Here is a 56,292-nt window from a genome sequence, read left to right as displayed (position 1 = left end):
TTGTCCAGGGTTGCGTCGGGCGGCGAACTGAGCCGGATTATGCTGGCGCTCAAAAACGTCTTGACGGCGGGCGAGGATGTTGGTATGCTGATTTTTGACGAGATCGATACCGGCGTTTCGGGCCATGCGGCGCAGCAGATCGCGTACAAGCTGTCCGATATCGGGCGGCAGAAGCAGACGCTCTGCGTTACCCACCTGCCGCAGATCGCGGCGATGGGGGACCATCATCTGCTGATTTCCAAATCCGTGCGTGGGGAAAGAAGCTATACCGATGTGCAGCCTATGGATGAACCGTCGCGCGCCCGTGAGATCGCGCGCATGCTGTCGGGCGAAACCATCACAGAGCTGTCGCTGCAGAACGCGAGGGAGCTTTTGCAGAAAGCGGCGGAATACCAGAGAGGATAGAACTTGCAGTGGTCATTATTCATGAGAACCTGAAGGAGCGCGCGCCCTGACAAACGGCAGATGTTGCGCGGTGATATTATCTCAGAAAGGACGAAAGACATCCATGACTTTATATGAAGAACTCAAGGCGCGCGGCCTCATCGCCCAGGTGACCAATGAGGAAGAGATCAGTAAAATGATTAACGAGGGCAAGGCGACGTTTTACATCGGCTTCGACCCCACGGCGGACAGCCTGCACGTCGGGCATTTTATGGCGTTGTGCCTGATGAAGCGCCTGCAGATGGCGGGCAACAAGCCGATCGCGCTGGTTGGCGGCGGCACAGGTTATATCGGCGACCCCTCCGGCCGCTCGGACATGCGCTCGATGATGACGCCTGAAACCATCCAGCACAACTGCGACTGCTTCAAAAAGCAGATGGAGCGCTTTATCGAATTCGGCGAGGGCAAGGCGCAGATGGTCAACAACGCGGACTGGCTGCGCGACCTGAACTATATCGATCTGCTGCGCGAGGTCGGCGCATGCTTTTCGGTCAACAATATGCTGCGCGCGGAGTGCTACAAGCAGCGCATGGAAAAAGGGCTCAGCTTCCTTGAGTTCAATTATATGATTATGCAGTCCTACGACTTTTACTACCTGTTCCAGCACTACGGCTGCAACATGCAGTTCGGCGGGAACGATCAGTGGTCGAACATGCTGGGCGGCACCGAGCTGATCCGCCGCAAGCTGGGCAAGGATGCGCATGCCATGACGATCACGCTGCTCCTCAATTCCGAGGGCAAGAAAATGGGCAAGACCGCGTCCGGCGCGGTATGGCTCGACCCCAATAAGACCTCTCCTTACGACTTTTTCCAGTACTGGCGCAACGTGGACGATGCGGACGTGCTCAAGTGCATCCGAATGCTGACGTTCCTGCCTATGGAGCAGATCGAGGAGATGGACCGCTGGGAGGGCGCGCAGCTCAATCGGGCGAAAGAGATCCTTGCGTATGAGCTGACCGAGCTGGTGCATGGCAAGGAAGAGGCCGACAAGGCGATGGAAGCGGCGAAAAACATTTTTGCCGGCGGCGGCACGAGTGAAAACATGCCGACCACCGTGCTGACGGATACGGACTTTGCGGACGGCCGGATCGGCGTGCTGACGCTGCTCGTCAAGTGCGGCCTTGCAGGCTCGAATGGAGAAGCGCGCAAGCTCGTGCAGGGCGGCGGCGTGTCGGTGAACGGTGAAAAGGTCGAGGATTTCAGGCAGATGCTCGAAAAAAGCGCCTTTGAACCGGAGTGCATTATCAAAAAGGGTAAAAAAACGTTCCATAAAGTCACGCTTTAAGAGAAAAGTTTGCGTGCAAAATGTGGAAAGCCCTTGACAACAGGATGGAAATTTGATATTCTATTTTGGCAAGGTTTAGCGCCTTGCCAAAATATCCGGGTGTAGCGCAGCTGGTAGCGTGCTTGACTGGGGGTCAAGAGGCCGCAGGTTCAAGTCCTGTCACTCGGACCATATTTTGATTATCCGAACGGCAGTATTCGAGTGAATACTGCCGTTCGGATTTTTAATTGCTCTTGTCCCTGGCCATACTTGCGTTTGTTGTTTAATTATTCTCTGCACTTTCCACTCGGCAATTACTGACATCTGTTCTTTTGCTTGAAAAACATCTGTACTTGCCGAAACAGGACAAGGGTTCAAATTATGATTTTGGCACTTCGGCGCAGGGCATTGCCCCTGCGCTGAAATGGGGATATAATAAAGAAAATATTTCGTGACCGAGGGAAACCATAATGTATGTTGCAGACCTTCATATCCATTCCCGTTTTTCGCGCGCAACCAGTCGGGATTGCGATGCGCCGCACCTGGATTGGTGGGCAAGGCGCAAGGGCATTCGGCTGATCGGCACGGGTGACTTTACCCATCCGGCATGGCGGTCCGAGCTGAAAGAGCAGCTTGTGCCTGCGGGCGACGGCGTGTATACCCTGCGGGAAGAGCTGCGCCTGCCGGACAGCATGCAGGGAGAGACGCCGTATTTTGTCGTGACTGGCGAGATCAGTTCGATCTACAAGCGGGGCGGCCGGACGAGGAAGGTACATAATGTGATTCTGCTGCCAAGCCTGGAAGCGGCGGACGAGCTTTCCGCCCGCCTGGAGGCGATCGGCAACATCCGCTCGGACGGACGCCCGATCCTGGGGCTGGACAGCCGCGACCTGCTGGAGCTGACGCTGGAAGCCTGCCCTGACGCGGAGTTTATTCCGGCGCATATCTGGACGCCGCATTTTTCCATGTTCGGCGCTTTCTCCGGCTTTGACACGATGGAGGAATGCTTTGCGGACCTGACGCCGCATATCCATGCGGTCGAAACCGGCCTTTCCTCTGACCCGCCGATGAATTGGCGCGTTTCCCAGTTGGACGGGCTGACGCTTGTTTCCCATTCGGACGCGCATTCCCCCTCCAAGCTGGGGCGCGAAGCCAATCTGCTGGAGACCGCGCTTTCGTACCCCGCGCTGACGCATGCAATCCGGACAGGCGAGGGGTTCCTGGGGACCGTGGAATTTTTTCCGGAGGAAGGGAAATACCATCTGGACGGACACCGGAACTGCGGCGTGTGCCTGACGCCCGCGGAAACCGCGGCGCGGGAGGGACTTTGTCCGGTATGCGGGAAAAAGCTGACGATCGGCGTAGAGCATCGGGTGGAGGAGCTGGCCGACCGGCCGGAGGGCTTCCGGCCGGAAAACGCCAAGCCGTTTGAGAGCCTGGCGCCGCTGCCCGAAGTCATTGCCGCCTCGACGGGCGCTTCCGCTGCCGGTAAAAAGGTCATGGAGCAGTATGAACGCCTGCTGCACGGGCTGGGGCCGGAATTCCATATTCTGCGGCAGGCGCCGATCGAAGAGATCGAGCGGCTGGCGGGACCTTGCGTGGCCGAGGGGGTCCGGCGCCTGCGCAGGGGGCAGGTTGAACGGCGCCCCGGCTTTGACGGGGAATACGGTACGATTTCCCTGCTCACTCCGGCGGAGATCGAGCAGTACAGCGGGCAGATGTCCCTGTTCGGCGTCGAACCGGTAAAGCGCAAACGCAGCGCACACAAAATACCGCTCAAACAGGCGGAAACGCCTCCGGACGCGCTGCCGGAGTCCAATCCCGAGACGCTCAATCCGGAGCAGCGGGAAGCGGTGGAGACAGACCGGTCCGTTGTGGCGGTCGTCGCCGGCCCGGGAACGGGGAAGACCAAGACGCTGGTCGCGCGCATCGCATGGCTGGTGGAGGAGCGCGGCGTCAAGCCGGATGAGATCACGGCGGTGACCTTTACGAATCAGGCCGCCGCTGAAATGCGCCAGCGCCTGGAAAAGCGGCTGGGCGGCAAGCGTGCGGTCCAGCGCATGACGATCGGCACGTTTCACTCGATCTGCCTGCGCCTGCTGGGGGAGGTCCGCCTGCTGGGACAGAGCGAGGCGCTGACCGTTGCCGCAGAAACGCTGCGAGCCTGCGGGCGGAAAGGCGGCGCGCGGGAGCTGCTGCAGGGTGTTTCCTGTCTCAAAAACGGCATAGCGGCGGACACTGCCGGCATTGATCGGGAGCTGGCAGAGGCTTATAACGAACGCCTGCGCGCGCTGGGCGTGCTGGATTTTGACGATCTGCTGGCCGAGGCGCTGCGGCTGGATACGGCTGGCCGCAAATGCTTCCGTTATTTGCTGGTGGACGAGTTTCAGGATATCAATGACGTGCAGTACGAGCTGGTGCGTGCATGGAGCAGAGGCGGCGCGGGGCTGTTCGTCATCGGGGACCCCGACCAGTCGATCTATGGGTTCCGCGGCGCGGGCGGGCGCTGCTTCGCACGCTTACAGGAGGAACAGCCGGATACCCGAGTGATCCGGCTCAAGCGCAATTACCGCTCCACGCCGGAGATCCTGCAGGCCGCGCTGCCGGTGATCGACCGGAATTCGGGCGGCCCGCGCGTGCTGGAGCCGAGCCGCACGGCAGGGGTGCCGGTGCGGCTGGTTACGGCGGCGGACGACTTTGCGGAGGCCGTGTTCGTCGCCAAGGAAGTAGGGCGCATTGCCGGCGGCGTGGATATGCTGGAAGCGCAAAAGCATGGGCAGGAGCGCGCCGTCCGTGCGTTTTCCGATATTGCGGTGCTCTGCCGCACCCACCGTCAGCTTGAGCTGGTGGAAAAGTGCCTGCGGCACGACGATATCCCCTGCGTCATCAGCGGGCGCGAGGACTTTTTAGACGCGGACGAGGTGCGCGGGGCGCTGTCCTTTTTCCGTTTCCTGCGTGCGCCGGAAGATCAAACCGCGTTGGAAACAGCGCTCCGGCTGGTATGGGACTGTCCGGCGGATCTGGTGCAGAAGGCGTGTCAGGCCTGTGCGGAACAGAAAAGCTTCCAACCTGAGGCGTGGGAACCGGTCGTGCGGGGATACGGCTTTCTGGAGGCGTGGCTGGAGCGGGCAGCCGAGTGGCAGCCGCTTGTGGACAGGGAAAAGCCGCGTGCGCTGGTCGAACGATGGGAGCAGGCCTATGGCAGCTCGCCCTCGCTGGAACGCCTGCGCAACACGGCTGTTTTTTACGAGGATTTCGACAGCCTCTGGTATGCGCTGACGCTGGGACAGGAGGCGGATCTGAACCGCGCCGCGGGAAAAGGCTGGGAGTCCGGCGCGGTGCGCCTGATGACGCTGCACGGCTCCAAGGGGCTGGAATTTCCGGCGGTCATTCTGGCGGGCGTAACGTCCGGTATGCTGCCGCTGGCGTCGCAAAAGCATCCGACCGATACTGAGGAGGAACGGCGGCTGTTCTATGTGGGTATGACGCGGGCGCGGGAGGAGCTGATCCTCACAACGACAAAGGAGGCGTCCCCGTTCCTGTGCGATCTGCCGGAGGCAGTACAGCGGGAAAGCGCGGGACGGCGCCGGCAGGCGGAGGAACAGATCAGCTTCTTTTAAGGGCCTGCGCTTGACAGCACGGGGACTCCGGATGCGGAACAGCCCCTCTTGCTTACTCTGGCGCGGCATGGGTGCGGTTATCCCCGCTGTGTGCCGGAGATGAAAATAAATCCGGCCGTCAGCGGCGGGCGCGTACCGGCTTTGGGTATGCGCCCGCCGTTTTGGACAAAACGGGACGCAGAAAAGAGACAAAATGATTAGACATTTAACCGGCGATATGATATACTACCTTTGTAAACATATGCGGGAAAAGGGCAGTTAACAGGAAAGAATAAATCTGTAAAATTGATATTAAATATCAATTAAAAAATTATATTTATTTTTATAAAAACCTGTTGACTTTTTTGCTGAACAATACTATACTAAAGGTGTTCCAAATAGAGAAAGGGAGGAACGATTTGAGAATCACACATGAAGCGGACTATGCGATTCGTGTGACCTACTGCCTGGCGCTGGCAGGGGGGAAGCAATGCGCAAAGGACATTTCTGAAACCACAGGGGTAACGCTTCGGTTTGCGCTGAAGATTCTGCGCAAGCTGACGCAGTCCGGCATTACAAAATCCTATAAAGGCGTCGCCGGCGGGTATGAGCTCAATCGAAGCCCTTCCGAGATCAGTCTGGGCGAAATCATTGAATGCATCGACGGGCCGATTGCAATCAATCACTGCCTTGCCAATGAATTCCAGTGTACGCGCGTGGGCTGCCGGAAAGAATGCGATTTTCATCATGTGTTTGGCGAAATCAACAAATCCCTGCGGGAGCAGTTGTTTTCCATTACCATGGAGCGGTTCCTTCCACCCGTGAAAAAGTAAAAAACATTTTTTAGGAGGAAAAAATCATGAAAAAGTTTGTTTGTTCCGTATGTGGTTATGTTCATGAGGGCGAGGCGGCTCCGGCCGAGTGTCCGATCTGCCATGCTCCGGCTGAGAAGTTCAAGGAGCAGTCCGGTGAGAAGACCTGGGCGGCCGAGCATGTGGTAGGCGTAGCGCAGGGCGCGCCGGAAGACATCATGAAGGATCTGCGCGCGAACTTTGAGGGTGAGTGCTCCGAGGTCGGCATGTACCTGGCGATGGCTCGTGTTGCGCACCGTGAAGGCTATCCGGAAATCGGCCTGTACTGGGAGAAGGCGGCTTACGAGGAAGCTGAGCACGCCGCCAAGTTTGCCGAGCTGCTGGGCGAGGTCGTGACCGACTCCACCAAGAAGAACCTGGAGATGCGCGTTGACGCGGAGAACGGCGCAACCGCCGGCAAGTTTGATCTGGCCAAGCGTGCGAAGGCGCTCAACCTTGACGCCATCCACGATACCGTACATGAAATGGCCCGCGACGAGGCTCGCCACGGCAAGGCCTTCGAGGGTCTGCTGGCTCGTTACTTCGGCTAAGCCTGTTTGTTGAGAAATAGAAAGAGGACGGATTGATTCCGTCCTCTTTTTCTTACGCTGTTCCCCTTTGCTTGGCTCCCATTCGCTGCGCCGAACGCCGGCAAAGGTGCGTTTTTCAGATCGATAAGAGCAGGGAACCGACCGATACGATCAAAGCGGTCAGCAGTCCGGCAATACCGATCGCAAGCCCGCTCATTGCGCCCTCGGTTTCCCCCAGCTCAATGGCGCGCGAGGTGCCGACCGCATGCGCAGCGGTGCCGATGGAAAGCCCCATCTGCACCTCGTTGCGCACGCCGATGCACTTGAGGAACACCGGCAGCAGCATCGCGCCAATAATGCCGGTGAACACCACCGCGATTGTGGTGACCGGCGCAAGCCCGCCCAGCATTTCAGAAAGGGAAACCGCGATCGGCGTGGTCACGGATTTGGGGATGAGCGAGCGCATGGTCGTGTCCGAAAGACCGAACAGGCGGGAAAAAAGAATCACGCTTGCAATGGAAACCACGGAACCGACGAGCGCGCCGGCGAGGATGGGGAACAGGTTTTGCCGGAGTACGTCCAGCTTGCGGTAGATCGGTACGGCAAGGGCGACAGTGGCGGGGGTCAGGAAAAAAGAGATAAGCCGGCCGGACTGGTTATAAGTCTCGTAGCTGGTGCCGGTACACACCAGCAGTACGCCAACCAGAACGGAAGCAATCAGCAACGGATTGCAGAGCGCGGAGCCGGTCCGGCGCTGTATCTTTTGTCCAAACGCATAGCATGCGATCGAAACGCATGTCCAAAACGGTGCGCTGGAGAGCAGAGCGATCATGGGCGGATGCCTCCCCGGTCTTTTTTACGCTGCAGCCGCAGCGCGATATGCACGGTGAATGCGGTGGCGGCCGCGGTGCAGAAGGTGGTCAAAACGCATACCGCCAGAATGGCAAGCACCTCGCTTTTGATCTCGGCAAAGATCTCAAGCACGCCCAGACAGGCGGGCAGAAAGAAAAACGCCATGTTGTGCAGCAGAAAGTCGGCCGTATCCTCGATGTGGCCGAGTCTGACCGGACCGTATGCGAGCAGAAGCAGCAGCAGCGTCAAGCCGAGCACATTGCCGGGCAGCCGGCCGCGCAGGAGAATGGAAAAGGCGTCGCCCGCGACAGCGCACGCAAGCAGGACGCCCAATTGCTTCATATATTTCAAGTGGCCTCTTCTTCTTTCCTGGTTTCATAATTGGCGGTCATGGCGGAGAGCAGGGTCTGGTAGATCGCTTCGGCGTTGGATTTGAACGTGCGCTCGAGCAGCGCGGCCTGCGCGCGGTTGACAACATCCATCTCGATTGCAAACACCTGATCCATCTCCATGCGGACCGTCAGGTCGTGCGCCGAGCGTTCGCTCACGCGGGTGCGGATCGCCGCGTCCCGCCGGATCTGCCGCACGACACGGAGCGCGGAGCGCTGCGCCGCCTCGCGGACCGGATACGGGAGCTGCTTTTCAAAAATGCGGGTCGTCTCGCGCCCTTTTTCCGTGATGCGGTACAACGTTTCGCCGCTGTCTGCGACCTCCTCGATATGTCCGGTCGGGAGCATTTCGTAAAAGGCCTCGCTGAGCTCGAAATAGCCGAACCCCTCGTCGCACCAGGTCGTCAGATCGACAATGGCGCTGAAGGAAACCGGAAAGGGGAGCAGATCCATCGCAAAAAGAACGAGGAATTTGATATCCTCTTTGGAGTGGATAAAGCCATAGCGAACCATACAGCGCAGACCTCCTCTTTCAAAAAAATTACTCCTTTAGTATACCCTAAAACGCCCGAAAAAGCAACCGGTCCGGCCGGGCAATTATTTGCCGCCCGGCGGGGAGGCGGTGGCGGCACGTCCGCTTTTGCCGAAAAAACGCACAAATGAAAGACGAACGGATGTACGATTTTTGGAAGCGGAAACGGGAAAAAGCTGTTGAAGAACAGAGAGCAGCGCGGTATAATAAAGTGTCAGATTTTTATGAAATCGAGGGGGAACCGCATGTCGGAAGTTGTTCTGCGCGTTGCGGGCGAGGCGGATGCGCCGGCCATGCTCGCGCTGTATGCGCCCTATGTCATCCAGACCACGGTGTCGAGCGAATATACGCCGCCGTCGCTGGAGGAATTCGTGGGCAGGATGCGCACCTATATGGCAAGGCTGCCGTGGCTGGTCTGCCTGGTGGATGGCGAGGTGGCCGGCTACGGCTATGCTTCGCCGCACCGCACGCGCGCGGCCTATCAGTGGTCGGTGGAGACGTCGATTTATGTTGCGGAGGAATGGCACCGCCATGGAATCGCCGGAGCAATCTACGCCGCCCTGTTTGAACTGCTCGCCATGCAGGGATACTATAACATCTATGTCGGCATCACCTCGCCGAACGAACGCTCCATGAAATTCCACAAGTCCATGGGCTTTATCATTTCGGGCGCCTATCAGGAGAGCATGTACAAATTCGGCCAGTGGCGCGACGTGCTGTGGATGGGAAAAAGCCTGCGCCCGCATGAGGGGGAACCGCAGCCCACCGTACCGTTTCCGGAGATACAGGACAGTCCGCTGGTGGACCGCGTGCTGCGGCAGGCTGAGCAGCGGATCCACCTGTGAAGCCGCGGGACGGGAAAGAGGAGGCCGCCATGGAACCCAATCTGCATGAAAACCACCGCCAGCGCGTATGGGAAAAATTCCGCCGGTTCGGTCTGCAGGTGTTTGCCGACCATGAGGTGCTGGAATTGCTGTTGTTTTTCGCGATCCGGCGCGGCGATACCAACCCGACCGCGCACGCGCTGCTCAAGCGTTTCGGTTCGCTGCACGCGGTGCTGGAGGCGCCGCCGGAAGAGCTTCAGAAGGTAAAGGGCGTCGGGCCGCATACCGCGTCGCTGATCAAGGTGGCTTTCGCGCTGGTCGGCCGGTATCAGGCCGATGTGGCGAAAATGGAGGCGAATGGGGACAAGCTCAACAGCAGCGAACGGATCGGCGCGTTTTTCGTGCCGCAGTTTATGGGGGAGAGCGAGGAGGTCCTGATCGCCGCCTATGTCGACGGCGCCGGCAGGGTAATTAAATGCGAGGAAGCCGGCCGCGGCGGGCGCGCACAGGTCCGCGTGGACTGCGGCAAGATATGCCGCAACGCGCTTCTGAGCGAGGCGGCCGGCGTGGCGATCGCCCATAACCATCCGAATGGGAGAGCGGTCCCGTCGCACGAGGATATCGAGGTGACACGCATGTTGGAACGCTACCTGAACGATATGGACATCGAACTGCTCGACCACTGTATTGTCGCGCGGGGAAAGTATTATTCCATGCGGAAGCAGATGCTGATCGGGCAGGAAAGGAGATAGGGAATGCCGGATTTTCAAATCGTAAGCCCTTACAAAATGGCGGGCGACCAGCCGGAGGCGGTCGCCAAGCTGGTCGAGGGCATCCAGAACGGCCTGACCGAGCAGACCCTGATGGGCGTGACCGGCTCGGGCAAGACCTTCACCATGGCCAATATTATCGAGCAGACCCAGCGGCCGACGCTGGTGCTCGCGCACAATAAAACGCTGGCCGCGCAGCTCTGCACCGAGCTGCGGGAGTTTTTCCCGCACAACGCGGTCGAGTATTTCGTGTCCTATTACGACTATTACCAGCCCGAGGCCTATATCGCCTCGACCGACACCTATATCGAAAAGGACTCGGCCATCAACGACGAGATCGACCGCCTGCGCCACTCGGCTACCTCGGCGCTTTCCGAGCGGCGGGATGTGATTATCGTCTCCTCCGTGTCCTGCATCTATTCGCTGGGCGACCCGATCGACTACAAGAAGATGGTCGTTTCCCTGCGTCCAGGTACGGAGATCAGCCGCGAGCAGCTTATCCACCGCCTGATCGACATCCAGTACGAGCGCAACGACATCGCGTTCGAGCGCAACCGCTTCCGTGTGCGCGGGGACACGGTCGAGGTCTGGCCGGTTTATTCGGATGAGGACGTGGTGCGCATCGAGTTCTTTGGGGACGAGATCGACCGCATCAGCCGCATCAACCCGCTGACCGGCGTGGTGCTGGGCGAGCTGGGACACACCGCGATCTTCCCCGCGAGCCATTACGTCACGCCCAAGGACAAGCTGCAGGCCGCGATCCGCGACCTGGAGGACGAGCTGGAGGCCCGCGTCAAATTCTTTGAGCAAAACGGCAAGCTGATCGAGGCGCAGCGCATCGCGCAGCGCACGCGGTACGATATCGAAATGCTGCAGGAGATCGGCTTTTGCAGCGGTATCGAGAACTACTCGCGCGTGCTCTCGCGCCGCGCGCCGGGCTCGGCGCCGTTCACGCTGATCGACTATTTCCCCAGGGACTTCCTGCTGATTGTGGACGAGAGCCACGTCACCCTGCCGCAGGTGCGCGCCATGTACCACGGCGACCGCGCGCGCAAGGAGAGCCTGGTCGAGAACGGCTTCCGCCTGCCCTCGGCCTACGATAACCGCCCGCTGAACTTCGATGAGTTCAACGAGCGGCTTAACCAGATCGTATATGTGTCCGCGACGCCGGCGGAGTACGAGCTGTCCCGCTCCGGACAGGTGGTTGAGCAGGTCATCCGCCCGACCGGCCTGCTCGATCCCGAGGTGGTCGTGCGTCCGGTCGAGGGGCAGATCGACGACCTGATCGGCGAGATCAACGCGCGCACCGCAAAGGGCGAGCGCATCCTGGTGACGACGCTGACCAAAAAGATGGCCGAGGACCTGACCGCCTATCTGGAAACTGCGGGCATCAAGGTACGCTACATGCACCACGATATCAAGACCATCGAACGGCAGGAGCTGGTACGCGACCTGCGCCTGGGCGTGTTCGACGTGCTGGTGGGCATCAACCTGCTGCGCGAGGGGCTGGATATCCCCGAGGTGTCGCTGGTGGCGATACTGGACGCGGATAAGGAGGGCTTCCTCCGCTCGGAAACCTCGCTCATCCAGACCATCGGCCGCGCCGCGCGCAACGAGCACGGCATGGTCGTGCTGTACGCGGACAGCATCACGCCCTCCATGCGCCGCGCGATGGACGAAACCGAACGCCGCCGCACCCTGCAGGATGCGTTCAACAAGGCGCATGGCATCACGCCCCAGTCGGTGAAAAAGAAGGTGCAGGACGTGATCGAAATTACCTCCAACGTGCCGACGAGCAGCAAGAAAAAGCTGCGCACCAAGGGAGAGCGCCAGCAGGAGATCGCCCGCCTGACCCGCCAGATGAAGGAGGCGGCCAAGATGCTCGAGTTCGAGATCGCCGCCCAGCTGCGCGACCAGATCAAGGCATTGGAGGAAGGCAGATGAGGATTGTCAGTCTGATGGAGGACACCGCGTGCGCGCCGGCGTTTGCCTGCGAGCACGGCCTGAGCTTTTATATCGAGACGAACGGCGCAAAGCTGCTGTTCGACATGGGTCAGACCGGCCTGTTCGTGTGCAACGCGGCGCGGCTGGGCGCCGACCTGGGCGCGGTGGATACCGCCTTTCTCTCGCACGGGCATTACGACCACGGCGGGGGATTGGCGGCGTTCCTGAAAATCAACAGCCGCGCGCCGGTCTATGTGCATGAACGGGCGTTCGAGCCGCATTTTTCGCACAAGCCGGAGGGCGTTAAGGAGATCGGGCTGGACAGCGCGCTCGCGCACAGTCCGCGCCTGCGGCGGGTGAACGGCGTGACACGGATAGACGACGCCCTGACCCTGTTCTCCGATGTTACGGGCGTGGACTGCGTGCCGCAGGGCAACCGCACGCTGTACGAGCGGGTGGACGGGCAATATGTCCCCGACCGCTTCCTGCATGAGCAGAGCCTGCTCGTGCGCGAGGGGGACAAGGCGGTGCTGTTTACCGGCTGCGCCCATCGGGGCGTGGTGAATATCTGCGCCCGCGCCGGAGAGCTTCTCGGCCGCGCGCCGGACGCTGTCGTCGGCGGGATGCACCTGCTCAGTCCGTCCGCCGGCAAAAGCGAGCCGGATGAGGCGATCCGCGCGGTCGCGGCGCGGCTCGCGCAGACGGGCAGCCGGTACTACACCGGCCACTGCACCGGCGCGCATGCGTTCGGGGTGCTGCGCGAAACGCTTGGGGAGCGGCTGGAGTGCTTCGCGGCGGGCAGCGTGGTAGAGATCGGATAGACAGGGGGGGGAGACGGAGTGGTATGCCCATTTTGCGGCGGAAAAACGGTACGCGGCGCGATTTTTGCGCCATATGACAACGCCCATTGGCAGGGCGATGCTGTAACGGGCTGGAAACGCATCATTACAGCGGCAGATGCGGACCGGGTGGAAGTCGCCGCTTCGGAAACATTCGGAACGGGCCGGCCGGCGGCATACTATTGTCGCACCTGTCAGAAGATCATCATAGACCTGACGGAAAAATGGAAAACAAAAGACTAAAATCGGAAGAGTGACTGGAGAAACACACAACGATGCAGGAATTTATCCATGTAAAGGGTGCGCGCGAGCACAACCTGAAAAATATCGATATCAAGATCCCGCGCGACAAGCTGGTCGTGCTGACCGGACTGTCCGGCTCGGGCAAGTCGTCGCTGGCGTTCGACACGATTTATGCCGAGGGCCAGCGCCGCTATGTCGAGTCGCTGTCCAGCTACGCGCGGCAGTTTTTGGGGCAGATGGACAAGCCGGACGTGGACTATATCGACGGCCTTTCGCCCGCGATTTCGATTGACCAGAAGACCACCTCGCAGAATCCGCGCTCGACGGTCGGCACGGTCACCGAAATCTACGACTACCTGCGCCTTTTGTGGGCGAACATCGGCACGCCGCACTGCCCCAAGTGCGGCAAGGAAATCCACCAGCAGACCATCGACCAGATCATCGACCGGCTGATGGCGTTGGAGGAAAAAACGCGCGTCCAGCTCCTTGCGCCGGTCATCCGCGGCAAAAAGGGCGAGCACGTCAAGGTGCTCGAGGACGCGCGCAAGGCGGGCTATGTCCGCGTGCGCGTGGACGGCGAGGTGCGCGACCTGTCCGAGGATATCAAGCTGGCCAAGACCCACAAGCACAACATTGAGATTGTGGTCGACCGTGTGGTCATCCGGCCGGACGCGCGCGGCCGCATCACGGACTCGGTCGAGACCGCGTCCGCGCTCTCGGGCGGGCTGGTCATTGCGGATGTGATCGGCGGCGAGCCGATTGCGTTCTCGCAAAACTATGCGTGCGACGACTGCGGCATCTCGATTGAGGAGCTGACGCCGCGCATGTTCTCGTTCAACAACCCGTACGGCGCGTGTCCGGTGTGTACCGGCCTGGGCATGCAGATGCGCGTCGATCCGGACCGCATCCTCCCCAACAAAAAGCTGTCCATCAGGCAGGGCGCGATCCGCGCGTCCGGCTGGGGCAGCGCCGAGCCGGGGACGATCGCGGGCATGTACTTCACCGCGCTCGGCAAAAAGCACGGCTTCACGCTGGACACCCCGATCGAGGAATTTTCGGACAAGGCGCTGCACGAGCTGCTGTACGGCACCGGAGACGAGCCGCTCGAACTGTCGGTCAGCCGCGTGTCGGGCGGCGTGATGCGCCAGCCGTTCGAGGGCATTGTCGTGAACCTCGAGCGCCGCTATAAGGAAACGTCCAGCGACTATGCGCGCGCCGAGATCGAGGAGTGCATGAGCGAGATTCCCTGCCCCGCGTGCCACGGCCGCCGCCTGCGGCCCGAGGTGCTCGCGGTCACGATCGGCGGGCTGAACATCGCGGAATTCTCGGAAAAGTCGGTCGTCAAGGCGATGGAGTTTTTGCAGACCCTGCAGCTGACCGAGATGCAGCACAAGATCGGCGACCGTGTCATCAAGGAGATCAAGGACCGGTTGGGCTTTTTGCAGTCGGTCGGACTGGAATACCTGACCCTGTCGCGCGCCTCCGGCACGTTGTCCGGCGGCGAGAGCCAGCGCATCCGGCTGGCGACGCAGATCGGCTCGTCGCTCATGGGCGTGCTGTATATCCTGGATGAGCCGTCCATCGGCCTGCACCAGCGCGACAACGACAAGCTGCTGGCGACGCTTAAACGCCTGCGCGACCTGGGCAACACGCTGATCGTGGTCGAGCACGACGAGGACACCATGTTCGCCGCCGACCATATCGTGGATATCGGCCCGGGCGCGGGCCGGAACGGCGGCGCGGTCGTGTTCGAAGGCACGGTGGACGAGCTGCTGCAAAGCGAGCAGTCCATCACCGGACAGTACCTGTCCGGCCGCAAGTGCATCCCCGTGCCTGCGGTGCGCCGCAAGGGCAACGGCAAAAAGCTGACCGTCAAGGGCTGCGCGGTGAACAACCTCAAGCACACGGATTTCACCATCCCGCTGGGTACGCTCACCTGCGTGACCGGCGTGTCCGGCTCAGGCAAGTCCTCGTTCGTCAACGAGATCCTGTACAAAAAGCTCGCCGCCGAGCTGAACGGCGCCAAGACGCGCGCGGGCGCGCACGATAAGTTCGTCGGCCTGTCCTATCTGGACAAGGTGATCGATATCGACCAGTCGCCCATCGGGCGCACGCCGCGCTCCAACCCCGCGACCTATACCGGCGTGTTCAACGATATCCGCGACCTGTTCGCCAAGACCGCGGACGCCAAGGCGCGCGGCTACGGGCCGAGCCGGTTCTCTTTCAACGTCAAGGGCGGCCGCTGCGAGGCCTGCGCGGGCGACGGCCTTTTGAAGATCGAGATGCACTTCCTGCCGGACGTATATGTACCCTGCGACGTGTGCAAGGGCAAGCGCTACAACAAGGAAACGCTTGAGGTGCGCTACAAGGGCAAGAACATCTACGAGGTGCTCGACATGACCGTGGACGAGGCGTGCGAGTTTTTCGCCAACGTGCCGAAGATCGCCCGGCGGCTGGAGACCATGCGCGAGGTCGGGCTGGGGTACGTCAAGCTCGGGCAGTCGTCCACCACGCTGTCCGGCGGCGAGGCGCAGCGCGCCAAGCTCGCCACCGAGCTGTCCAAGCGTTCGACCGGCAAGACCATCTATATCCTGGACGAACCGACCACCGGCCTGCACGTTGCGGACGTACACCGCCTGGTGGACGTGCTGCAGAAGCTGGTGGACGCGGGCAACACCGTGGTCGTTATCGAGCACAACCTGGACGTGATTAAAACCGCGGACTATATTCTCGACCTCGGTCCCGAGGGCGGGGACGGCGGCGGCCGCCTGGTGGCCGCCGGTACGCCGGAGGAGGTCGCCGCGTGCGAAGGCTCCTATACCGGCCAATATCTGAAGCCGGTGCTTGAACGCGGCAGACAGCGCGCGGAGAAGCAGTAAAAAACACCCCCGACACTCTGTCGGGGGTGTTTTGCATGGCAAAGGGATATCAGGCGGGGGCGGCAACCCAAATGCGCGCCGCCAGGCAAGTTCTTTGCGAAGCGGTTTGGCAGTTTGCCGGATGGATGATAAAATTTTGTGCGGGTTTTGTGACATTTTTGTATACTCCCTTGTCCCATATCAATAATTTTGGTATAATAATGTTAATCGAAAATAAATGAGGGAGTTTTATGAAAACCAAACGCTGGGTGATTGCCGCGCTGGACGAGCCGCGCGTGCGCATGCTCGCCCACGATTGCGGCTGCGCGCCGTTGACCGCCGCGGTCCTTTCCGCGCGCGGAATCGATACGGCGCAGGCCGCGGAGCGTTATCTGAGCTGCGACCCCAAAGGGCTGCACGACCCGTTCCTGATGGCCGATATGGACAGGGCAGTCCAGACCGTCCGCCGCGCGCTTGAGAATAACGAGCATATCGTCGTTTACGGCGATTATGATGTGGACGGCATTACGGCGACCTGCATCATGGTGGATTACCTGCGCAGCAAAGGCGCGGTCTGCGAATATTATATCCCGAACCGCCTGAACGAAGGCTACGGCCTTTCGCGCGCGGCCATGGAGCGGCTGTATGACCAGGGGACGCGCCTGCTGATCACGGTCGATTCCGGCATTACAGCGGACGAGGAAATCGCCGCGGCCCGCGCGCTCGGTATGAAGGTCGTGATTACCGACCACCACGAATGCCACGATAGCCTGCCCGAAGCGGACGCCGTCGTGGACTGCAAGCGCGCGGACTGCGGTTACCCGTTCGGCAGCCTGGCGGGCGTGGGCGTGGCGTTCAAGCTGATCTGCGCGCTCGAGGGCGACGCCGGAACCGCGCTTGCCCGTTACGCCGATCTGCTGGCGCTCGGCACGGTAGCGGATGTGATGCCGATTGTCGGGGAGAACCGCATTATCGTCGCGGCGGGGCTGAAAAAGATGGCCGAAACCAGCAACATCGGGCTGGAAATGCTGCTGCGCGAGGCCGGCATGAAGCATAAACGCCTGACCTCCGCTGCGATCAGCTTTGTTCTGGCGCCCCGCATCAACGCCGCGGGCCGGATGGGGCAGGCCGAACTGGCCGCCGAGCTGTTCCTGACGCGCGACCCTGTGCGTGCGCAGACGCTGGCCGCAGAACTGTGCGAACAGAACAAGCGGCGGCAGAATGAGGAAAACCAGATATTGACGCAGGCGCTTGCCCGCCTGCGCACGGAATACAATCCGCTGGAGGATAAGATCATCGTGCTGGCGGGGGAAGGCTGGCATCACGGCGTGATCGGTATTGTGTGCTCCCGCCTGTGCGACCGGTATGGATGTCCGGTCGTGCTGATCGCGCTGGACGAGGATGGGACGGGCAAGGGCTCCGGCCGGTCGGTCAAGGGCTTCAACCTGTTCGAAGCCCTGACCTCGTGCGGGGATTTGCTGCAGCGCTACGGCGGGCATGAGCTTGCCGCCGGGCTGACGGTGGACGCGGCGCATATTGAGGCGCTGCGGGAACGGCTGCGCGCCTATGCGGAAAACCATGTTTCCATGGCCGACCTGATCCCGCAGCTGCATATTGACTGCATGATCGAGCCGGAATGGATCACGCTGGAAAATATCCAGGCGCTTTCCGTGCTCGAACCATACGGCATGCAGAATGAAGAACCGGTATTCTGCATGAAGGATCTGACCGTGGAGGAGATCACGCCTATTTCAAGCGACCGCCATGTCCGGCTGACGCTGGTAAAGGACGGGAAGCGCTGGTCGGCCATGCTGTTCGGCACGGGCGTGGGCGGCTTGGGCTTTGCGCAGGGGAATATGGTCGACGCGGCGTTCCACCTGGAGGTCAACGAGTTTCGGGGCCGGCGCACGGCGCAGCTGACGCTGTGCGACGTGCGGCTGAGCGAATGCGAAAACCTTGCCGACCAAAAGCTGCTCAACCTGTATAACACCTACATGGCGGATGGCCCGCTGACCGCGCGGGAGGCGCGCATCCTGCTGCCCGACCGCAGCGATCTGGTCGCGGTGTGGCGGCATATCGTGTGCCGCGCGGAGGACGGCCGCCTTTCCGTACCCTCCAACGCGCTCTCCCGCCGTATCGCCTGGGAAAGCCGCAGGGAGATCAATATTGGCAAGCTGTTCGTGTGTCTCGATGTGTTTTCCGAGTCGAGCCTGATCAGCTACCATTTCAAAGAGGGGATGCTCAACATCCTGCTCAAGCCTTACGAGGGTAAGGCGGATATATCGGGCTCGGTCGTCCTTGCCACGCTGCAGAGTATGGCGGGATGACAGCCGAGGGGGAAATTATATGCAGAATAAACTGGATTTTTTGATCGAGCGCGTGCAGAAGCAGAATCCGCAGGCGAATATAAAAAAAATCCGCGCGGCCTATGAGTGCGCCTCCGCGGCGCACGAGGGGCAAAAGCGGAAAAACGGCGAGCCGTATATCATCCATCCGGTCTCGGTGGCTGAGATCGTGGTTGAAATGGGGCTGGATACGGATTCGATCTGCGCCGCGCTGTTGCACGACTGCATCGAGGATACGCAGTTCGGCTACAAGGAGATCGAAAACAAGTTCGGCACGCCTGTCGCGGAGCTGGTGGACGGCGTCACCCGCCTGGGTATGCTGCGCTATTCCAAGGAGCAGGAGCAGTTCGAGGACCTGCGCAAGATGTTCCTCGCCATGGCCAAGGATATCCGCGTCATCCTGATCAAGCTGGCTGACCGGCTGCATAACGCGCGCACGTTCCAGTTCCTGCCCGAGCGCAAGCAGCGCGACAAGGCGCTCGAAACCATGGAGATCTACGCGCCGATCGCGCACCGGCTGGGTATGAGCCGCATCAAGTGGGAGTTGGAGGACCTGTGCCTCAAGGTGCTCGACCCGATCGGCTATAACGAGATCGTCGAGGGCCTCAGAGCGCAGAGCGAGCAGCACGAGGAATTCCTCAAGGGGATACAGGAGCGCATCAGCGAGAAGCTGGCGGAGGCGCATATCCATAATACGCTTTCGGCGCGCGTCAAGCATATTTACTCCATTTACCGCAAAATGTACGCCCAGCATAAGACGATCGACGAGATCTATGATATTTGCGCGGTGCGCGTGATCGTGGATACGGTGGCGGACTGCTATAATGTGCTCGGCTATGTGCATGATCTGTATAAGCCTATCCCCGGCCGCTTCAAGGATTATATCTCCACGCCCAAGCCAAACGGCTACCAGTCCCTGCACACCACGGTCATCGGCCGCGCGGGCATCCCGTTCGAGATACAGATCCGCACGACCGAAATGCACAAGATGGCCGAATACGGCGTCGCGGCGCACTGGAAATACAAGCAGGGCCTGGATAAAAAGGGCAACGAGGAGGCTTTCGCCTGGATTCGCCAGCTGCTCGAGGCGCAGCAGGACACCGAGGCCGAGGACTTCATCAAAAATATCAAGGTGGACCTGTTCGCGGACGAGGTGTTCGTGTTCACGCCCAAGGGCGACGTGGTCAACATGCCCGCGGGCGCGACCCCGATCGACCTGGCCTACGCCATCCATTCCGCGGTCGGCAACCGGATGACCGGCGCCAAGATCAACGGCCGCATCGCGCCGATCGACAGCCAACTGAAAAACGGCGACATCGTGGAGATCCTGACCTCCAAGGAGGCGCATGGACCCAGCCGCGACTGGGTCAAGATCGTCAAAACCACCGAGGCGCGCAACAAGATCAAGCAGTGGTTCAAAAAGGAGTGCCGGGAGGAGAATATCATCAACGGCCGCGAGGATCTGGACCGCGAGCTGCGCGCCAACCTGCTGTACAACGGCTTTTACGAGAATGAGGAAGTGCAGAAGAACACGCTTAACAAGTTCTCGTTCAATACGCTCGACGAGCTGTACGCCGCCATCGGCTACGGCGGCATCACGCTAACCAAGGTTATCAACAAGGTGAAGGACGACGTGGGCAAGCTGCGCCGCCAGCGGGAGATTGCGGAGCATCAGAACCAGCCCCATGTCGAACAGCAGCGCCGCACGACGCGCAGCTCGACCGGCGTGGTGGTCGAGGGGATCGACAACTGCCTGGTCAAATTCGCGCGCTGCTGCACGCCGATCCCAGGCGACGAGATTATCGGCTTTGTGACGCGCGGCTACGGCGTGTCCATCCACCGTCGGGACTGCGTCAACGTTCATGTGGCGGAGGATCCGGACCGCTGGGTAAACGCCTGGTGGGACGAGGATCAGGTCACCGCGGACCGTGCGGGCCGGTTCTCGACCGGCCTGCAGATATCGACCCGCAGCCGTATCGGGGTGCTGAACGATGTGACGACGATCTTCGCGGTCTGCAAGATCAATGTGCATGAGATTTCGGCAAGGGACCTGAACGACGGCTACGGCGTGATCAACGCGATGGTCGACGTCGCAGGCGTACACCAGCTGGATAACCTGATCAGCCGCTTGCGGTCGATCAAGGGCGTGGTGGATGTGACGCGCACAGTGGACACGAACTGAGGATTGGGTTGCGGTGTGCAGCCGCGGCCAAGAGGACGCGGAAGGGTTCCGGCAGGCGAAACCTTCCCGCGTTCAGAGCAATAAAAACCGTGATATGGGTTCGCGGTTTTTATGAAAAATGCCGCTCTGCGGCATTTTTCTGTTAGAAGCCGCACGGGGTGTGCGGAATGGAAACGGAGAATAAAAGTTATGAGAGCACTCATTCAGCGCGTGACGCGCGCATCGGTGACGATCGGCGGCGCGGTGCGCGGAGAGATCGGGCAGGGCTTTCTGGTCCTGCTGGGCATCACGGATGGAGACACGGCGGACGACGCGGTTTATCTGGCCGACAAGACGGTTAAACTGCGGGTGTTCACGGATGAGAACGACAAGATGAACCGCTCGCTCGCGGATGTGGGCGGCGGCATCCTCGTGGTATCGCAGTTTACCCTGTACGGGGATTGCAAAAAGGGAAACCGGCCGAGCTTTACCGCCGCGGCGCGGCCTGAAACCGCGATCCCGCTGTACGAGGCGTTTATCGCGCGCTGCCGGCAAAGCGGCCTGCCGGTCGAGACCGGCGAGTTCGGCGCGGATATGAAGGTCGACCTGTGCAACGACGGGCCGGTCACACTATGGATGGACACCGCGCAGATGCGGTGAGGGAAAGGAGAACCAGCTTATGAAAATCATGCAGCTTTGCGTGGGCATGGTCGCCACGAACTGCTATATCGTATACGATGAAAAGAGCCGCGAGGCCGCGGTGATCGACCCGGGCGACAACGCCGCCTCTATCCTGAGCGCGGCGGAAAAGGAAAAGCTGGATATCAAATATGTCCTGCTGACGCACGCGCATTTTGACCATATCCTTGCCGCGCACGAGGTGCTGGCGGCAACCCATGCGCAGTATGTCGTACCCGAGGGGGACCTGTGGCTGCTCAAGCGGGAGAATATGGGCCAGTTCCGCTCGCTGGCCCGCGCCTATGTGGAGGATAAGCCGGATCTTTTGGCGAACGAGGGGACACAGGTGACGTTCGGCGGGATGACGGCGACGTATATGAACACCCCCGGCCATACGCCCGGCTCGTCGGTCATCCGGATTGGCGACTGCCTGTTCACGGGCGACACGCTGTTCCGGCATGAATGCGGCCGGTGCGACCTGGAGGGCGGCGATTTCGGGCAGATGCTGCGGTCACTGCGGCGCCTGCACGACCTGGAGGGGGATTACAAGGTGCTGCCCGGGCATGAAGGCATCTCCACCCTGTCCGAGGAGCGCGCGGCCAATCCCTATATGGCGCAGGCGGTCGGCGGACGATGATTTATACGCTGGAGGGACACGCGCTCAAGCATGCGGTGGAGGAAATGCTGTTCCATCTGCTCCCCACGGCGGCGCTTGCGCGGGCGGATGCCGTGGATGCGGCGGACGGGACGGAGGACTATTGCCGGAGCGTCCTGACCGAAGCGGACGGCCGGGCGCGGGCGTGCGCCGACGTCCGCATCGGCGGCGTAACGCGCCGCAGCGAGCGGTGCGCGCCGGTTCAGGGGCTTGCGCCGCTTGCTTATAAGCGCACGGTCACCGAGCTGGTCAAGACGACCGTGTACGAGGCTGTGGTGCCGTCGCTTGCCCAGCCGCCTGTATGGGGCAGCCTGACCGGCGTGCGTCCCGCTAAGCTCGCGCGCGGGCTGATCGAGCGGGGCATGACGCACGGCGAGGCGGCGGCGTACCTGCGGGAGCACTTCCATGTTTTGCCGGAGCGCACGGCGCTGACCATCCGCGCGGCCGCAACGGCGATGGAGATGGATAAGCGGATGGGGGAAAAGGATATTTCCCTTTATGTCGGCATCCCGTTCTGCCCGTCGCGGTGCTATTACTGCTCGTTTGTATCCTCCGCGACCGCGCAGTCCGGTCACCTGATCGAGCCGTATTTGGAAACGCTGTGCCGTGAGATCAGAGAGACCGCCGCGCTGGTGCGCGAGGCGGACCGGCGGGTGCAGAGCGTGTATATCGGCGGCGGCACGCCGACCACGCTGGACGAGAACCAGCTCGCGCGCCTGCTTGACACACTCGAACAAAGCTTTGATTTTTCCGGACTTTGTGAATATACTGTGGAAGCGGGGCGTCCGGATACGATTACACTGGGCAAGCTGCGCGTGCTGCGCGCGGCGGGCGTGGGGCGGGTCAGCATCAACCCGCAGTCCATGGACGACGCGGTGCTGGCCGCGATCGGGCGCAGGCACGTGGCGTGCGATGTGCTGCGCGCCTATGACGAGGCGCGGCGGGCGGGCTTTGCTGGCATCAACATGGATGTGATCGCGGGGCTGTCCGGCGATACGCCGGACAGCTTCGCCCGAACGGTGGATACCTTGATCGGCCTTGCGCCGGAGAATATCACGGTACATACGCTGGCCATCAAGCGAGGGGCGGATCTGACGGATAAGCAGGCCGCCGCCGCGCAGTGCGAGGCGGTGGCGCGTATGCTGGACGGCGCCTCGCGCGCGCTGCAGGGCGCGGGCTACGGCCCGTATTACCTGTACCGGCAGAAATTCACCGCCGGCGGCTTTGAGAATGTCGGCTGGTGTCGGCCGGGGACCGAATGCTTCTACAATGTGGCCATGATGGAGGAACTGCAAACCATTTTGTCGCTCGGCGCGGGCGGCGTTTCCAAGCGCGTCGATCGGGACACGGGCTGGATCGAGCGGACGAACAACCCCAAGTATCCGCTCGAATACATTCGGGCGGCGGACCGGCTCGTCGGCGGCAAGCGTAAATTGCTTTTCCCAAAGCAGTAAGGAGGAACACGGCTATGGCGGAATACACACTCAAATATATCAACCACCGCGCGCGGTACGATGCGGCCGATTTTATCGCGGAATGTGAACGGACGTATCATGCGCAGGTGGATCAGGTGGCGGAGGAGATCGCGGAAAACAGCCGCCAGAAGCCGATCGTGCTGATTAACGGCCCGTCCTCGTCCGGAAAGACCACGACCAACGACCGGATCGGCCGCGCGCTGGAAAAACGCGGCATCCATGCGGAGATGATCTCGATGGACGATTATTACCGCACGGTCGGCAGCTATGACATCCCGCCGGACACGGAAAACGGCGTGCCTGACCTGGAAAGTCCGGAATGTATGGACCTGCCGCTGCTGAGCCAGCATTTGACCCAGCTGGTCGCGGGCGAGGAGATCGACCTGCCCCGCTTTGATTTTGAAACGCGTACTTCAATCCCGCACGCGCGCTCGCTGCGCCTGGATCCGGACGAGGTCGTGCTGATCGAGGGGATCCACTCGTTCAATCCGGTCATCATGGGGGATCTCGCGCATGCGGCGACCGGCGTTTACCTGTCCGTGGCAAGCGCGGTCGTCCCCAAGGAGGGGGCGCGGGTCGAGCCGTATATGCTCCGCTTTTTGCGGCGGGCCATGCGGGACAGCCTGTTCCGCAATTCGCCGGTCGAGGACACGCTGCGCCAGTGGAACTCGGTGCGCCGCGGAGAGAAGCTGTATATCGCGCCGCACCGCGGGCAGGCCAACCTGACGGTGGACACCTTCCTGCCGTATGAGCTGAATATACTCATGCAGTATTTGGCGCCCAAGCTCCGCCTGCAGCGGGAGGAGCTTGGCAGGGCGGATCTTGCGCCGGTCGGCGCGGTGCTCGATCAGGTAGCGCCGATCGATTATACGGATTTTATCCCCGAGGATTCGGTATTGCACGAGTTTATTGGGTAAAATACAGGCGTGCTTGCTTTTTATAGGGCTATGCAGTATAATAAAATGCAATATAGCGGGGCGGACAGTCCTGTTGGAAGGAGCGAGGACCCATGGATGCAAAAATGCAGACGTTTTTGGAAAAGGTCAAGGTAATGGCGGATAAGACCGGCAAAGCGGCCGGCCGCGCGGCGGACGCCGCCGGAAAGAAAGCGACCGAGCTTGCCAGCGCGACGCGGATCAACCTCCAGATTTTTGATCTGAACACCGAATGCGAGGTGCTGTTCAAAGAGATCGGCAAAATGGTGTATGAGCTGCATCGGGGAACAGAGGTCTCTAACGAGGAAATGGATCAGAAGATCGATTTGGTGGATGAGAAGCAGGCCAGGATCGCCGCGCTGCGCGAGGAGCTTGCAGGCATGAAGTCAGTCGTGACCTGCCCGCACTGCGGGCGTCCGTGCAGCAGGGAGGATGCGTTTTGCTCCGGCTGCGGCGGCGCGCTGTGAGCGCATATTTTAGAGCGCCCTGCCATACCGTACAATAAGAAAAGACAAAGGGCGTGTAGCGTTTGCAGCGAAAAAAACAGAATTTTGTGCAGGGCGCGGTCATCCTGATGGCGGCGAGCCTGATCGTCAAGGTGATCGGCGCGTTTTTCCAGATACCGCTCCAAAACCTGATCGGCGGGGAGGAATCGCCGGCGTTCGGCATGTTCAGCGCGGCTTACCGGATCTACACCGCGATGCTGATGATTTCGACGGTCGGCCTGCCGGCGGCGCTGTCCAAGATGGTGGCGGAGGCTACGGCCTGCGGGCGTGAGCATGAGGTGCGGCGCATCGTCCGCGTTGCGGGCAGCATTTTTGTGCCGGTCGGCGCGCTGTGCTCGGTCGCGCTTTTTTTTGGCGCGGGTACCTTTGCGGAATGGATCAAAAGCGCGGATGCGCGGCTCGCCGTTATGGCGATCGCGCCGAGCGTGCTGATGGTGGCCATTCTTTCCGTGTTCCGCGGCTATTACCAGGGGCGGTCCAATATGGTGCCGACAGCGGTTTCCCAGGTCATTGAGGCGATGGGCAAGCTGTTTGTCGGACTTGGCCTTGCCTACTATGCGATAGGGCAGGGCTACAGCGATCCGGTGGTCGCGGCAATGACCGTGCTGGGCGTAACGCTGGGCGAGGTCGTGGCGGCGGCGTATATGCTGGCGCAGGCGGCGGTAACGCGCCGCAGGGCGGCGCCCGTGCGCATTTTGAACGATGCGGTGCGTCCCGCGGGGGAACTGGCGAAGGTTTTGCTTTCCCTGTCCATCCCCATTACGATCAGCTCGGCGGTCATGAGCCTGACCGACCTGATCGACGTTGCGCTGATTTCCGCGCGGCTGCAAAGCCCGGCGGTGGGGATGACGGCCAAGCAGGCGATGGCGACCTACGGCATTTACACCGGCCAGGCCATCAATTTCTTCAACCTGCCGCAGACGCTGATTACGGCGCTGGCGGTCAGCGTGCTGCCGACGATTGCCAGCGCGCGCGCAGCGCAGAATTTTACCAAAGTATCCAAAACGCTTTCCACTTCGCTGCGGCTGACCATGATTATCACTTTGCCGGCAGGCACGGGGTTCCTCGTGCTGTCCGAGCCGATCCTGCGGCTGCTTTACCATTCGGGGACGGAAACCGGAGGCCGGCTGATGGCGATTTTGGGCTTTGCCGTACCCGCTGTGGCGCTGGTCGCAATCACAAACGCCACCCTGCAGGCGTTCGGGCGGATTGATCTGCCGCTGGTTTCGATGTTCCTCGGCGCGCTGGTCAAAATGTTCGGGGATTATTACCTGATCGGGGATCCGCGGTTCGGTATCGCGGGAGCGCCGATCAGTACGGCCGTGTGCTACTGGCTGATTGCGCTGCTGAATCTGTTCCATATCGCAAGGCTGTCCCATGCGCTGCCCCCGCTGGGCAAAACCGTGGGCAGGCCGCTTGCCGCAACGGCTGGCATGGGAGCGGCGACCTATATCTGCTTTACCGTGCTGACGCGGGTGCTTGGCGCGGCGCCGGGTTCGGCTGCGGATAAGCTGAGCACGCTTGTGTCGATCCTTGCAGCGGTGGCGGTATACGGCGTTTTGCTGCTGGCGCTGCACGCGGTTGACCGCGAGGATGTGCAGCTTTTGCCAAAAGGGGAAAAAATTGCCAACCTTTTGCGTTTAAAATAACAGGAAGTGTAGAAAATGGTTGATTTTCAAAAGAAAGAGCAGTATAATTTTAACGATCTGTTGCGGATCATGGAAATACTCCGCGCGCCGGACGGATGCATGTGGGATCGGGAACAGGATCACCGGTCGATCCGCCGCAATTTTATTGAGGAGACCTATGAGGTCTGTGAGGCGATCGACGAGGAGGATACCGAGCACCTGAAGGAAGAGCTGGGCGACGTATTGCTGCAGGTCGTTTTCCACACGCAGATGGAAAAGGAAAAGGGCGTGTTTGACATCAACGATGTGGCGGACGGCATCTGCAAAAAGCTGATTTACCGTCATCCGCATATTTTCGGTGATGTCAAGGTGGGCTCCTCGGAGGAGATCCTGAGCAATTGGGACGACCTCAAGCGCAAGGAGAAGCACCAGGAGACCGATACTTCCGCGCTTGCCAGCGTGGCCAAAAGCCTGCCGGGCCTGATCCGCGCGGAAAAAATCCAGAAGAAGGCCGCTAAGGTGGGGTTCGACTGGGATGGCGCGGACGGAGCGCTGGAAAAGGTCGAGGAGGAGCTTGCGGAGGTGCGGCAGGCGCTCGCGGGCGACGGCGATATCGAGGAGGAACTGGGCGACCTGCTGTTTGCGGTCGTCAATGTGGCGCGCCATAAAAAGGTGGACGCCGAGCGCGCGGTGGAAAAGACCTGCGACAAATTTATCCGCCGGTTCGGTTTTATGGAACGGCAGGCAAAAGAAGAGAACAAAGTGCTGTCCGACTTGTCGCTGGCAGAAATGGACTCGCTTTGGAATAGATCAAAAGAAAAGGTATAAACGGAGGTATAAGCATGAAAAAAAGCGAATTCGTCACGCTGGTTGCGGAAAAAACCGGCCTCTCCAAAAAGGATACAGAAAAGACGATCGACGCTGTCTTCACCGCGATGGGCGATGTGATGGCGCAGGGAGATAAGCTGCAGATGAGCGGCTTCGGCACGTTTGAGACCAAGGTGCGCGCCGCGCGCACGGGCCACAACCCGCGCACCGGCGAGGCGATCGAAATCGCGGCCGCGACCATTCCGGTATTCAAGCCCGGCAAGGCGCTCAAGGACAAGGTGGACGCGAAGTAACCGTGCGGCTGGATAAATATCTCAAGGTTTCCCGACTGATCAAGCGCCGCACGGTAGCGAATGACGCCTGCGACGCGGCGCGGATCACAGTGAACGGCAAACCGGCAAAGGCCTCCTACCAGGTGAAAACAGGCGACGTTATCGAGATCGCGTTCGGACAGCGCACGATGAAAGTCGAAGTGCTCGAGATCGCGGAGCATGCGCTGAAAGCGGACGCGGCCGCGATGTATCGGGAAATCCCGTAATAAAAACATCCCGCCCCTTCATATAGTGAAGGGAGCGGGATGTTTTTTATGAGAGGGAGGGACTGCATATGGCAGCCGACGAACGCAACAGGGAAATGCCGCATACCGTCATTCTGGAGGGCAGGGAGAAGCTTTCGATCTCCGGCGTGGTGGATGTGCAGAGCTTTGACGAAGATCAGGTACTGCTGGAGACCGTGCGCGGGATGCTGGTCGTGCGGGGACAGGGCCTGCATGTCGAGCGGCTGCAGCTGGAAGCGGGCGAACTGATTGTGGAGGGCGAGGTTGGCTGCCTGGAATATGACGACAGCGTACAGCCGCGCGGCGGTTTTTTCAGCCGTCTGTTCGGCGGGTGAACGCGGCATGACGGTACCGATGCAGGCACAGTTCCTGCTGGGGCTGCAAAGTATTTTACTGGGCGCGGCTCTGGGACTTTTTTATGATATCCTGCGGGCGTTTCGGGTGTATTTCTCGGCCGGGCGCCTGGCTACCGCACTGTATGACCTTGTGTTCTGGCTGGTCCTGCTGGCGGCTTTTTTCGAATTCAGCCTGGTTTTTGCGATGGGGCAGAGCCGCTGGTATGTCCTTGCGGGGGCGTGCGGCGGCGCGGGGATTTATTTTTTTCTGTTCAGCGGGCTGGTGCAGGGGGTGCTGCGGCTTGCGCTGGATTTGGCCGCGCGGCTGTGCGGCCTGCTCGCCGCGGCGGGGGAAAGGGCGCGCGGGTTTGCGGGGAAAGCCGGTTTACCGGAAAAAATTCGCTCTTTTACAAAAAAGTTTGCGAAACCCTCTTCCATTTTTCGCGGGAAAGGTATAAAATAAAACTCGAATTAGTCTGAGCCAAGGGAAGATGGAGCGAGGTGTCCGAATGTCCAAGCGCAAAGCGCCGGTCTGGGTCAAAATCCTGATGCTGGCCTTTTTGCTGTATGCCGTGGTGACAATCATCAGCCTGCATGCACAAATTGCGGATAAACGTGCGGAGCTGGATTCGCTCAATATGCGTGTCGAGGAATACGAGGCTGCAAATGAAGCGCTCCGGCAGGAGATGCAGAACGGTATTTCGGAAGCGGACATCAGCGAGATCGCCCGTACCGAGCTCAGCTATGCAGAACCGGGAGAACGTGTCTTTGTGGACACATCCAGCAGGTAAAAGGGAAACAAATAACGGAGGCAAAACAATTTATATGGATTTGGCAGTGGGAGCGATCGTAGAGGGTAAAGTGACCGGTATCACGAAGTTCGGCGCGTTTGTCGCCCTGCCCGAAGGGAAGTCGGGCATGGTGCATATCTCCGAGGTTGCGGCGAGCTTTGTCAGCGACATCAAGGACTTTCTGCAGGAAGGCCAGCAGGTCAAGGTGAAAATCATTAATATCGACCAGGCGGGCCGCATCAATTTGTCCATCAAAAAGGCACAGCCGCAGGAGTCCCGTCCGGAACGCGCCGGCGGCGCCGCGCCGCGGCAGCCGCGTTTCCAGCAGCGTTCCAGTCAGGCGCCGCGCGGCAGAACGCCGCAGCCGCCCAAGGACCCCGCGACCATGAGCTTTGAGGATAAGCTCAAGGCGTTTATGTCCGACAGCGAGAGCCGGCAGGCCGATGTGCGCCATGCGACCGACCGCAAAAACGGATCGCGCCGCCGCCGATAAACACATAAAACCGAGGGCGACCTCGGTTTTGTTTTTATTCCGCGGGGCAAAAAAACGCGCCCTTTCCTGCGAAAGAGCGCCAAAAGTAGGATTGTGGGGATAAAGATATGAACGGTGCATGGCAGTTCTCTCAACTGCCATAATCAATATAGCACAATTTACAATAAATGTCAATTGCTTTTTTGAGGGAAAGGACGGAAATGGAAGAAATACTTCTGAAAAACTGCACGTTTCTGACGATGGATGAATCGAATCCGCGCTTTTTCGGATGGATTTGGATGAAAAACGGGAAGATTGTGTCGATGGGAACGGACGAGCCGCCCGCCTGCGGTCAGGTGGTTGACGGGCGCGGCGGCGTGGTGACGCCCGGCCTGATCGACATTCATTCCCACCTCGGCCTGTATGAAGACGGGCTGGGCTTTGAGGGCGCGGACGGGAACGAGGATACCGACCCCGTTACACCGCACCTGCGCGCGATCGATGGGGTAAACCCCATGGACCGCGGCTTCCGCGAAGCGGTCGAGGCGGGGGTGACAACGGTTGCGGTCAGCCCGGGCAGCGCCAACCCGATCGGCGGGCAGATCGCGCTGCTCAAGACGGCCGGCCGGCGCATCGACGATATGGTGCTCAAAGCGCCGCTCGCGGTCAAGTTTGCGCTGGGTGAGAACCCCAAGTCGGTCTATCACGACAAGGATGAAGCGCCGGTTACCCGCATGGCGACCGCGGCGCTCATCCGCGAGCAGCTTTACAAGGCAAGGGAATACCTGCTGCGGATGGAGCGCGCGGAAAAAGAGCCGGAGGAGGACAAGCCGGACTACGACATCAAGCTGGAGGCGCTGCTGCCGCTGCTGCGGGGCGAAGCGGAGGCGCACTTTCATGCGCACCGCGCGGACGATATTTTTACCGCGCTGCGGATTGCCGGGGAGTTCGGCCTGAAAGCCGTGATTATCCACGGTACGGAGGCGCATCTGGTCGCCGACCTTTTGGCAGGGGAGCGGGTGCCGGTCGTTTGCGGGCCGTATATGACCGACCGCTCCAAGCCCGAGCTCAGAAACCTGACGGACGAGGCGCCGGCCCTGCTGTGCAGGGCGGGGATTGAGACTGCGATTACCGTGGACCATCCCGAGATCCCCCTCCGCCTGCTGCCCATGGCGCTGCTGCTGGCGGTACGGGCGGGGATGGACCGGCAGGACGCGCTCCGCGCGGTGACAACCGTTCCGGCGCGCATTGCGGGCATGGAGCAGCGGATCGGGATGCTCCGCGTAGGGATGGACGCGGACTGCGTCCTGTGGAGCGGGGACCCGCTGGATTTTACAAGCCAGGTGCAGGCCGTGTTCATCAACGGCGCGCCGGAATACAGGAGGACGGTATGAGAACGATCGATGTTTCGGAAGTCACGGGGCTGGTGCGCCGGCTCTGTATGGAAGCGAATTACTACCTGCCCGCGGATCTGCGGCAGGCCTTTGTCCGCGGGCAGGAAGCGGAACAATCCCCGCTGGGGAAAGAAATTTTCGGGGAAATGCTCGCAAACTGCGATCTGGCAAGACGGAATGATGTGCCGGTCTGCCAGGACACCGGCATGGCGATTGTGTTCGCGGAGGTGGGACAGGAAGTACACCTGACCGGCGGGGCGTTTGAGGACGCGGTCACGGAGGGGGTGCGCCGTGGGTATATCGACGGATATCTGCGGCTTTCCGTGGTCGGCGACCCGCTGCGGCGCGAGAATACCAACGATAATACCCCTTGTGTGCTGTATACCTCGATCGTGGCGGGGGATAAGATCAAGATTACGGTCGCCCCGAAGGGCTTTGGCTCGGAGAATATGAGCGCGATGAAAATGTTTACGCCGGCCGCGACCAGGGAGCAGATCGTGGATTTTATCGCGGACGCATGCATCCGCGCAGGCTCCAACCCCTGCCCGCCGATCGTAATCGGCGTGGGGCTGGGCGGCACCTCGGACAAGGCGGCGTACCTGGCAAAGCGCGCCCTGCTCCGGCCGGTGGACCGGCAGAACGAAGACCCGCTGTACGCGGAAATGGAGCGGGCGGTGCTGGATAAGGTCAATGCGTCCGGCGTGGGTCCTCAGGGGCTTGGCGGAACGGTGACCGCGCTTTCCTGCGCGATCGAGCCGTTCGGCACACATATCGCGGGCCTGCCCTGCGTGGTGAACATCTCCTGCCATGTGACCCGACACGCGGAAGGGGAATTGTGACCGCGTTGGGGAAAATGCTGAACAGTTTGTGAATTTGTGTAAAATCCATTGGACAATTTCACCTAAGACGTGGTATACTAATTATAGCAAATTCCCATAAGTATCTTGGGCAATCCGCCCGATAGGAGATGATGTTATGAAGTTCACCATCGTCGAGAGAAAAATGAAAATCGATGACGACCTGCGCCAGTATGCGCTGCGCAAAGTCGAGAAGCTGGATCGGTACTTCCACCAGGATTCAGATACCACGCTGACTTTCAGCGAGCTGCGCGGCAAACAGACGGTAGAAATTACGGTGCGCCAGACCGGCCTGGTCGTCCGCGCCGAAGAGACGACAACCGATATGTTCGCCTCGGTCGACGGTGCGGTCAGCAGCATTGAGCGGCAGATCCGCAAGCATAAGACCCGCCTGGAAAAGCGCCTGCGCGAAGGTGCGTTCGATAAGATCGCCGAGCAGCAGGCTGCGCTTTCCGAGGAGGATTTCGATATCGTGCGCCGCAAGCGCTTTGAGGTCAAGCCCATGAGCGTGGACGAGGCGATCCTGCAGATGAACCTGCTCGACCATCAGTTCTATTTCTTCCGCAATGCGGATAACGATAATATCCATGCGGTCGTATACAAGCGCGCCGCAGGCGGTTACGGCCTGATCGAGGGCGAGGAATAAGCTGCTTAAAAGGGCAGTTTGAAATGAATTGAGACATTAAAAATAAAAAAGCCGGCGGCGTTCTGCCGTCGGCCTTTTTGTTGGACGGAGTGATAAAATGAGAATTATGGAGCCTGAAAGCCGAGCGCAGGCGCTGATAAGGCAGCTTTTAACGGTATGGGAAAGCGCTGTCAGGCAGACTCATTCGTTTTTATCCGCTGAGGAAATTGAGAAGATCAAACAATATGTTCCGCACGCACTGCGGGCGGTTCCACATTTAGTCGTTTTGGAAAACGGGGATGGTATGCCTGTTGCGTTTATGGGTATAGCGGAACGGAACCTGGAAATGCTGTTCGTTGCACCAGAGCAAAGGGGACAAGGCTGGGGGAAACGTTTGATAGAGTATGGGGTGGAGCGGTATGGTATTGAAACGGTAGGAGTAAATGAGCAGAATCCACAGGCGAGAGGATTTTACGAGCACCTGGGTTTTGTGGTCTATGAGCGGAAAAATCACGACGAGCAGGGTAATCCCTATCCAATTTTATATATGAGGCGCTCCAGCACTGCTGAAAGCGGCTGGAAAACGGGAATAGCGCAGGAATAACAGACAGGGGGTGTGCGCAATGAACCTTTGTGACATTGATACCATACGGGCGGTTTTAGGACGGCATGGCTTCCGCTTTTCCAAGTCGCTGGGACAAAACTTCCTGACGGATGAAACCGTGCCGCGCTGGATCGCGGAAATGAGCGGTGCGGGGGAAGCGGGGAACGCGGTCGAAATCGGCCCGGGCATGGGCTGTCTGACCGCCGAGCTGTGCCGCAGGGCGGACAGGGTGGTCGCGGTCGAGCTTGACCGCGCGCTGCTGCCCGTGCTGGGGGAGACGCTGGCGGGATATGATAATTTCGAGGTCGTACAGGGCGATGTGCTTGAGATTGACCTGGCCGCGCTGTGTCGGGAGAAATTCGGCGGAACTCCGGCGGTGGCCTGCGCCAATCTGCCGTATTACATCACTACGCCGGCCATCACAGCCCTGCTGGAAAGCGGAGCCTTCCAAAAGATTACCGTCATGGTGCAGAAAGAGGTGGCGCAGCGCATCTGCGCCGCGCCGGGTACGGCGGCGTATTCTGCGTTTTCCATTTATGTGCAGTACCATGCGGAGGCCGCGCTGCTGTTTGACGTGCCGGCGGACTGTTTCGTGCCGAAGCCCAAGGTGGATTCCGCGGTGATACAACTAACGCCGCGCACCCAGCCGCCGGTCGCGGTGCGCAATGAAAAGCTGTATTTCGCGCTTGTGCGGGCGGCGTTCAACATGCGCCGGAAAACGCTGGTCAACGCGCTGGGGCCGGTGCTCGGCAGCGCAATGGGCAAGGAGGAGATCACAGAGCTGATCCAATCGGTAGGGCTGGATGCGCGCGTGCGCGGCGAACGGCTCAGCCTTGCGGAGTACGCCGCGCTGTCCAACGCCGCGGAGGGACGCCTGAAAGGGAGATAATATGGCATCCAGCCTGGAATTTGTAAATTATGTATGCGACCAGCTTTCCGGCGCGGGGACGATCACCTGGAAGCGTATGTTCGGTGAATTCGGCCTGTGGTGCGACGGGAAGTTTTTCGCCACGGTCGAGGATGACATGCTGTGCCTGAAGATCACGGACGCGGGGCGAGCCTTGCTGCCCGAAGCGCGTATCGTGGAGCCGCACGAGGGCGCGCGCTTCCTCTATGTCGAGGAGCTGGACGACCGCACGCGCATGGCCGAGCTGGTGCGGCGGACCTGTGCGGCGCTGCCGGAGCCAAAGCCGCGCAGGAAAAAGGGTATCTGACCTATGTGTCAGATACCCAGGATAAGCAGGGCGCCGATCAGGAGAAGCTGTTCCCAATCGATCTCCTCTCCGTCTTTCAAAAGGAACCAGACGATGACGAGCACGATGATGGTGTCCATGTCGAGCTTGATGTTTTGCAGGCGGCCGGACAGGCCGCGCGACAGGTCGGTAAACACGGACGCCGTCTGCGGACTGGCTCCGCCGCGGCTCCGGTCCGCGGGAGCCTGACCGGACGGCGGCTCTTTATGTAGCGGTGGGGCGTCGTCGGCTTCCGCAGCGGCGAGATAGCGGTTATACAAGCGGCTTCGCTTCCTTTCTGGTCAGAGTGATTGGGTGCCGTCGCCGGAGGAGTCGCCGCCGGACTGGCCCAGCTGGCCCAGCACGGTGCGCGCGATGCGCGCCATACTGACCAGCCGCATCGCATGGTCGAACTGTCCGGCAACCTCGTCCGTGACAAAGGGCTTTACCGCGTTGAGCAGGACGCGCTTTTCCGGTTTGACCGCACTCTGCCCGCTTTGGAGGATGGTGCTGATGACCGGCAGCGCGCGCTCCATCAGCTCTGCAGAGGGGTCGTAATCCTTGCTGGCCGGAGCGCCGGCCGGCTGCTGGGGGCTTCCCAGCATATCGGAAACGGTTTTCATCGCGTTCTGCAGCGCATCCGGATCGTTCAGCAGGGAGGACAGCATATCGTTGTCCATGCGGGTACCTCCTTATTTCTGGAACAGCTTTTTGAGCTGCGCCGCGAGCGTAGTACCCTCATGCGACTGCATGAGCTTTTGCGCGAGCATCGCCGCCTCCCGCATATCGCCGCGCTGCGCGGCCTGCGCGGCGCGCTCCAGATCGGCCGCGTGCTGGGCGGAAATGATCTGCGCGGCCTTCTTTCCGTCCGGCGTGTTCAGCGCCGCGCGGAGCTGGTCGACCGCCTGGGGGTTGCCGGCTTGTTCTGCAAGGCGGCGTAAAATTTCATTTTGATCGGGCATAGTTCCCATCCCTTTCCTGGTTTCGTTATTGCCAGTATATGCGGCAAATGGAAAAATGTGATGCAGTGGGTTTACAAGTGGGCCGCGCCGGTGTAAAATACTGCTATATGTGTCGCGGCGAAAGGGGCGAAAACACGTTGAATATATTGGTTTTTGCCGATTCACATGGACGGAATATCGCTATGGCCGCAGCGGTCGAGCGGGAGAAGCCGGACGCGGTCATCCATCTGGGCGACTATGCGGACGACGCGCGGGAGCTGGAGCGGCTTTTCCCGATGCTGCCGGTCTATTGGGTGCGCGGCAATAACGATTATGAGCCGGACGTTGCGCAGTATGCGGTAATCACGCCGGACAACCTGCCGATCTATATCACGCACGGGCATAAGGAGCGGGTTTCCATGCTGGCCTGCGGTATCCTGCCGCAGCGGGCGCGGGAAGAGGGCTGTTCGGTGGCGCTGTACGGTCACACCCACCGCATGCTGCTCGAACGGATAGACGGCGTGCTGGTCTGCAACCCGGGCAGCATCAGCCTGCCGCGCGGCGGTCCGGCAAGCTATGCGCGCCTGACGATTGAAAATGCACAGCTTCGCGCGGTCACGCTGCTTGATGAGGACGGCGGGCTGATCCGACGCGATAAATTCAGACAGTAAGGGGAAACGGTATGCTTTTGGCCATTGACGTAGGCAACACCAATATGGTGTTTGGATTATATGACGGGGACAGGCTGCGGGGTTCGTTCCGCATCTCCACCAACGCGGAGCGGACATCGGACGAGCTTGGTATGCAGATCTCCCAATATTACCATTTTCACGGGCTGGACCGCACCCAGACCGATGCGGTCATCATCGCCTCGGTCGTGCCGCCGGTGATGTATACGCTGATCAATGCCATCCGCAAATATCTGCATGTGCAGCCGGTCATCGCCGGGCGGGATGTGGATATCGGGATTGAAAACCGCTACACCAATCCGCGCGAGGTGGGCGCGGACCGCCTGGTCAACGCGGTATCCGCGGTCAGGAAGTACGGGAAGCCGCTGATTATCGTGGATATCGGCACCGCGACCACCTTTGACGCGATCGACGGGAACGGCGCGTATCAGGGCGGCGCGATTTTTCCCGGCATCAAGGTGGCGATGGAGGCGCTGTTCCTCAAGGCGTCCAAGCTGCCGCGCGTGGATATCGAGCGGCCGGAAAAGGCGATCGGGAAAACCACGGTGCAGTCCATGCAGTCGGGCGCGGTGCGCGGATATGTGGGCGCGCTGGCCGGCATCATTACGGATATCCAGGAGGAGCTGGGCGGCAATGCGCGCGTGGTTGCGACCGGCGGCATGGGCCGTATGATGGCGGAATACTGCGGCCTGATCGACGAGGTGGACCCCAACCTGACGCTGGAGGGGCTGCGCCTGATTTACGAAAACAACAAAGACTGCTTTGCAGGCCGCCAGCTTGACAGCGAGACGTGCCTGCTGGAAGCGGTGGAGGAAGGCGCCTGGAGCGCGGATAAATGAGTGCGGCGGCGCCTGACGCTGCGGCCGGCGCTGCCTGCGGCAAGATAATAGCAATAATAAAGAGAAGCTGCTCCCTGCGGAGCAGCTTCTTTCTTATTTTGTGACCGGATAAGAGGGACAGACCGCGCCGAGCGGGCAGCCGGAGCATTTGGGGCTGCGCGCGGTGCAGTGCTCGCGCCCGAACAAAACGAGCCGGTGACAAAAGTCCGAGGACTCCGCGGGGGCGATCAGCTTGCGCAGCGCGTTCTCCACCTTAACGGGGTCCTTTTCGTTTTTGACAAAGCCGAGCCGGTTGGACAAACGGATACAATGCGTATCAGTCACGATGGCGGGCTTACCGAAAATATCGCCGAGGATCAGGTTGGCGGTTTTGCGCCCCACGCCGGGAAGACGCAGCAAATCTTCCATGTTATCCGGCACCTTGCCGTCAAATTCGCTCAGCAGCATGATGGCGCAGGCCTTCAGGTCGCGCGCCTTGGTGCGGAACAGGCCGCAGGTCTTGATCGCCTCCGCGATCTCCTCCTCCGGCGCTTCAGCGAAGCTCTGCAGGGTGGGGAACTGCCGGAACAGCGTTTCGGTCACGATATTGACGCGGGCGTCCGTGCATTGGGCGGACAAGCGTGTGGCGAACAGCAGCTCGTAATCATGGGTATAGTGCAGCGCGCAGACAGCGTCCGGATAAACCTCCTTGAGCAGCTCGGTCACTGCGGCGGCGCGTTCTTTTTTTGTCATGTCCTTCTCTCCTGACGACGTAAGTATTAATATCATAGCATATTTGTACGAAAAAGCAAGAGTTTCGTCGGCATTTTACATTTTTAACATAAAAAAGTGCTGAAACAGGGCAAAATCTATCTGTTTGCCAGTAGCCGTGAGATGAAAAATGTGGTTTAATGGAGATACAGAATTTATAGCACGTTGATGGAGGTTGAAATATGGTTCGCGAGGCAATGGAATTTGTGAAGGCGTACGATCCTGAGCTGGGCAAGATGATGCAGGCGGAATACGACCGTCAGGCACGCAATATCGAGCTGATCGCTTCGGAGAATATCGTCAGTGAGGCTGTTATGGCCGCGATGGGTTCGGTGCTGACCAACAAATATGCAGAGGGCTACCCGGGCAAGCGGTATTACGGTGGCTGCGAATGTGTGGACGAGGTTGAAAACCTTGCGATCAAACGTGTTTGTGAAATTTTCGGCGCGAAGTACGCCAACGTGCAGCCCCATTCGGGCGCGCAGGCGAATATGGCGGTTTATCAGGCGCTGTGCCAGCCGGGCGACACCGTGCTGGGCATGAGCCTGGACAACGGCGGCCACCTGACCCATGGCTCGCCGGTCAACCAGTCCGGCCTGCTGTACCACATCGTGCCGTATGGCGTGGATGAGAACGGTTATATCGATTACGACGCGCTGCGCGACCTGGCCAAAAAGGAAAAGCCCAAGATGATTATTGCGGGCGCCTCGGCTTATCCGCGCGCGATCGACTTTGCCAAGTTTGCGGAGATCGCGCATGAAGTAGGCGCATACCTCTTTGTCGATATGGCGCACATCGCGGGCCTGGTGGCGGCCGGCCTGCATATGAACCCGCTGCCGTACGCGGACGTGGTCACCACCACGACCCATAAGACGCTGCGCGGGCCGCGCGGCGGCGTCATCCTCTCCAACAATGAGGAGCTGGGCAAGAAATTCAACAAGGCGATTTTCCCGGGTACGCAGGGCGGCCCGCTGGAGCATGTGATCGCGGCTAAGGCGGTTTGCTTCGGCGAAGCGCTCAAGCCGGAATTCAAGGCGTACCAGAAGCGCGTTGTTACCAACGCCAGGGTGCTGGCGGACGCGCTGATGAAGCAGGGCTTTGACCTGGTTTCCGGCGGTACGGACAATCACCTCATGCTGATCGACCTGCGCAAGACCGGCGTGACCGGCAAGGAGCTGCAGCACCGTCTGGACGAGGTATATATCACCGCGAACAAGAACGCCATTCCGAACGATCCGGAAAGCCCGTTCGTTACCTCCGGCCAGCGCGTGGGTACGCCGGCGGTCACCTCCCGCGGCTTTGGCGAGCCAGAAATGCTCCACATCGCGGAGTTCATCTGGCAGACTGCCACTGATTTTGAAAATAAGGCGAATGAGATCCGCCGCAACGTATGCGATATCTGCGCCAATTTCCCGATTTATTGATTGCAAAAGCCGTTCCCGCTTTTCAGGGAACGGCTTTTCTGCGGCTGCACGGCGGGAATGGTGGGCAAAAATGTTGTATGGAATCGGTCGAATAGACAAATTATTTGTAGAATATAAACAAAAACCTTGCCAAGCGCTGAGATTATTGGTATACTATTGGAAAAGGGTTACAATGAACCGGAAAGGGAAATGAATCATGGCAATGGAACTCAAGCTGACAGGACTGAAAGGCTTCGTGGGAGAGGAAGAGCTTTCGCAGATGACCCCGCTGGTGCAGGCGGCGCAGGACGTGCTGCATGCCGGCTCGGGCGCCGGGAATGATTTCCTGGGCTGGGTCGATCTGCCCGAGGTCTATGATAAAGAGGAATTCGCGCGCATCAAGCAGGCCGCGAAAAAGATCCAGCAGACCTGCGAGGTGCTGGTCGTGATCGGTATCGGCGGCTCTTACCTGGGCGCGCGCGCGGCGATCGAATTTGTCAACGGGCAGATGTACAACGGTGTGCGTCCGGAGGGGATACCGGAGGTATACTTTGTCGGCAATAACATTTCCTCCTCCTACCTGAACGATATTGTCAAAATCATCGGGGACCGCGATTTCGGGATCAACGTGATCTCCAAATCCGGCACGACGACCGAGCCTGCGATCGCGTTCCGCATTTTCAAAAAGCTGATCGAGGAGAAGTACGGCAGGGAAGGCGCGAAGGAGCGCATCTTTGCCACAACGGACAAGGCGCGCGGCGCGCTGAAAAAGCTGGCGGACGACGAAGGGTATGAAACCTTTGTCGTGCCGGACGATGTCGGCGGCCGTTTCTCTGTGCTGACGGCGGTCGGCCTGCTGCCAATGGCCGCCGCGGGCGTGGATATCGACGCGGCGATGGCCGGCGCGGCCGAGGCACGCCGGAATTTTGCGGATGGCACGGAGCATGCCTGCGCGCAATACGCGGCGCTGCGCAGCATCCTGCACCAGAAGGGCAAAAGCATGGAAATTCTGGTCAACTACGAGCCTGCGCTTGTCATGCTTGGCGAATGGTTCAAGCAGCTGTTTGATGAGTCCGAAGGCAAGGACCACAAGGGCCTGTTCGCAACGTCGGCCAACTTCTCGACCGACCTGCACTCGATCGGCCAGTTCATTCAGGACGGCGCGCGCATGATGTTTGAAACGGTCGTCTGGGTGCGCGAGCCGCGCTCGGAAAGCTATATTGAGGAAACGGCGGAGGATATCGACGGGCTGAATTACCTGGCGGGCAAGAGCGTGCAGTTCGTCAACTCCAAGGCCTATCAGGGTACGCTGATGGCGCATATGGATGGCGGCACGCCGAATATCATCGTTGAGATCGATCGGGCGGACGCATGGCATTTCGGTTATCTGGTCTATTTCTTTGAAAAGGCGTGCGGTATTTCCGGTTACCTGCTTGGCGTCAACCCGTTCAACCAGCCGGGCGTCGAGGCGTATAAGAAAAATATGTTCGCCCTGCTTGGCAAGCCGGGCTTTGAGGAGCGCCGCAAGGAGCTGGAAGCGAGACTGTAACAAACGACAGGAAGGGGTGCCGCGGAGACGGCATCCCTTTTTTGTGTGCAGCGCATAACAGGGAGGGTATGCAAATATGAAAAAGATTTATCTTGCCGGTTTTGACGTTTTTGCGCCGGATGCCAGACAGCGCGGCGCAAAAATGAAAATGATGTGCGCGGAAAAGGGCTTCGCAGGGCTGTACCCGTTTGACAACGAGGCGGATAACGCGCAGGATATCTTTGCCGGCAACTGTGGGCTGATCGACCAGGCCGACATTGTGATCGCGAACCTGAACCCGTTCCGCGGCGCCGAGCCGGACAGCGGTACCTGCTTTGAGGTCGGCTACGCCCATGCAAAGGGAAAGCAGATTTACGGATATGTGTCCGATGGGCGCGCAATGCGGGAGAAAATCGGGGAAAAAGACGTGGAGGGCTTTGCGGTGGAAAATTTTGGGCTGCCGCTCAATCTGATGCTGTGCGGCGCGGCCAGGATCGTTGCCGGAGATTTTGCCGCGGCGCTGGCGGTTTGTGCGTCGGAGCAGGCATAACGGCGTCGGGATATGACATAATAAGTCCGGTGATGAGAGATGAAGCAGCAAACAGCCGGACTGTTCCTTTTAGGAGCAAGCGGGTATTCCGCGCTCGAAATTCTGTGGCGCGGCTATACGCACTGGACGATGGCGCTCACCGGCGGCGCGGTACTGATAGGGCTGAACCGGCTGCGTCCACGGGTGCGGGCGGAAAAGCCGCTGGCAAGATGCCTGTGCGGCGCGGCGTGCATCACGGCGGCGGAATACGTCGTCGGCTGCACGGTCAACCGGAAGTACCGGATGGGCGTATGGGATTATTCGCGCGAACGCGGCAATATCCAGGGGCAGGTATGCCCTAAATACGCGGCGCTCTGGATGCTTTTGGCGGCTCCGTTCATGCTGCCCAAATAAGTGCTTGCAAAGTATGTCCGGATGCCGTATAATGGCGTTGGCAATATGCCGGGAAAGAGGGGCCGATATGCTGATTGCAGTTAATGCAGGGAACAGCCATGTTTTGCTTGGCGGTTATGAGGAAGACGAGCAGGTCTTTGCCGCTTCCATCGCGACCGAGCCCAAGTGGACACGGGATGATTACGCCTGCAAGCTGCAGCAGGTTTTCGGGCTGTATAGCGTACCGGCCGGCCGCATCCGCGGCGCCGTGGTCAGCTCGGTCGTGCCGAGCATGGTCACGGTGCTTGAGGACGCGCTGCGCCTGCTTGGCGTGACCGATGTGATCGAGGTCTCGAGCGGCGTCAAAACAGGGCTCAATATCCGGTCGGAGCAGCCGCGCCAGGTTGGCTCGGACCGTGTGGCGGGCGCGGTTGCGGCGCGTGCAAAGGGGAAGCTGCCGTGCGTGGTGATCTGCCTCGGCACGGCGACAACGTTTACCGTGCTGGATCAATCCGGCGCCCTGGTCGGTTCGGCCATTACAGCGGGCGTGCGCCTGAGCCTGTCCGCCCTGCGGGAGCAGGCGGCGCAGCTGCCCGCGGTCGCGATCGAGGCAAGGGACGAGGGAATCCTTGCGCGCAACACGGTTGACGCTATGCGCGTGGGCGCGGTATACGGCGCGGCAGCTATGGTGGACGGCATGGTCGGACGCTTTGCCGAAACGCTGGGGCAAACGCCCCATGTGGTCGTGACGGGCGATATTGCGCCGCTGGTCACGCGGTATATGCGCGTGCCGTTCGAATACGACCAAAGCCTTGTGCTGGATGGCCTGCATCTGATCTGGAAGCGGAACCGGCCCTGACCCGCAGAAGCCAAAATAAGCCCTGTACCCGACGATAAGGGCGGGACGGGAGCAGGAGGAAAATTACATATGAAAAAGAACAAAACAACCAATGTGCGCGTTTTGGCACAGCTTGGCCTGCTGGCGGCGATCGAGATCGTCATGAAGCTGATCGGGTTGGGCAGCGTTCCCGTCGGGCCGCTGTACATGTCGTTCCTGACCGTGCCGATCGCGGTTGGGGCAATGACGATGGGGCCTGCGGCGGGCGCGGTCCTCGGCGGCGTATTCGGGCTGGTGAGCTTTAAGGACGCGCTGACCGGAGGCTCCGCGATGACAAGCGCGCTTTTCCAGGTCAGTCCGGTCAATACGTTCATCCTGTGCGTCGTCATGCGCATCCTGATGGGCTGGTGCGTCGGCCTGCTGTTCAGCCTGCTGCGGCGCGTGGACAAAAAGGGCGGCTGGAGCTATTTCGCGGGCGCGCTGTCTGCACCGCTGCTCAATACGCTGTTCTTTATGGGGTATATCGTGCTGGTGTTCTATAACTGCGAATATATCCAGAATATCGTGGCGACGAATGGGGCGGCGAACCCGCTGATGTTCGTGGTGCTGCTGGTCGGCATGCAGGGCTTGATCGAAGCGGTCGTCTGCTGCGCCGCGGGCGGCGTGATTACCCGCGCGGTCGCTTCGTTCCTCGGCCAGCGCGCGCCGGCGCCGGCAAGGAAGGCAACGCCGTTTGAGGAACTTCCCTCCGAAAAAACGTAACCGGTTCGGCACCCTGCGCGGGCAGGGCGGGCCTTGGCCGATCGGGCTGCAATTAAATAAATGCTGCCAAAAGAGACGGATTTCTCCAAACTGCTTGGAGAAACCGCCTCTTTTTCGTTTTAGAAAACCTTTCCACGGCCAAAGACTTATCGCTTATCCAGAAATCACAAGGGAATAGCAAAGGTTCACAGGCTATTTTTGCGGCGCGGGTGGCATAGTAAATCGCGGAGGTGAAAAAAGTGCAGCAAAGCAAAGCGAAAAAAATCGCAATATCCTTGCTTTTGACCCTGACGATGCTGGTTACTGCACAAGCGGCGGATATCACATCGGTGATCCCCATCGGCCACACCGTAGGCATCCAGATGAGCGCGGACGGCGTTCTGGTGGTGCGGCTGAACGATGTGCAGACAGCGGATGGAGCAGTCTGTCCCGCCCGTGACGCGGGCGTGGCGGAGGGCGACATGATCGTCAAAGTAAACGGTGCCGAGGTGGCGTCCAATGACGAAATGCAGAAGCAGATCGCCTTGTCGGCGGGGCAGCCGGTCGAGCTGGAAATTTTGCGCAATGGTGAAACGCAAACGGTAACAGCGACTCCGCGCGCGGATACAGATGGCGTATACCGGATTGGCGTACTGGCGCGCGACAGCATGGCCGGCATCGGTACGCTGACCTACGTCGATCCGGAAACCGGCGCCTATGGCTCGCTCGGACACGGTATCTGCGACGGGGAAACCGGTGTGCTGATGCCCTTGAAAGAGGGCAGCGTCCTGTATTCTGTGGTAGGCTCGGTGCAGCGCGGCGAGGTTGGCGAACCGGGTGCGCTGCAGGGTGAATTTCAATCGGATGTGCCGCTCGGCACGGTAAATGAGAATACGGAAAGCGGCATTTTTGGTACGCTGACCGACAGCTCGCTGTATTCCTCTCTGGAATCCGTACCGGTGGCCGCGGCGGACGAAATAAAGGTGGGCGAGGCGGAAATCCTGGCCAATGTCGAGGGCGACAAGGTACAATCGTATTCTGTTCAGGTTGTCAAAATTTATCCGCAGGACGATGAATATGGGCGCGGGATGATGCTGCGCGTGACCGATCAGGCGCTGCTGGAAAAGACCGGCGGCATCGTACAGGGCATGAGCGGCTCGCCTGTTCTACAGAATGGGAAGATCATCGGCGCGGTGACGCATGTGATGGTAAACGACCCTACCTGCGGTTATGCGATCGGCATTGAGAGGATGCTGGAGGAAATGACGAATTAACGAAGTATTTGTTCATGTTTCGCGCGATTTGTCGCATTTTGTCGAAAAATGACGAGAAAAAAATCCAGCTTTTCCGACAATAGCCTTGAAAATTATGGAATTATATGGTAAATTAATGACAGCTAAGACAGAGAACAAATAAATTGCTGGAAGGCTGGTATTGACAACATGGAACAAAAAATTCGAGTATTGCTCGCAGACGACGACAGCGAATTCTGCGCACGGATGGCGGCGGCAATCGAAAAATCAAATGATATGGAGCTTGCCGGTATCGCGGAGGACGGCGCGAAAGCGGTTGCGGCAGTAGGAGAGCTCAAACCTGACCTGCTCATCATCGATCTGGTGCTGCCGGTGATGGATGGGATCATGGTGCTGACCAAGCTGCACGAACGCAGGCAGGAGCAGCCCGCGACCGTTGTCCTTTCAGCTTTCGCCAGCCCGCAGGCGGGCGCGGAGTGTACCGCGCTGGGCGTGGATATGTTCCTGCGCAAGCCTATGGAAGCGGAAATGGTTTGCGAAAGGATTCGCATGTGGAAAACCGGAAAGCAGGAGGCCGAAAAAACGGGGGAAGCCATGGCGCTGGAAGTACGCGTGACTGAGGTCATCCATCAGGTCGGCGTACCGGCGCATATCAAGGGCTACCAATATCTGCGCGAGGCGATCATGATGGCGGTCGAGGACATGGAGGCGGTCAGCGCGATCACCAAGGTGCTGTATCCGTCGATCGCTAAAAAGTTCAAGACCACTTCTTCGCGCGTTGAGCGCGCGATCCGCCATGCGATCGAAGTCGCGTGGGACCGCGGCGATATCGAGACGCTGCAGAGCTATTTCGGCTATACGGTGTCGGGCGTCAAGGGCAAGCCGACAAACTCGGAATTCATCTCGATGATAGCCGACCGTCTGCGGCTGCAGATGCGGTTTGGCGCATAAGGAATATGGGCGCGGGACGGGGCGGAAGCCCCGTCCCTTATTTTGTCTGGAAATACGGCTGGTAATAGGATATAATATATGATAAGAAAAATTTGTTGAATGATGGGGAATACGCGCATGAAAATCATGGTGATCGATGGAAACAGTATACTCAACCGCGCTTTTTATGGTATCCGCCAGCTCTCCAACCATGAAGGGCTGCCGACCAACGCGGTGTACGGGTTCTTGGCCACGTTGTTCAAGCTCAGGGAGGATGAAAAGCCCGACCGTACGGTTGTGTGCTTTGACGTGCGGGAGAAAACCTTCCGCCATTTGAAATTTGATTCCTACAAGGCAACCCGCAAGGGGATGCCGGACGAACTGGCGGCGCAGCTACCGGTGATGAAAGAAACGCTCGATGCGATGGGTGTGGTACGCTGCGAGCTGGCAGGGTATGAGGCGGACGACCTGATCGGCACGATCAGCCGGAAAGCGGATGAAAACGGCGACGCCTGCGTGGTCGTGACGGGCGACCGCGACAGCCTGCAGCTCATCGGCGGCGGGACGACTGTGCTTCTGGTTTCCACCAAAATGGGGCAGACGACCTATGAAACCTATGATACGGATAAGTTCCGTGAAAAATACGGCTTCGATCCGATTCGCCTGATCGATCTGAAAGCGCTCATGGGGGATGCGTCGGATAATATTCCGGGCGTGCCGGGCATCGGGGAAAAGACGGCGATGCAGCTGCTGCATGATTTCGGCTCGCTGGAAGGCGTGTACGCGAACCTGGAGGATGAAAAAATCAAAAAAGGTGCGCGCGCAAAGCTGGAAGCGGGCGCGCAGTCCGCGAAAGACAGCTATTGGCTCGCGACCATTGACCGCAACGCGCCGCTTGCGCTGGATGTTGCAAACCTGCCGGAGGAACATCGGGACGATGCGGCGCTTTATGAGCTGCTGACCCGCCTGGAATTTAAAAACTTTATCAAAAAGCTTGGGCTGAGCGGCGAGCATGCCGCGCCCAGGCTGCCGGAGCTTCGGACGCAGCGCATCCAAAATGCCGCCGAAGCGTTTGGGCTGCTCGACGCGCTGACCGAAGCGGGCCGCGTGTTTGCAGTGATTCCGGAAACGCTGGGCGCGCTGTGCCTGCTGGAAGCGGATACGGCGGCGATGCTGTTTGCGGATGACTTTGCGGATGCGGATTGGGATGCGCTGCTGCGCCGTCTGTTCGGCGGCGCGATCGAGCTGGTGCTGCATGATGCGAAGCCCGTGGCGGCGGCGCTGCTTGCGCGCGGCATCCAGCCGGAGGGGATTGCGTTCGACACCTGCCTCGCCGCGTATCTGCTGGACCCGACGCAGTCCGGATATGACCTGCCGCGCGTGGCGCTGGCATATTGCAGCACCGAACTGCCCGAGCTTGACTTGGACGATCCGGCCGCCGTATCGCCGCTCGGCGGGCAGGAACAGACGGAACAGGCATGCGCGCGCCATGTAGGAGCGGTGCGCGCGATCTATCAGGAAGCCGCATCCAGGGTGGAAGAACTGGGCATGCGCAAGCTGTACTACGAGATCGAACTGCCGCTGATGCGCATTCTGGCTGAAATGGAAACCGCGGGCTGTGCGGTCGCGCCGGACGAGCTGCGCGCGTTTGGGGAGCGGCTGGACGTCCGCATCCATGAGCTGGTCGCGCAGATCTACCGCGACGCGGATGGAGAATTCAATATCAACAGCCCCAAGCAGCTCGGCGAGGTGCTGTTTGAAAAGCTGCATCTGCCCGCGCCGAAAAAGACCAAGACCGGCTATTCGACCAACGTGGACGTGCTGGAGCGCATCGCGGAAGATCATCCGATCGTTCCCAGGATACTGGAATACCGGCAGCTTACCAAGCTGAAGAGCACCTATGTGGATGGGCTGCTCAAGGTGGTCAGCCAAAAGGACGGGCGTATTCATACGCATTTTCAGCAGACTGTGACCGCGACAGGCCGGCTGTCCTCGACCGACCCGAACCTGCAGAACATTCCGGTGCGCACCGAACTGGGGCGTGAGCTGCGGCGCATGTTCGTCGCGCCCGACGCGGAGCATGTGCTGATCGACGCGGATTACTCGCAGATCGAACTGCGGGTGCTTGCGCATATCTCGCAGGACGCGCACATGATCGAGGCGTTCCGGTCCGGACAGGATATCCACGCCGCGACCGCGGCCAAGGTATACCATGTGCCGCTGGACGAGGTCACGCCGCAGATGCGCTCCTCCTGCAAGGCGGTCAATTTCGGCATTGTGTACGGGATATCGGATTTTTCGCTTGCACAGGATATCGGCGTGACCCGTAAGGAAGCGGGCGAGTTCATCCGCACCTATCTGGCGACCTATCCGGGCGTTGCAAAATATATGGAGGATATCAAGGAAAGCGCGCGGGAAAAGGGCTATGTGTCCACGCTGTTCGGCCGCCGCCGCGCGCTGCCCGAACTGAAAAGCAAAAATTTCAATATCCGTTCGTTCGGGGAGCGTGTGGCGATGAATACGCCCATCCAGGGGACCGCGGCGGACATCATCAAGATCGCCATGGTGCGGGTACGCGACCGTCTGCTGCGCGAGGGCCTGGAGAGCCGGCTTATCCTGCAGGTCCACGACGAATTGATCTTGGAGGCGCCAAAAACCGAACAGGAGACCGCGATGCGCCTGCTCAAGGAGGAAATGGAAGCTGCGTTCGCTATGGACGCGCCTCTGGTGGCGGAGGCCAAGGCGGGACATAGCTGGTACGACACAAAGTGATTCTGCCCGAACCGACCGGTTTGAGGGGAGAGGGCGCACCGCGCGCGGCGCGGGCCGTTTTTGACAGGGGGAATTCCAAAATGGACGACATCATTTTCATCTGCACGGGCAACACCTGCCGTTCGCCGATGGCCGAGGGGCTGTTCCGCGCGCGCGGCGGGGAGGAGAAGACCGGTCTGACGGTGGCGTCCGCCGGACTGTTCACCCAGGACGGCCTGCCTGCGTCGCCAAACGCGGTCACGGCGGCGGCTGAACTGGGCGCGGACATCGCAGCGCACCGCTCGCGCATGCTCACGCCCGAACTGGTGCAGGAGGCGCGTTATCTGGTCTGCATGACAGGCGCCCATTACGACCGCTTGTGCGAGTTGTTTCCCGCCTGTGCGGACAAGATATTCACCCTGCTGCCGGAGGACGTTTCCGATCCGTTTGGCGGCGATCTGGATACCTACCGCCGCGCGGCGGCCGAGATCGACCGGGGGGTAAGCGGCATCATCGGGAGGCTTGCGGAATGACGGTCGTACCCATGCAGGAGCGTCACCTGGCCGCGCTCGCGGAGATCGAAAAGGTGTGCTTCCACGCGCCGTGGAGCGCGGATATGCTGCGAGAAGAGCTGGGAAAAGGCCTGTTCCTGGTTGCGGAGCGGGACGGCGCGGCGGTCGGCTATGTGGGCTGCCAGACCGTGCTGGACGAGGGGTACATCACCAATGTTGCGGTATCGCCGGGCTGCCGCCGGCAGGGCATCGGCCGCGCGCTGATCGGGGCGCTCGTCTCATGCGCGAAAGTGCAGGGGCTGGCCTTCGTTACGCTGGAGGCGCGCGCGTCCAATATGCCCGCGATTGCCCTGTATGAGAACGCGGGCTTCCAAAAGGTGGGCGTGCGAAAGAATTTTTACACTGCGCCCGCTGAGGACGCGCTACTGATGACATTTTTTCTGAAAGGATGAGGCTGGATGGAGCTCCGGTTTGTCGATGCGGAAAACACCGATCTGCTGGAACTGGCGGGCAGGCTGGACGAATATTATTTTTCGATCGTGGGCGAGGTGCATCGCCGCTATGCGAAATATAACGACCCGCATCTGTTCGGCTGCCGGCTGGTCGCTTATGAGGATGGGCGCGCGGCAGGCTGCGGCTGCTGGAAGCGGACGGACGCGCATACCGTGGAACTGAAACGCATTTATGTGCGGCCGGAATACCGCCGGCGGGGGATTGCGGGCGCGGTCATCCGCGCGCTGGAGGGCAACGCGGCGGAGCAGGGCTATACGCGCGCTGTTTTGGAAACCGCGCGGACTACCGGGGATTCGGCGGCGCTTTACCGGAAGCTGGGATACCGTACAATGCCCTATTATGGGAGTCCGGCCGGCGCGGAAAACTGCCTTTGCTTTGAAAAGGCGCTGGGGGCGGCGGATAAAAAACGGGCGGCGCTTCGCTTTGTCGATGTGACCAATCCGGATCTGGCAGCGCTGGTTGCGGAGCTGGATGGATATTTCCATGCGGGCTGGGGCTCGGTGGCGGAAAAGTACAAGGCGTATCACGCGTTGGATGGGATGGCCTGCGCGGTGGTGGCTTACATAGGGGAACGGCCGGCAGGCTGCGGCTGCTGGCGCGCGTATGATCCGGTAACGGCGGAGATCAAGCGGATGTATGTCCGGCCGGAATACCGAAGAAGCGGGACGGCGGGCGAAATCGTGGCCGCGCTCGAACGGCACGCCGCCGCGAGCGGGTGCCACCGCGCGGTGCTGGAAACCGGCGCGGACATGCCGGACGCGATCGTGTTTTATCAGAAGCAGGGGTACCGGCTGGTGCCGAATTTCGGCGATTTCGCGGGGGACGAGATCTGCGTATGCATGGAAAAAGAGATATCGGATGGCACGATGCGGTAACCGGAAAGGGGAGAAAGAGATGATGCTTTTGGCGGCCCTTTTGGCCGGCGCCGTGCTGTGTGCCTGTTCTTTCTGCCATGCGCATGCCGGCCGGCCTGTAGCAGAGCGGCGAGGGATAAGAAATGTTTGCTTTGGATAAAGGAGACAGGAAAATGATTACGCCGATGAACCGCGAGCAGATTTTATGCACCAATACGCAGGAGGACTTTTTCGAGGCGCAGCAGGCGCTCAGCCGTGAACAGATCGCGTTTCGCACAGAGGTGCGGGACAATGCGCAGCGCATGCTGCAGCGGCAGGACGTGCTGGGGCTCCGCGCGCAGTATCCGCGGGAGTACCGGATCTATGTACACAGGCAGGACGCGGAACTGGCGCGTCATATTTTACAATACGGAAACAACGGGTGAAACAATGAGGATTTTGGCAATCGAGTCCTCCTGCGACGAAACGGCGGCCGCCGTGGTCGAGGATGGACGGAACATACTTTCCAGCGTGGTGGACACGCAGATCGAAACGCACGCGCTGTATGGGGGCGTGGTGCCGGAAATCGCGTCGCGGCGGCACATGGAGGCGGTTGTGCGCGTGACGGAAAAGGCGCTGGCCGATGCGGGCATGGACAAGCGCGCGGTGGACGCGGTGGCGGCGACCTGTGCGCCGGGGCTGATCGGCGCGCTGCTGGTCGGCGCGAACTTCGGGAAATCGCTGGCGTTTGCGCTGCAAAAGCCCTTTATTCCGGTGCATCATATCCGCGGGCATATCGCGGCGACCTATCTGGCGTATCCCGATCTCAAGCCCCCGTTCTTGACGCTGATCGCGTCCGGCGGACACAGCGAAATCGTGATGGTGCGCGGTTATACGGATTTTGAGATCCTCGGCGGCACGCGGGACGACGCGGCGGGCGAGGCGTTCGATAAGGTCGCGCGCGTGCTCGGCGTGGGCTATCCGGGCGGCCCGAAGATCGACAGGCTCGCGCAGGAGGGCGACCCGACGCGCTACAAGCTGCCGGATTCGCACATCAAGGACGCGCCGCTTGACTTCTCTTTTTCCGGCCTCAAGACCGCGGTCATCAATCTGGCGCACAACGCGGAGCAGAAAGGCGAAACGCTGGACAAAAACGGCCTTGCGGCCTCGTTTTGTGCGGCGGTCGTGCATACGCTGGTGCCGCGCCTGGAGATGGCGGCGCAGCGGACGCATGCGCGGCGCGTGGTCTGCGCGGGCGGCGTGGCGGCTAACTCGTTCCTGCGCGCGGCGCTGCAGGAGATGGCGAAGCGCACCCACACCAGGCTCTACCTGCCGCCGCTTTCCCTGTGCGGGGATAACGCGGCCATGATCGGGAGTCAGGCATATTATGAATACCTTGCAGGCAATGTGGGTCTGACCCTGCAGAATGCTTTCGCAACAGCGGAGATCGGTGCGAATATTTGTGAAAAGCGATAGCGAAAAGGTCTTTTCAAAAGATAAGGAATGTTGTAAAATAGAAGTGGTTTTTGCGTTGCAAAGGCCGCTTCTGTTTTGTTTTTGGGCACGGTATGCCGCGCATGCCGTGGAGAAGGCTGTGGAAGCCGCAACGGACCCGCTTTGCAGCGGCGGGGCGCGGCGGGCGCAACTATCGCCGCGTATGGGACATAAAGGAGTGTAAGAAACACAAATGGGTATGACAATCGCACAGAAAATTCTGAAGGCGCATCTGGTGGACGGAGAAATGGTCCAGGGACAGGAGATCGGTCTCCGGATCGACCAGACGCTCACGCAGGATGCTACCGGCACCATGGCCTACCTCCAGTTTGAGGCAATGGGCGTCGACCAGGTCAGGACCGAGCGGTCGGTCGCGTATATCGACCACAATACCCTGCAGTCCGGCTTCGAAAACGCGGACGACCACAAGTATATCGGCTCGGTGGCCAAAAAGCACGGCATCTACTATTCCAAGGCGGGCAACGGCATCTGCCATCAGGTGCATCTGGAGCGCTTCGGCGCGCCGGGCAAAACCCTGATCGGCTCGGACAGCCACACCCCGACCGGCGGCGGCATCGGCATGCTGGCGTTCGGCGCGGGCGGCCTGGACGTGGCGGTCGCGATGGGCGGCGGCGCGTACTACATCCCCATGCCCAAGATGGTGCGCGTCAACCTGACGGGCAAGCTGTCCCCGTGGGTTTCCGCCAAGGACGTTATCCTGGACGTGCTGCGCCAGATGACCGTTAAGGGCGGCGTGGGCAAGATCGTCGAGTACGCGGGTGAGGGCGTTGCGACGCTGTCCGTGCCTGAGCGCGCGACCATCACCAACATGGGCGCCGAGCTGGGCGCGACGACCTCGGTGTTCCCGTCCGACGGGGAAACCAGGCGCTTCCTCGAGGCGCAGGGCCGCGGTGATGTGTGGGTCGAGCTGTCCTCTGATCCGGACGCGGTGTACGACGAGGAATACACGGTCGACCTGTCCGCGCTCGAGCCGCTGGCTGCGATGCCGCACATGCCGGACAATGTCAAGCCGGTCGCTGAGATCGGCGCGATCAAGGTCAATCAGTGCTGCATCGGCTCCTGCACCAATTCCTCCTATTACGATATGATGAAAGTCGCGTCCATCCTCAAGGGCAAAACCGTGCATCCGGACGTTTCGCTCACCATCAGCCCGGGCTCCAAGCAGGTGTTTAACATGCTCGCGCAGAACGGCGCGCTGGCGGATATCATCGCGGCGGGCGCGCGCATCCTTGAGTGCGCCTGCGGTCCCTGCATCGGCATGGGGCAGTCGCCGGAGTCCGCGGGCGTGTCCCTGCGCACCTTCAACCGCAACTTTGAGGGCCGCTCGGGTACGCAGGACGCGCAGATCTATCTGGTATCGCCCGAGGTCGCGGCGGCGAGCGCGCTCGCGGGCGTGCTGACCGACCCGCGCACGCTGGGAGAAATGCCGGCGATCGAAATGCCGGAGCATTTCGTCATCAACGACAACATGATTGTAAAGCCCGCGGAAAATCCGGCCGAGGTCGAGGTCGTGCGCGGCCCGAACATCAAGCCGTTCCCGCTGGGCAAGGCGCTGGAAGCGTCCTATACGGGCCGCGTCGTACTCAAGACCGAGGACAACATCACCACCGACCATATCCTGCCGGCGGGCGCGAAGCTGCTGCCCTACCGCTCGAACGTGCCGTACTACTCGAATTACTGCTTTATCAACGTCGATCCGGAATTTCCGGCGCGCTGCAAGGAGCAGGGCGGCGGCGTGATCGTCGGTGGCGCCAACTACGGCCAGGGCTCGTCGCGCGAGCACGCGGCGCTCGTCCCGCTGTATCTGGGCGTCAAGGCCGTGCTGTGCAAGTCGTTCGCCCGTATCCATAAGGCCAATCTGGTCAACTCGGGCATCCTGCCGCTGACCTTTGCCGATCCGGCGGACTACGACGCGATCAGCCTGCTGGATGAGATCGCGCTGCCGCATGTGCTGGAGGAAATCAAAAACGGCGGTCAGGTTACCGTGGTGTGCGGCGGCAGGACCTTCAAGGCGGACTGCGACGTTTCCGACCGTCAGCGTGGCGCGCTGCTCGCGGGCGGCACGCTCAACTATGCCAAGGAACAGGCGGCGCAATAAGGAAAAGAGGAGAGAGGCGCTTTCCCAGCCTCCTCTTTCTTGACAGGATGCAGAAAATTTGTTAAAATAATATCAATGGTATGAGGAGGACACCGTTATGTCGATCGACCAGTCCATTCTGGATAAATTTGAAGCAGTGGTAGAAAGCCAGCTTGCGCGCATCGCGGATATGAAAGCACAGGATGACTTTATTGACTATACAAAGCTTGACAAGCTCATCATCGGCGTGTGCGGCGGCGACGGTATCGGCCCGATGATCACCGGCATGGCGCAGCACGCGCTCGAGGCCCTGCTGGCCGACAAGGTCAAGGCGGGGAAAGTGGAGTTCCGTGTGATAGACGGGCTGACCATCGAGCGTCGCGCTGAGCTGGGCTACGCCATCCCGCCCGATGTGATGGAGGAGCTCAAACAGTGCCATGTAATTCTCAAGGGGCCGACCACGACCCCGCGCAAGGGCGATCCGTGGCCGAATGTGGAATCCGCGAATGTGGCGATGCGCAAAGCGCTCGACCTGTTCGCCAACGTGCGTCCAGTCAAGGTGCCTGAGCTGGGGATCGACTGGACGTTCTATCGCGAAAACACCGAGGGCGGCTATGCGGTCGGCTCGCAGGGCGTGCAGATTGCGGACGATCTGTTCATCGACTTTACGGTGGCGACCTCGCAGGGCTGCGAGCGCATCGCGCGCCTGGCGTTTGATTACGCGCGCAAGACCGGCAAGAACCGCGTCTCCTGCGTGACCAAGGCCAATATCATCAAGACCACGGACGGCAAATTCCTCGACACCTGCCAGCGGGTTGCAAAGGAGTATCCGGAGGTCGAGTTCGACGACTGGTACATCGATATCATGACCGCGAAGCTTCTGGACGAAAAACGCCGCCGCGATTTCAAGGTGGTCGTGCTGCCCAACCTGTACGGCGATATCATCACCGACGAGGCGGCCGAGATTCAGGGCGGCGTAGGCACCGCGGGTTCGGCCAATATCGGCAAGCGTTACGCGATGTTCGAGGCCATTCACGGCTCCGCGCCGCGCATGGTGCAGGAGGGGCGCGCCCAGTACGCGGACCCGTCCTCCGTGCTGCGCGCCTCCGTGATGCTGCTCGAGCATATCGGTGAGATCGAGTTGGCGAATAAGCTCGACCGTGCGCTCGATATCTGCATGTTTGAAGAGAAAAAGGTAGTGGTCAATGGACGTGATACCGGCGCGACCGCGCAGGAATTCACGGATTATGTACTGGAAACGATTGCGAAGCTGTAATTTTGTGATGGGAAAGAGAGGATGAAAACCTGTGGAGCGCAAACAAGAGGTCTCCAAGGCGGTGGTGCAGCGTCTGCCGCGCTACTACCGCAATATTTGTGAGCTGAAAGCAGAGGGCGTACAGCGCATTTCCTCGCGCGCCCTGGCTGAGCGTATGGGGCTGACCGCTTCACAGATCCGGCAGGATTTCAACTGCTTTGGTGGATTTGGCCAGCAGGGATATGGATACAATGTAGATAAGCTGCAGGAGGAGCTGGGCGCTATTCTCGGGCTCAGCGCCGGCCGCACGGCGGTATTGATCGGTGCGGGCAACCTGGGACGGGCCTTGCTCAACAACTTCGATTTTTCGGCCAGCGGCTTCAAGCTGCTGTGTGCGTTTGACGCGAATGAGGAGTTGGTGGGCAAAAAATTCGGCGGGCATGAGGTGCGCAGCAGCAGTACGCTGTTTGAATTTGTCGACCGACGCAAGCCGGATGTTGCTGTTCTGACGATTCCGCGCACCCATGCGCCCGATTTGGCGCACGAGCTGGTCGATCATGGTATCCGCGGCCTGTGGAACTTCACGGGCGAGGACCTGCATCTGGAGGGGCTGGGCGTTCCGGTCGAGAATGTACACCTGTCTGACAGCCTGATGACGCTGTGCCATCTGGTCGGCATGGAAGAGGCATAAAAAAAGAAGCGGCTTGAAGCCGCTTCTTTTTTATATTTTATCGAGGGAATAGGGCGTGGTCTGATAAACATAGTAGTTGACCCAGTTGGTATAGAAAAGGTGCGCGTGTGCTTTCCAGGTGACCAGGATATCGTCGCTGGGGTCGTTGTTCCTGAAATAGTGCAGGGGGATCTCGGGGTTCAGGCCCTTGGCGAGATCGCGTTCATATTCTTTTTTTAGGGTGTCCGAATCATATTCCCCGTGACCAAGCACGAAAATCTGCCGTCCGTTCATCGCCTCAACCAGATAAACACCAGCCTCGTGGGATTCCGCCAACAGGCGCAGGCGGTCATCCTTGCGGATATCGGACGCATGTACCTCGGTGTGGCGTGAATGCGGGGCGCAGAACACGTCGTCGAAGCCGCGCAGGAGGGGCTCTTTCGGAAAAAGCACATGATGCTTGAAAATGCCGGACATCTTCCGCGGCAAGGGATATTTGGGAATGCCGTAGTGGTGGTAAAGGCCTGCCTGCGCGCCCCAACAGATATACAGCGTGGAATGTACATGGGTTTTCGTCCAGTCCATGATGCGGACCAGCTCATCCCAATACTCAACTTCTTCAAACGGCATGTTTTCGATGGGGGCGCCGGTGATGATAAAACCGTCATACTTTTGATCGCGGATATCGTCAAATGTTTTGTAGAATGTGAGCAGATGGTCTTCGGGGGTGTTTTTTGAATGATAGGTCTTCGTTTGGATCAGGTCGACTTCTATCTGAATCGGTGTGTTGGACAAGCAGCGCAGGATCTGGGTTTCGGTCACGATCTTGAGCGGCATCAGGTTGAGCAGCGCAATGCGCAGCGGGCGGATGTCCTGCGTTGTTGCACGGTGCTCGGTCATCACAAATATGTTTTCGCTTTCCAGAATCGCACGCGCGGGCAAACTGTCGGCTATTTTTATAGGCAAGCCAGCGACCTCCTTTATACCATTGGTTCCGATAGAAAAATTATAGCAGAAAAGCGCCGGAAGGACAAGGGAGGAAAAGAAAACCGAAGCAAAAGGGGAAGGAAGGTATTGACAAAGGAGCGGGGGAAATAGTATAGTAAACGAGCCGCGCGAGAGCGGTGCGGAAAAAGCTGAAAAAAGAAGAAAAAAGTTCTTGACAAACAGCTTAGGGTTTGATATACTAAATAAGCTGCTTCGGAAGGGGCGGCGGCCGGAAAAGTTCGGAAAAGAGAAAGAACGGCTCGAAAATCTGAAAAAAAGATTGAAAAAAGTTCTTGACAAAGCGAACTGCTTCTGGTATACTAAATAAG

60 protein-coding genes and 1 tRNA gene (1 of these 61 only partly in view) are annotated in these 56,292 nt (G+C 60.0%); 53 read left to right on the top strand and 8 right to left on the bottom strand.

Going from position 1 to position 56,292, the window contains the following annotated elements; translation table 11 throughout:
• The 6 genes from recN to ACYQ3S_RS07480 form a co-directional block, all read left to right on the top strand.
• Positions 1-405 carry the 3' end of a DNA repair protein RecN gene (gene recN / locus ACYQ3S_RS07505; RefSeq protein WP_459688239.1) on the top strand. 1,281 nt of this gene lie to the left of the window's left edge, so the window shows 405 of its 1,686 coding nt (coding positions 1,282-1,686); its start codon lies beyond the left edge, outside the window; the stop codon is at positions 403-405.
• Between the two features lie 103 nt (positions 406-508).
• The gene (gene tyrS / locus ACYQ3S_RS07500; protein ID WP_459688237.1) at positions 509-1,729 is read left to right on the top strand and encodes a tyrosine--tRNA ligase; all 1,221 of its coding nucleotides are present in this window, start codon (positions 509-511) and stop codon (positions 1,727-1,729) included.
• Positions 1,730-1,824: 95 nt separating this feature from the next.
• A tRNA-Pro gene (locus tag ACYQ3S_RS07495) sits at positions 1,825-1,900 on the top strand.
• Between the two features lie 278 nt (positions 1,901-2,178).
• Positions 2,179-5,328: a UvrD-helicase domain-containing protein gene (locus ACYQ3S_RS07490; RefSeq protein WP_459688235.1), complete on the top strand. Its 3,150-nt coding sequence runs from the start codon at positions 2,179-2,181 to the stop codon at positions 5,326-5,328.
• A 398-nt stretch (positions 5,329-5,726) separates the two neighbouring features.
• The gene (locus ACYQ3S_RS07485; protein WP_054327318.1) at positions 5,727-6,140 is read left to right on the top strand and encodes an RrF2 family transcriptional regulator; all 414 of its coding nucleotides are present in this window, start codon (positions 5,727-5,729) and stop codon (positions 6,138-6,140) included.
• A gap of 26 nt (positions 6,141-6,166) precedes the next feature.
• Complete coding sequence (locus ACYQ3S_RS07480; protein ID WP_054327319.1) at positions 6,167-6,709, top strand: NADH peroxidase; 543 nt, start codon at positions 6,167-6,169, stop codon at positions 6,707-6,709.
• 115 nt (positions 6,710-6,824) lie between these two features.
• On the opposite strand, the gene ACYQ3S_RS07475 is transcribed toward ACYQ3S_RS07480, so the two are convergent.
• From ACYQ3S_RS07475 to ACYQ3S_RS07465, 3 genes are read right to left on the bottom strand one after another with little or no spacing between them, the layout of a single operon-like run.
• Positions 6,825-7,520 carry an LrgB family protein gene (locus ACYQ3S_RS07475; protein ID WP_459688232.1) on the bottom strand — a complete coding sequence of 232 codons (696 nt, stop codon included), beginning with the start codon at positions 7,518-7,520 and terminating at the stop codon, positions 6,825-6,827.
• The gene (locus ACYQ3S_RS07470; protein WP_459688230.1) at positions 7,517-7,882 is read right to left on the bottom strand and encodes a CidA/LrgA family protein; all 366 of its coding nucleotides are present in this window, start codon (positions 7,880-7,882) and stop codon (positions 7,517-7,519) included. Before ACYQ3S_RS07470 ends, ACYQ3S_RS07475 begins: the two co-directional genes overlap by 4 nt.
• A 5-nt stretch (positions 7,883-7,887) precedes the next feature.
• Positions 7,888-8,442 carry a DUF4364 family protein gene (locus ACYQ3S_RS07465; protein WP_459688229.1) on the bottom strand — a complete coding sequence of 185 codons (555 nt, stop codon included), beginning with the start codon at positions 8,440-8,442 and terminating at the stop codon, positions 7,888-7,890.
• Positions 8,443-8,706: 264 nt separating this feature from the next.
• Here ACYQ3S_RS07465 and ACYQ3S_RS07460 point away from each other — a divergent pair, with 264 nt between their 5' ends.
• The 28 genes from ACYQ3S_RS07460 (at position 8,707) to ACYQ3S_RS07325 (ending at position 33,998) form a co-directional block, all read left to right on the top strand.
• Positions 8,707-9,306 (top strand): N-acetyltransferase family protein, encoded by a 600-nt coding sequence (locus ACYQ3S_RS07460; protein WP_459688228.1) that lies wholly within the window; start codon positions 8,707-8,709, stop codon positions 9,304-9,306.
• Positions 9,307-9,335: 29 nt separating this feature from the next.
• On the top strand, positions 9,336-10,037 hold the full coding sequence (locus tag ACYQ3S_RS07455; protein WP_459688226.1) for a JAB domain-containing protein: 702 nt from the start codon (positions 9,336-9,338) through the stop codon (positions 10,035-10,037).
• 3 nt (positions 10,038-10,040) lie between these two features.
• The gene (uvrB, locus tag ACYQ3S_RS07450) at positions 10,041-11,999 is read left to right on the top strand and encodes an excinuclease ABC subunit UvrB (protein ID WP_459688224.1); all 1,959 of its coding nucleotides are present in this window, start codon (positions 10,041-10,043) and stop codon (positions 11,997-11,999) included.
• On the top strand, positions 11,996-12,820 hold the full coding sequence (locus tag ACYQ3S_RS07445; RefSeq protein WP_459688222.1) for an MBL fold metallo-hydrolase: 825 nt from the start codon (positions 11,996-11,998) through the stop codon (positions 12,818-12,820). Before uvrB ends, ACYQ3S_RS07445 begins: the two co-directional genes overlap by 4 nt.
• 18 nt (positions 12,821-12,838) lie before the next feature.
• A complete protein-coding gene (locus tag ACYQ3S_RS07440) occupies positions 12,839-13,081 on the top strand; it encodes a PF20097 family protein (RefSeq protein ID WP_459688221.1) in 243 nt (80 codons plus the stop codon).
• Between the two features lie 32 nt (positions 13,082-13,113).
• Entirely contained in the window at positions 13,114-15,960 is a 2,847-nt protein-coding gene (gene uvrA / locus ACYQ3S_RS07435) for an excinuclease ABC subunit UvrA (RefSeq protein ID WP_459688219.1), read from the top strand.
• A 35-nt stretch (positions 15,961-15,995) separates the two neighbouring features.
• Positions 15,996-16,181: a hypothetical protein gene (locus ACYQ3S_RS07430; RefSeq protein WP_459688217.1), complete on the top strand. Its 186-nt coding sequence runs from the start codon at positions 15,996-15,998 to the stop codon at positions 16,179-16,181.
• A gap of 9 nt (positions 16,182-16,190) precedes the next feature.
• Positions 16,191-18,266, top strand: a complete 2,076-nt coding sequence (recJ, locus tag ACYQ3S_RS07425; RefSeq protein WP_459688216.1) for a single-stranded-DNA-specific exonuclease RecJ — start codon at positions 16,191-16,193, stop codon at positions 18,264-18,266.
• Positions 18,267-18,285: 19 nt separating this feature from the next.
• Entirely contained in the window at positions 18,286-20,466 is a 2,181-nt protein-coding gene (locus ACYQ3S_RS07420; RefSeq protein WP_459688214.1) for a RelA/SpoT family protein, read from the top strand.
• A gap of 189 nt (positions 20,467-20,655) precedes the next feature.
• Positions 20,656-21,105 (top strand): D-aminoacyl-tRNA deacylase, encoded by a 450-nt coding sequence (gene dtd, locus ACYQ3S_RS07415; protein WP_459688212.1) that lies wholly within the window; start codon positions 20,656-20,658, stop codon positions 21,103-21,105.
• A 19-nt stretch (positions 21,106-21,124) separates the two neighbouring features.
• Positions 21,125-21,760, top strand: coding sequence for an MBL fold metallo-hydrolase (locus tag ACYQ3S_RS07410; RefSeq protein ID WP_459688210.1), 636 nt, complete (start codon positions 21,125-21,127; stop codon positions 21,758-21,760).
• Entirely contained in the window at positions 21,757-23,232 is a 1,476-nt protein-coding gene (gene hemZ / locus ACYQ3S_RS07405; RefSeq protein ID WP_459688209.1) for a coproporphyrinogen dehydrogenase HemZ, read from the top strand. Before ACYQ3S_RS07410 ends, hemZ begins: the two co-directional genes overlap by 4 nt.
• Positions 23,233-23,246: 14 nt before the next feature.
• The gene (locus tag ACYQ3S_RS07400) at positions 23,247-24,170 is read left to right on the top strand and encodes a uridine kinase family protein (protein WP_459688207.1); all 924 of its coding nucleotides are present in this window, start codon (positions 23,247-23,249) and stop codon (positions 24,168-24,170) included.
• A 92-nt stretch (positions 24,171-24,262) separates the two neighbouring features.
• Positions 24,263-24,655: a hypothetical protein gene (locus tag ACYQ3S_RS07395; protein WP_459688205.1), complete on the top strand. Its 393-nt coding sequence runs from the start codon at positions 24,263-24,265 to the stop codon at positions 24,653-24,655.
• A gap of 62 nt (positions 24,656-24,717) precedes the next feature.
• Complete coding sequence (locus ACYQ3S_RS07390) at positions 24,718-26,343, top strand: putative polysaccharide biosynthesis protein (protein WP_459688204.1); 1,626 nt, start codon at positions 24,718-24,720, stop codon at positions 26,341-26,343.
• Between the two features lie 15 nt (positions 26,344-26,358).
• Positions 26,359-27,150 carry a nucleoside triphosphate pyrophosphohydrolase gene (mazG, locus tag ACYQ3S_RS07385; protein ID WP_459688203.1) on the top strand — a complete coding sequence of 264 codons (792 nt, stop codon included), beginning with the start codon at positions 26,359-26,361 and terminating at the stop codon, positions 27,148-27,150.
• A 14-nt stretch (positions 27,151-27,164) separates the two neighbouring features.
• A complete protein-coding gene (locus tag ACYQ3S_RS07380) occupies positions 27,165-27,443 on the top strand; it encodes an HU family DNA-binding protein (protein WP_459688202.1) in 279 nt (92 codons plus the stop codon).
• 2 nt (positions 27,444-27,445) lie between these two features.
• Positions 27,446-27,688 (top strand): RNA-binding S4 domain-containing protein, encoded by a 243-nt coding sequence (locus tag ACYQ3S_RS07375; protein WP_054327335.1) that lies wholly within the window; start codon positions 27,446-27,448, stop codon positions 27,686-27,688.
• Positions 27,689-27,756: 68 nt separating this feature from the next.
• Positions 27,757-28,041 carry a sporulation protein YabP gene (yabP, locus tag ACYQ3S_RS07370; protein ID WP_054327336.1) on the top strand — a complete coding sequence of 95 codons (285 nt, stop codon included), beginning with the start codon at positions 27,757-27,759 and terminating at the stop codon, positions 28,039-28,041.
• Between the two features lie 7 nt (positions 28,042-28,048).
• Positions 28,049-28,504: a spore cortex biosynthesis protein YabQ gene (yabQ, locus tag ACYQ3S_RS07365; protein ID WP_459688199.1), complete on the top strand. Its 456-nt coding sequence runs from the start codon at positions 28,049-28,051 to the stop codon at positions 28,502-28,504.
• A gap of 46 nt (positions 28,505-28,550) precedes the next feature.
• Positions 28,551-28,832: an FtsB family cell division protein gene (locus ACYQ3S_RS07360; protein ID WP_054327338.1), complete on the top strand. Its 282-nt coding sequence runs from the start codon at positions 28,551-28,553 to the stop codon at positions 28,830-28,832.
• Positions 28,833-28,866: 34 nt separating this feature from the next.
• The gene (locus ACYQ3S_RS07355; RefSeq protein WP_054327339.1) at positions 28,867-29,325 is read left to right on the top strand and encodes a S1 RNA-binding domain-containing protein; all 459 of its coding nucleotides are present in this window, start codon (positions 28,867-28,869) and stop codon (positions 29,323-29,325) included.
• A gap of 200 nt (positions 29,326-29,525) precedes the next feature.
• Entirely contained in the window at positions 29,526-30,698 is a 1,173-nt protein-coding gene (locus ACYQ3S_RS07350; protein WP_459688197.1) for an amidohydrolase, read from the top strand.
• On the top strand, positions 30,695-31,537 hold the full coding sequence (locus ACYQ3S_RS07345; RefSeq protein ID WP_459688195.1) for a fumarate hydratase: 843 nt from the start codon (positions 30,695-30,697) through the stop codon (positions 31,535-31,537). The genes ACYQ3S_RS07350 and ACYQ3S_RS07345 overlap by 4 nt, the downstream gene beginning before the upstream one ends.
• Positions 31,538-31,673: 136 nt before the next feature.
• Positions 31,674-32,201 (top strand): ribosome hibernation-promoting factor, HPF/YfiA family, encoded by a 528-nt coding sequence (hpf, locus tag ACYQ3S_RS07340; RefSeq protein WP_054327341.1) that lies wholly within the window; start codon positions 31,674-31,676, stop codon positions 32,199-32,201.
• A 97-nt stretch (positions 32,202-32,298) separates the two neighbouring features.
• Positions 32,299-32,784, top strand: a complete 486-nt coding sequence (locus ACYQ3S_RS07335; protein WP_459688193.1) for a GNAT family N-acetyltransferase — start codon at positions 32,299-32,301, stop codon at positions 32,782-32,784.
• 19 nt (positions 32,785-32,803) lie between these two features.
• A complete protein-coding gene (gene rsmA / locus ACYQ3S_RS07330) occupies positions 32,804-33,673 on the top strand; it encodes a 16S rRNA (adenine(1518)-N(6)/adenine(1519)-N(6))-dimethyltransferase RsmA (protein WP_459688191.1) in 870 nt (289 codons plus the stop codon).
• Between the two features lies 1 nt (position 33,674).
• Complete coding sequence (locus ACYQ3S_RS07325; RefSeq protein ID WP_459688190.1) at positions 33,675-33,998, top strand: TfoX/Sxy family protein; 324 nt, start codon at positions 33,675-33,677, stop codon at positions 33,996-33,998.
• Between the two features lie 8 nt (positions 33,999-34,006).
• Here ACYQ3S_RS07325 and ACYQ3S_RS07320 read toward each other — a convergent pair whose 3' ends face one another.
• Genes ACYQ3S_RS07320 through ACYQ3S_RS07310 form a run of 3 tightly spaced genes read right to left on the bottom strand, consistent with a single transcriptional unit; the run spans position 34,007 to position 34,978 of the window.
• Positions 34,007-34,297 carry a hypothetical protein gene (locus ACYQ3S_RS07320; RefSeq protein ID WP_459688189.1) on the bottom strand — a complete coding sequence of 97 codons (291 nt, stop codon included), beginning with the start codon at positions 34,295-34,297 and terminating at the stop codon, positions 34,007-34,009.
• A 21-nt stretch (positions 34,298-34,318) separates the two neighbouring features.
• Positions 34,319-34,696 (bottom strand): hypothetical protein, encoded by a 378-nt coding sequence (locus ACYQ3S_RS07315; protein ID WP_459688188.1) that lies wholly within the window; start codon positions 34,694-34,696, stop codon positions 34,319-34,321.
• A gap of 12 nt (positions 34,697-34,708) precedes the next feature.
• On the bottom strand, positions 34,709-34,978 hold the full coding sequence (locus ACYQ3S_RS07310; RefSeq protein ID WP_459688187.1) for a hypothetical protein: 270 nt from the start codon (positions 34,976-34,978) through the stop codon (positions 34,709-34,711).
• Positions 34,979-35,115: 137 nt separating this feature from the next.
• Here ACYQ3S_RS07310 and ACYQ3S_RS07305 point away from each other — a divergent pair, with 137 nt between their 5' ends.
• Together ACYQ3S_RS07305 and ACYQ3S_RS07300 are read left to right on the top strand one after the other, a co-directional pair.
• Complete coding sequence (locus ACYQ3S_RS07305; protein ID WP_459688185.1) at positions 35,116-35,628, top strand: metallophosphoesterase; 513 nt, start codon at positions 35,116-35,118, stop codon at positions 35,626-35,628.
• Between the two features lie 11 nt (positions 35,629-35,639).
• Positions 35,640-36,485 (top strand): type III pantothenate kinase, encoded by an 846-nt coding sequence (locus tag ACYQ3S_RS07300; RefSeq protein WP_459688184.1) that lies wholly within the window; start codon positions 35,640-35,642, stop codon positions 36,483-36,485.
• Positions 36,486-36,578: 93 nt separating this feature from the next.
• Here the strand turns inward: ACYQ3S_RS07300 and nth are convergent, their stop codons facing one another.
• Positions 36,579-37,217, bottom strand: a complete 639-nt coding sequence (nth, locus tag ACYQ3S_RS07295) for an endonuclease III (RefSeq protein ID WP_459688182.1) — start codon at positions 37,215-37,217, stop codon at positions 36,579-36,581.
• 200 nt (positions 37,218-37,417) lie between these two features.
• On the opposite strand from nth, the gene glyA reads away from it, so the two are divergent.
• From glyA to ACYQ3S_RS07210, 17 genes are all read left to right on the top strand, one after another.
• Positions 37,418-38,659, top strand: a complete 1,242-nt coding sequence (gene glyA, locus ACYQ3S_RS07290) for a serine hydroxymethyltransferase (RefSeq protein WP_054327351.1) — start codon at positions 37,418-37,420, stop codon at positions 38,657-38,659.
• 196 nt (positions 38,660-38,855) lie between these two features.
• Complete coding sequence (locus tag ACYQ3S_RS07285) at positions 38,856-40,187, top strand: glucose-6-phosphate isomerase (protein ID WP_459688181.1); 1,332 nt, start codon at positions 38,856-38,858, stop codon at positions 40,185-40,187.
• A gap of 76 nt (positions 40,188-40,263) precedes the next feature.
• Positions 40,264-40,716 (top strand): nucleoside 2-deoxyribosyltransferase, encoded by a 453-nt coding sequence (locus tag ACYQ3S_RS07280; RefSeq protein ID WP_459688179.1) that lies wholly within the window; start codon positions 40,264-40,266, stop codon positions 40,714-40,716.
• Between the two features lie 39 nt (positions 40,717-40,755).
• A complete protein-coding gene (locus ACYQ3S_RS07275) occupies positions 40,756-41,109 on the top strand; it encodes a putative ABC transporter permease (RefSeq protein WP_459688178.1) in 354 nt (117 codons plus the stop codon).
• 67 nt (positions 41,110-41,176) lie between these two features.
• Entirely contained in the window at positions 41,177-41,947 is a 771-nt protein-coding gene (locus ACYQ3S_RS07270) for a type III pantothenate kinase (RefSeq protein WP_459688176.1), read from the top strand.
• A gap of 69 nt (positions 41,948-42,016) precedes the next feature.
• Positions 42,017-42,688 (top strand): ECF transporter S component, encoded by a 672-nt coding sequence (locus ACYQ3S_RS07265; protein ID WP_459688175.1) that lies wholly within the window; start codon positions 42,017-42,019, stop codon positions 42,686-42,688.
• Positions 42,689-42,927: 239 nt separating this feature from the next.
• Positions 42,928-43,941, top strand: coding sequence for a SpoIVB peptidase (gene spoIVB / locus ACYQ3S_RS07260; protein WP_459688174.1), 1,014 nt, complete (start codon positions 42,928-42,930; stop codon positions 43,939-43,941).
• 168 nt (positions 43,942-44,109) lie between these two features.
• Positions 44,110-44,871: a sporulation transcription factor Spo0A gene (spo0A, locus tag ACYQ3S_RS07255; RefSeq protein ID WP_459688172.1), complete on the top strand. Its 762-nt coding sequence runs from the start codon at positions 44,110-44,112 to the stop codon at positions 44,869-44,871.
• A gap of 117 nt (positions 44,872-44,988) precedes the next feature.
• A complete protein-coding gene (polA, locus tag ACYQ3S_RS07250; RefSeq protein ID WP_459688170.1) occupies positions 44,989-47,622 on the top strand; it encodes a DNA polymerase I in 2,634 nt (877 codons plus the stop codon).
• Positions 47,623-47,702: 80 nt separating this feature from the next.
• Positions 47,703-48,134 (top strand): low molecular weight protein arginine phosphatase, encoded by a 432-nt coding sequence (locus ACYQ3S_RS07245; RefSeq protein ID WP_459688169.1) that lies wholly within the window; start codon positions 47,703-47,705, stop codon positions 48,132-48,134.
• Complete coding sequence (rimI, locus tag ACYQ3S_RS07240; RefSeq protein WP_459688168.1) at positions 48,131-48,565, top strand: ribosomal protein S18-alanine N-acetyltransferase; 435 nt, start codon at positions 48,131-48,133, stop codon at positions 48,563-48,565. The genes ACYQ3S_RS07245 and rimI overlap by 4 nt, the downstream gene beginning before the upstream one ends.
• 6 nt (positions 48,566-48,571) lie before the next feature.
• A complete protein-coding gene (locus ACYQ3S_RS07235) occupies positions 48,572-49,501 on the top strand; it encodes a GNAT family N-acetyltransferase (protein ID WP_459688167.1) in 930 nt (309 codons plus the stop codon).
• 152 nt (positions 49,502-49,653) lie between these two features.
• Entirely contained in the window at positions 49,654-49,905 is a 252-nt protein-coding gene (locus tag ACYQ3S_RS07230) for a hypothetical protein (RefSeq protein WP_459688165.1), read from the top strand.
• A gap of 4 nt (positions 49,906-49,909) precedes the next feature.
• Complete coding sequence (gene tsaD / locus ACYQ3S_RS07225) at positions 49,910-50,935, top strand: tRNA (adenosine(37)-N6)-threonylcarbamoyltransferase complex transferase subunit TsaD (RefSeq protein ID WP_459688164.1); 1,026 nt, start codon at positions 49,910-49,912, stop codon at positions 50,933-50,935.
• A 211-nt stretch (positions 50,936-51,146) separates the two neighbouring features.
• The gene (locus ACYQ3S_RS07220) at positions 51,147-53,072 is read left to right on the top strand and encodes an aconitate hydratase (RefSeq protein ID WP_459688162.1); all 1,926 of its coding nucleotides are present in this window, start codon (positions 51,147-51,149) and stop codon (positions 53,070-53,072) included.
• 97 nt (positions 53,073-53,169) lie between these two features.
• Positions 53,170-54,327, top strand: a complete 1,158-nt coding sequence (locus tag ACYQ3S_RS07215) for an isocitrate/isopropylmalate family dehydrogenase (protein ID WP_459688160.1) — start codon at positions 53,170-53,172, stop codon at positions 54,325-54,327.
• 31 nt (positions 54,328-54,358) lie between these two features.
• Complete coding sequence (locus ACYQ3S_RS07210) at positions 54,359-54,997, top strand: redox-sensing transcriptional repressor Rex (protein WP_459688159.1); 639 nt, start codon at positions 54,359-54,361, stop codon at positions 54,995-54,997.
• Between the two features lie 30 nt (positions 54,998-55,027).
• On the opposite strand, the gene metA is transcribed toward ACYQ3S_RS07210, so the two are convergent.
• Positions 55,028-55,942, bottom strand: coding sequence for a homoserine O-acetyltransferase MetA (metA, locus tag ACYQ3S_RS07205; protein WP_459688158.1), 915 nt, complete (start codon positions 55,940-55,942; stop codon positions 55,028-55,030).
• Between the last annotated feature and the right edge of the window lie 350 nt (positions 55,943-56,292).

The sequence above is a fragment of the Agathobaculum sp. TL06 genome, from assembly GCF_054658635.1.
This window is presented reverse-complemented; position numbering and strand designations above follow the sequence as displayed.

Coding starts and splice junctions, on each gene's coding strand:
- tyrS (WP_459688237.1), top strand. CDS start 509: ATGACTTTATATGAAGAACTCAAGGCGCGCGGCCTCATCGCCCAGGTG.
- ACYQ3S_RS07490 (WP_459688235.1), top strand. CDS start 2,179: ATGTATGTTGCAGACCTTCATATCCATTCCCGTTTTTCGCGCGCAACC.
- ACYQ3S_RS07480 (WP_054327319.1), top strand. CDS start 6,167: ATGAAAAAGTTTGTTTGTTCCGTATGTGGTTATGTTCATGAGGGCGAG.
- ACYQ3S_RS07475 (WP_459688232.1), bottom strand. CDS start 7,520: ATGATCGCTCTGCTCTCCAGCGCACCGTTTTGGACATGCGTTTCGATC.
- ACYQ3S_RS07470 (WP_459688230.1), bottom strand. CDS start 7,882: ATGAAGCAATTGGGCGTCCTGCTTGCGTGCGCTGTCGCGGGCGACGCC.
- ACYQ3S_RS07465 (WP_459688229.1), bottom strand. CDS start 8,442: ATGGTTCGCTATGGCTTTATCCACTCCAAAGAGGATATCAAATTCCTC.
- ACYQ3S_RS07460 (WP_459688228.1), top strand. CDS start 8,707: ATGTCGGAAGTTGTTCTGCGCGTTGCGGGCGAGGCGGATGCGCCGGCC.
- ACYQ3S_RS07455 (WP_459688226.1), top strand. CDS start 9,336: ATGGAACCCAATCTGCATGAAAACCACCGCCAGCGCGTATGGGAAAAA.
- uvrB (WP_459688224.1), top strand. CDS start 10,041: ATGCCGGATTTTCAAATCGTAAGCCCTTACAAAATGGCGGGCGACCAG.
- ACYQ3S_RS07445 (WP_459688222.1), top strand. CDS start 11,996: ATGAGGATTGTCAGTCTGATGGAGGACACCGCGTGCGCGCCGGCGTTT.
- uvrA (WP_459688219.1), top strand. CDS start 13,114: ATGCAGGAATTTATCCATGTAAAGGGTGCGCGCGAGCACAACCTGAAA.
- ACYQ3S_RS07430 (WP_459688217.1), top strand. CDS start 15,996: ATGGCAAAGGGATATCAGGCGGGGGCGGCAACCCAAATGCGCGCCGCC.
- recJ (WP_459688216.1), top strand. CDS start 16,191: ATGAAAACCAAACGCTGGGTGATTGCCGCGCTGGACGAGCCGCGCGTG.
- ACYQ3S_RS07420 (WP_459688214.1), top strand. CDS start 18,286: ATGCAGAATAAACTGGATTTTTTGATCGAGCGCGTGCAGAAGCAGAAT.
- dtd (WP_459688212.1), top strand. CDS start 20,656: ATGAGAGCACTCATTCAGCGCGTGACGCGCGCATCGGTGACGATCGGC.
- ACYQ3S_RS07410 (WP_459688210.1), top strand. CDS start 21,125: ATGAAAATCATGCAGCTTTGCGTGGGCATGGTCGCCACGAACTGCTAT.
- hemZ (WP_459688209.1), top strand. CDS start 21,757: ATGATTTATACGCTGGAGGGACACGCGCTCAAGCATGCGGTGGAGGAA.
- ACYQ3S_RS07400 (WP_459688207.1), top strand. CDS start 23,247: ATGGCGGAATACACACTCAAATATATCAACCACCGCGCGCGGTACGAT.
- ACYQ3S_RS07395 (WP_459688205.1), top strand. CDS start 24,263: ATGGATGCAAAAATGCAGACGTTTTTGGAAAAGGTCAAGGTAATGGCG.
- mazG (WP_459688203.1), top strand. CDS start 26,359: ATGGTTGATTTTCAAAAGAAAGAGCAGTATAATTTTAACGATCTGTTG.
- ACYQ3S_RS07380 (WP_459688202.1), top strand. CDS start 27,165: ATGAAAAAAAGCGAATTCGTCACGCTGGTTGCGGAAAAAACCGGCCTC.
- yabP (WP_054327336.1), top strand. CDS start 27,757: ATGGCAGCCGACGAACGCAACAGGGAAATGCCGCATACCGTCATTCTG.
- yabQ (WP_459688199.1), top strand. CDS start 28,049: ATGACGGTACCGATGCAGGCACAGTTCCTGCTGGGGCTGCAAAGTATT.
- ACYQ3S_RS07360 (WP_054327338.1), top strand. CDS start 28,551: ATGTCCAAGCGCAAAGCGCCGGTCTGGGTCAAAATCCTGATGCTGGCC.
- ACYQ3S_RS07355 (WP_054327339.1), top strand. CDS start 28,867: ATGGATTTGGCAGTGGGAGCGATCGTAGAGGGTAAAGTGACCGGTATC.
- ACYQ3S_RS07350 (WP_459688197.1), top strand. CDS start 29,526: ATGGAAGAAATACTTCTGAAAAACTGCACGTTTCTGACGATGGATGAA.
- ACYQ3S_RS07345 (WP_459688195.1), top strand. CDS start 30,695: ATGAGAACGATCGATGTTTCGGAAGTCACGGGGCTGGTGCGCCGGCTC.
- hpf (WP_054327341.1), top strand. CDS start 31,674: ATGAAGTTCACCATCGTCGAGAGAAAAATGAAAATCGATGACGACCTG.
- ACYQ3S_RS07335 (WP_459688193.1), top strand. CDS start 32,299: ATGAGAATTATGGAGCCTGAAAGCCGAGCGCAGGCGCTGATAAGGCAG.
- rsmA (WP_459688191.1), top strand. CDS start 32,804: ATGAACCTTTGTGACATTGATACCATACGGGCGGTTTTAGGACGGCAT.
- ACYQ3S_RS07325 (WP_459688190.1), top strand. CDS start 33,675: ATGGCATCCAGCCTGGAATTTGTAAATTATGTATGCGACCAGCTTTCC.
- ACYQ3S_RS07315 (WP_459688188.1), bottom strand. CDS start 34,696: ATGGACAACGATATGCTGTCCTCCCTGCTGAACGATCCGGATGCGCTG.
- ACYQ3S_RS07310 (WP_459688187.1), bottom strand. CDS start 34,978: ATGCCCGATCAAAATGAAATTTTACGCCGCCTTGCAGAACAAGCCGGC.
- ACYQ3S_RS07300 (WP_459688184.1), top strand. CDS start 35,640: ATGCTTTTGGCCATTGACGTAGGCAACACCAATATGGTGTTTGGATTA.
- nth (WP_459688182.1), bottom strand. CDS start 37,217: ATGACAAAAAAAGAACGCGCCGCCGCAGTGACCGAGCTGCTCAAGGAG.
- glyA (WP_054327351.1), top strand. CDS start 37,418: ATGGTTCGCGAGGCAATGGAATTTGTGAAGGCGTACGATCCTGAGCTG.
- ACYQ3S_RS07285 (WP_459688181.1), top strand. CDS start 38,856: ATGGCAATGGAACTCAAGCTGACAGGACTGAAAGGCTTCGTGGGAGAG.
- ACYQ3S_RS07280 (WP_459688179.1), top strand. CDS start 40,264: ATGAAAAAGATTTATCTTGCCGGTTTTGACGTTTTTGCGCCGGATGCC.
- ACYQ3S_RS07275 (WP_459688178.1), top strand. CDS start 40,756: ATGAAGCAGCAAACAGCCGGACTGTTCCTTTTAGGAGCAAGCGGGTAT.
- ACYQ3S_RS07270 (WP_459688176.1), top strand. CDS start 41,177: ATGCTGATTGCAGTTAATGCAGGGAACAGCCATGTTTTGCTTGGCGGT.
- ACYQ3S_RS07265 (WP_459688175.1), top strand. CDS start 42,017: ATGAAAAAGAACAAAACAACCAATGTGCGCGTTTTGGCACAGCTTGGC.
- spo0A (WP_459688172.1), top strand. CDS start 44,110: ATGGAACAAAAAATTCGAGTATTGCTCGCAGACGACGACAGCGAATTC.
- polA (WP_459688170.1), top strand. CDS start 44,989: ATGAAAATCATGGTGATCGATGGAAACAGTATACTCAACCGCGCTTTT.
- ACYQ3S_RS07245 (WP_459688169.1), top strand. CDS start 47,703: ATGGACGACATCATTTTCATCTGCACGGGCAACACCTGCCGTTCGCCG.
- rimI (WP_459688168.1), top strand. CDS start 48,131: ATGACGGTCGTACCCATGCAGGAGCGTCACCTGGCCGCGCTCGCGGAG.
- ACYQ3S_RS07235 (WP_459688167.1), top strand. CDS start 48,572: ATGGAGCTCCGGTTTGTCGATGCGGAAAACACCGATCTGCTGGAACTG.
- ACYQ3S_RS07230 (WP_459688165.1), top strand. CDS start 49,654: ATGATTACGCCGATGAACCGCGAGCAGATTTTATGCACCAATACGCAG.
- tsaD (WP_459688164.1), top strand. CDS start 49,910: ATGAGGATTTTGGCAATCGAGTCCTCCTGCGACGAAACGGCGGCCGCC.
- ACYQ3S_RS07220 (WP_459688162.1), top strand. CDS start 51,147: ATGGGTATGACAATCGCACAGAAAATTCTGAAGGCGCATCTGGTGGAC.
- ACYQ3S_RS07215 (WP_459688160.1), top strand. CDS start 53,170: ATGTCGATCGACCAGTCCATTCTGGATAAATTTGAAGCAGTGGTAGAA.